General features: G+C 62.5%; 51 protein-coding genes, 1 other RNA gene and 1 pseudogene. 14 read left to right on the top strand and 39 right to left on the bottom strand.

The window, feature by feature from the left end; all coding sequences use genetic code 11:
- Positions 1-169: 169 nt before the first annotated feature.
- The 3 genes from tldD to rodA form a co-directional block, all read right to left on the bottom strand.
- Positions 170-1693, bottom strand: coding sequence for a metalloprotease TldD (tldD, locus tag AC1D0Z_RS02665; protein ID WP_477656687.1), 1524 nt, complete (start codon positions 1691-1693; stop codon positions 170-172).
- A gap of 80 nt (positions 1694-1773) precedes the next feature.
- Entirely contained in the window at positions 1774-2661 is an 888-nt protein-coding gene (locus AC1D0Z_RS02660) for an NAD(P)-dependent oxidoreductase (protein WP_477656686.1), read from the bottom strand.
- 13 nt (positions 2662-2674) lie between these two features.
- Positions 2675-3829: a rod shape-determining protein RodA gene (gene rodA / locus AC1D0Z_RS02655; RefSeq protein ID WP_477656685.1), complete on the bottom strand. Its 1155-nt coding sequence runs from the start codon at positions 3827-3829 to the stop codon at positions 2675-2677.
- Between the two features lie 205 nt (positions 3830-4034).
- Between rodA and AC1D0Z_RS02650 the strand changes: the two genes are divergently transcribed.
- The 8 genes from AC1D0Z_RS02650 (at position 4035) to ruvC (ending at position 11570) form a co-directional block, all read left to right on the top strand.
- The gene (locus tag AC1D0Z_RS02650) at positions 4035-4631 is read left to right on the top strand and encodes a YqiA/YcfP family alpha/beta fold hydrolase (RefSeq protein ID WP_477656704.1); all 597 of its coding nucleotides are present in this window, start codon (positions 4035-4037) and stop codon (positions 4629-4631) included.
- Positions 4632-4697: 66 nt separating this feature from the next.
- A complete protein-coding gene (locus AC1D0Z_RS02645) occupies positions 4698-6770 on the top strand; it encodes a ribonuclease catalytic domain-containing protein (protein ID WP_477656684.1) in 2073 nt (690 codons plus the stop codon).
- A 48-nt stretch (positions 6771-6818) separates the two neighbouring features.
- A complete protein-coding gene (locus AC1D0Z_RS02640) occupies positions 6819-7667 on the top strand; it encodes an energy transducer TonB (protein WP_477656683.1) in 849 nt (282 codons plus the stop codon).
- A gap of 30 nt (positions 7668-7697) precedes the next feature.
- The gene (gene aroE / locus AC1D0Z_RS02635; RefSeq protein ID WP_477656682.1) at positions 7698-8555 is read left to right on the top strand and encodes a shikimate dehydrogenase; all 858 of its coding nucleotides are present in this window, start codon (positions 7698-7700) and stop codon (positions 8553-8555) included.
- A 13-nt stretch (positions 8556-8568) separates the two neighbouring features.
- The gene (locus tag AC1D0Z_RS02630; RefSeq protein ID WP_477656681.1) at positions 8569-9318 is read left to right on the top strand and encodes a transglycosylase domain-containing protein; all 750 of its coding nucleotides are present in this window, start codon (positions 8569-8571) and stop codon (positions 9316-9318) included.
- A 28-nt stretch (positions 9319-9346) separates the two neighbouring features.
- Entirely contained in the window at positions 9347-9979 is a 633-nt protein-coding gene (locus AC1D0Z_RS02625; protein WP_477656680.1) for a lysophospholipid acyltransferase family protein, read from the top strand.
- Between the two features lie 19 nt (positions 9980-9998).
- Positions 9999-10979 (top strand): phosphatidate cytidylyltransferase, encoded by a 981-nt coding sequence (locus AC1D0Z_RS02620; RefSeq protein WP_477656679.1) that lies wholly within the window; start codon positions 9999-10001, stop codon positions 10977-10979.
- A 42-nt stretch (positions 10980-11021) separates the two neighbouring features.
- A complete protein-coding gene (gene ruvC, locus AC1D0Z_RS02615) occupies positions 11022-11570 on the top strand; it encodes a crossover junction endodeoxyribonuclease RuvC (RefSeq protein ID WP_477656678.1) in 549 nt (182 codons plus the stop codon).
- 51 nt (positions 11571-11621) lie between these two features.
- Here ruvC and AC1D0Z_RS02610 read toward each other — a convergent pair whose 3' ends face one another.
- The 23 genes from AC1D0Z_RS02610 to AC1D0Z_RS02500 form a co-directional block, all read right to left on the bottom strand.
- Entirely contained in the window at positions 11622-12050 is a 429-nt protein-coding gene (locus AC1D0Z_RS02610; protein WP_477656677.1) for a hypothetical protein, read from the bottom strand.
- Between the two features lie 212 nt (positions 12051-12262).
- Positions 12263-12439, bottom strand: coding sequence for a hypothetical protein (locus AC1D0Z_RS02605; RefSeq protein WP_477656676.1), 177 nt, complete (start codon positions 12437-12439; stop codon positions 12263-12265).
- A gap of 17 nt (positions 12440-12456) precedes the next feature.
- The gene (gene lpxC, locus AC1D0Z_RS02600) at positions 12457-13380 is read right to left on the bottom strand and encodes a UDP-3-O-acyl-N-acetylglucosamine deacetylase (RefSeq protein WP_477656703.1); all 924 of its coding nucleotides are present in this window, start codon (positions 13378-13380) and stop codon (positions 12457-12459) included.
- A gap of 86 nt (positions 13381-13466) precedes the next feature.
- On the bottom strand, positions 13467-14447 hold the full coding sequence (locus AC1D0Z_RS02595) for a dienelactone hydrolase family protein (protein ID WP_477656675.1): 981 nt from the start codon (positions 14445-14447) through the stop codon (positions 13467-13469).
- Between the two features lie 192 nt (positions 14448-14639).
- Positions 14640-15869 carry a cell division protein FtsZ gene (gene ftsZ, locus AC1D0Z_RS02590; RefSeq protein WP_457281095.1) on the bottom strand — a complete coding sequence of 410 codons (1230 nt, stop codon included), beginning with the start codon at positions 15867-15869 and terminating at the stop codon, positions 14640-14642.
- Positions 15870-16017: 148 nt separating this feature from the next.
- Positions 16018-17247, bottom strand: a complete 1230-nt coding sequence (ftsA, locus tag AC1D0Z_RS02585) for a cell division protein FtsA (RefSeq protein WP_477656674.1) — start codon at positions 17245-17247, stop codon at positions 16018-16020.
- A 4-nt stretch (positions 17248-17251) separates the two neighbouring features.
- The gene (locus tag AC1D0Z_RS02580; protein ID WP_477656673.1) at positions 17252-18055 is read right to left on the bottom strand and encodes a cell division protein FtsQ/DivIB; all 804 of its coding nucleotides are present in this window, start codon (positions 18053-18055) and stop codon (positions 17252-17254) included.
- Positions 18052-19017, bottom strand: a complete 966-nt coding sequence (locus AC1D0Z_RS02575) for a D-alanine--D-alanine ligase (RefSeq protein WP_477656672.1) — start codon at positions 19015-19017, stop codon at positions 18052-18054. The genes AC1D0Z_RS02580 and AC1D0Z_RS02575 overlap by 4 nt, the downstream gene beginning before the upstream one ends.
- A gap of 8 nt (positions 19018-19025) precedes the next feature.
- Complete coding sequence (gene murC / locus AC1D0Z_RS02570) at positions 19026-20459, bottom strand: UDP-N-acetylmuramate--L-alanine ligase (protein ID WP_477656671.1); 1434 nt, start codon at positions 20457-20459, stop codon at positions 19026-19028.
- Complete coding sequence (murG, locus tag AC1D0Z_RS02565; RefSeq protein WP_477656670.1) at positions 20456-21538, bottom strand: undecaprenyldiphospho-muramoylpentapeptide beta-N-acetylglucosaminyltransferase; 1083 nt, start codon at positions 21536-21538, stop codon at positions 20456-20458. The genes murC and murG overlap by 4 nt, the downstream gene beginning before the upstream one ends.
- Positions 21539-21697: 159 nt before the next feature.
- The gene (ftsW, locus tag AC1D0Z_RS02560; RefSeq protein ID WP_477656669.1) at positions 21698-22954 is read right to left on the bottom strand and encodes a putative lipid II flippase FtsW; all 1257 of its coding nucleotides are present in this window, start codon (positions 22952-22954) and stop codon (positions 21698-21700) included.
- A complete protein-coding gene (gene murD / locus AC1D0Z_RS02555; protein WP_477656668.1) occupies positions 22951-24777 on the bottom strand; it encodes a UDP-N-acetylmuramoyl-L-alanine--D-glutamate ligase in 1827 nt (608 codons plus the stop codon). The genes ftsW and murD overlap by 4 nt, the downstream gene beginning before the upstream one ends.
- 5 nt (positions 24778-24782) lie before the next feature.
- Positions 24783-25961 carry a phospho-N-acetylmuramoyl-pentapeptide-transferase gene (mraY, locus tag AC1D0Z_RS02550; protein ID WP_477656667.1) on the bottom strand — a complete coding sequence of 393 codons (1179 nt, stop codon included), beginning with the start codon at positions 25959-25961 and terminating at the stop codon, positions 24783-24785.
- Positions 25951-27360, bottom strand: a complete 1410-nt coding sequence (locus AC1D0Z_RS02545) for a UDP-N-acetylmuramoyl-tripeptide--D-alanyl-D-alanine ligase (protein ID WP_477656666.1) — start codon at positions 27358-27360, stop codon at positions 25951-25953. The genes mraY and AC1D0Z_RS02545 overlap by 11 nt, the downstream gene beginning before the upstream one ends.
- Complete coding sequence (locus AC1D0Z_RS02540) at positions 27357-28844, bottom strand: UDP-N-acetylmuramoyl-L-alanyl-D-glutamate--2,6-diaminopimelate ligase (RefSeq protein WP_477656665.1); 1488 nt, start codon at positions 28842-28844, stop codon at positions 27357-27359. The genes AC1D0Z_RS02545 and AC1D0Z_RS02540 overlap by 4 nt, the downstream gene beginning before the upstream one ends.
- Complete coding sequence (locus AC1D0Z_RS02535) at positions 28841-30574, bottom strand: peptidoglycan D,D-transpeptidase FtsI family protein (RefSeq protein WP_477656664.1); 1734 nt, start codon at positions 30572-30574, stop codon at positions 28841-28843. The genes AC1D0Z_RS02540 and AC1D0Z_RS02535 overlap by 4 nt, the downstream gene beginning before the upstream one ends.
- On the bottom strand, positions 30571-30879 hold the full coding sequence (gene ftsL, locus AC1D0Z_RS02530) for a cell division protein FtsL (protein WP_477656663.1): 309 nt from the start codon (positions 30877-30879) through the stop codon (positions 30571-30573). Before ftsL ends, AC1D0Z_RS02535 begins: the two co-directional genes overlap by 4 nt.
- A 295-nt stretch (positions 30880-31174) precedes the next feature.
- Positions 31175-32092, bottom strand: a complete 918-nt coding sequence (gene rsmH / locus AC1D0Z_RS02525) for a 16S rRNA (cytosine(1402)-N(4))-methyltransferase RsmH (protein ID WP_477656662.1) — start codon at positions 32090-32092, stop codon at positions 31175-31177.
- A 9-nt stretch (positions 32093-32101) separates the two neighbouring features.
- The gene (mraZ, locus tag AC1D0Z_RS02520) at positions 32102-32530 is read right to left on the bottom strand and encodes a division/cell wall cluster transcriptional repressor MraZ (protein ID WP_477656702.1); all 429 of its coding nucleotides are present in this window, start codon (positions 32528-32530) and stop codon (positions 32102-32104) included.
- Positions 32531-33017: 487 nt separating this feature from the next.
- Positions 33018-34853 carry an STAS domain-containing protein gene (locus tag AC1D0Z_RS02515; RefSeq protein ID WP_477656661.1) on the bottom strand — a complete coding sequence of 612 codons (1836 nt, stop codon included), beginning with the start codon at positions 34851-34853 and terminating at the stop codon, positions 33018-33020.
- 38 nt (positions 34854-34891) lie between these two features.
- Positions 34892-35947: an RNA polymerase-binding protein DksA gene (gene dksA / locus AC1D0Z_RS02510; RefSeq protein ID WP_477656660.1), complete on the bottom strand. Its 1056-nt coding sequence runs from the start codon at positions 35945-35947 to the stop codon at positions 34892-34894.
- Between the two features lie 341 nt (positions 35948-36288).
- Positions 36289-37365 carry a CobW family GTP-binding protein gene (locus tag AC1D0Z_RS02505; RefSeq protein ID WP_477656659.1) on the bottom strand — a complete coding sequence of 359 codons (1077 nt, stop codon included), beginning with the start codon at positions 37363-37365 and terminating at the stop codon, positions 36289-36291.
- Positions 37366-37658: 293 nt separating this feature from the next.
- Positions 37659-38849 carry a class I SAM-dependent rRNA methyltransferase gene (locus AC1D0Z_RS02500; protein WP_477656658.1) on the bottom strand — a complete coding sequence of 397 codons (1191 nt, stop codon included), beginning with the start codon at positions 38847-38849 and terminating at the stop codon, positions 37659-37661.
- Between the two features lie 130 nt (positions 38850-38979).
- Between AC1D0Z_RS02500 and AC1D0Z_RS02495 the strand changes: the two genes are divergently transcribed.
- Positions 38980-40815, top strand: coding sequence for a sensor domain-containing diguanylate cyclase (locus AC1D0Z_RS02495; protein WP_477656657.1), 1836 nt, complete (start codon positions 38980-38982; stop codon positions 40813-40815).
- A 55-nt stretch (positions 40816-40870) separates the two neighbouring features.
- On the opposite strand, the gene AC1D0Z_RS02490 is transcribed toward AC1D0Z_RS02495, so the two are convergent.
- From AC1D0Z_RS02490 to dapF, 3 genes are all read right to left on the bottom strand, one after another.
- The gene (locus tag AC1D0Z_RS02490; protein ID WP_477656656.1) at positions 40871-41929 is read right to left on the bottom strand and encodes a tyrosine recombinase XerC; all 1059 of its coding nucleotides are present in this window, start codon (positions 41927-41929) and stop codon (positions 40871-40873) included.
- 24 nt (positions 41930-41953) lie between these two features.
- Positions 41954-42649 (bottom strand): DUF484 family protein, encoded by a 696-nt coding sequence (locus AC1D0Z_RS02485; protein ID WP_477656655.1) that lies wholly within the window; start codon positions 42647-42649, stop codon positions 41954-41956.
- Positions 42650-42730: 81 nt separating this feature from the next.
- Positions 42731-43618 (bottom strand): diaminopimelate epimerase, encoded by an 888-nt coding sequence (gene dapF / locus AC1D0Z_RS02480; protein ID WP_477656654.1) that lies wholly within the window; start codon positions 43616-43618, stop codon positions 42731-42733.
- Positions 43619-43801: 183 nt separating this feature from the next.
- On the opposite strand from dapF, the gene AC1D0Z_RS02475 reads away from it, so the two are divergent.
- Positions 43802-45448 carry an MBL fold metallo-hydrolase gene (locus AC1D0Z_RS02475; protein WP_477656653.1) on the top strand — a complete coding sequence of 549 codons (1647 nt, stop codon included), beginning with the start codon at positions 43802-43804 and terminating at the stop codon, positions 45446-45448.
- Positions 45449-45767: 319 nt separating this feature from the next.
- On the top strand, positions 45768-46661 hold the full coding sequence (locus AC1D0Z_RS02470) for a basic amino acid ABC transporter substrate-binding protein (protein ID WP_477656652.1): 894 nt from the start codon (positions 45768-45770) through the stop codon (positions 46659-46661).
- A gap of 71 nt (positions 46662-46732) precedes the next feature.
- Here AC1D0Z_RS02470 and rnpB read toward each other — a convergent pair.
- Positions 46733-47071, bottom strand: an RNA gene (gene rnpB, locus AC1D0Z_RS02465) — RNase P RNA component class A.
- Positions 47072-47136: 65 nt separating this feature from the next.
- On the opposite strand from rnpB, the gene AC1D0Z_RS02460 reads away from it, so the two are divergent.
- The 3 genes from AC1D0Z_RS02460 to AC1D0Z_RS02450 are packed head-to-tail and all read left to right on the top strand — an operon-like array spanning position 47137 to position 50172.
- Positions 47137-48807, top strand: coding sequence for an NAD(P)/FAD-dependent oxidoreductase (locus AC1D0Z_RS02460; protein ID WP_477656651.1), 1671 nt, complete (start codon positions 47137-47139; stop codon positions 48805-48807).
- Entirely contained in the window at positions 48807-49442 is a 636-nt protein-coding gene (locus tag AC1D0Z_RS02455) for a flavin reductase family protein (RefSeq protein ID WP_477656701.1), read from the top strand. Before AC1D0Z_RS02460 ends, AC1D0Z_RS02455 begins: the two co-directional genes overlap by 1 nt.
- Before the next feature lie 43 nt (positions 49443-49485).
- Complete coding sequence (locus AC1D0Z_RS02450) at positions 49486-50172, top strand: ProQ/FINO family protein (RefSeq protein ID WP_477656650.1); 687 nt, start codon at positions 49486-49488, stop codon at positions 50170-50172.
- A 41-nt stretch (positions 50173-50213) separates the two neighbouring features.
- On the opposite strand, the gene lepB is transcribed toward AC1D0Z_RS02450, so the two are convergent.
- The 9 genes and pseudogenes from lepB to AC1D0Z_RS02405 all read right to left on the bottom strand — a co-directional run.
- Positions 50214-50882 (bottom strand): signal peptidase I, encoded by a 669-nt coding sequence (gene lepB, locus AC1D0Z_RS02445; RefSeq protein WP_477656649.1) that lies wholly within the window; start codon positions 50880-50882, stop codon positions 50214-50216.
- A 62-nt stretch (positions 50883-50944) separates the two neighbouring features.
- Positions 50945-51820: a protease HtpX gene (gene htpX, locus AC1D0Z_RS02440; RefSeq protein ID WP_477656648.1), complete on the bottom strand. Its 876-nt coding sequence runs from the start codon at positions 51818-51820 to the stop codon at positions 50945-50947.
- Positions 51821-51916: 96 nt separating this feature from the next.
- Complete coding sequence (locus AC1D0Z_RS02435; RefSeq protein WP_477656700.1) at positions 51917-52657, bottom strand: DUF3025 domain-containing protein; 741 nt, start codon at positions 52655-52657, stop codon at positions 51917-51919.
- Positions 52658-52705: 48 nt separating this feature from the next.
- Complete coding sequence (locus tag AC1D0Z_RS02430) at positions 52706-53488, bottom strand: NYN domain-containing protein (RefSeq protein WP_477656647.1); 783 nt, start codon at positions 53486-53488, stop codon at positions 52706-52708.
- Positions 53488-54555 (bottom strand): dihydroorotase, encoded by a 1068-nt coding sequence (gene pyrC, locus AC1D0Z_RS02425; RefSeq protein WP_477656646.1) that lies wholly within the window; start codon positions 54553-54555, stop codon positions 53488-53490. The genes AC1D0Z_RS02430 and pyrC overlap by 1 nt, the downstream gene beginning before the upstream one ends.
- Before the next feature lie 96 nt (positions 54556-54651).
- Positions 54652-55389: an amino acid ABC transporter ATP-binding protein gene (locus AC1D0Z_RS02420; protein ID WP_457281125.1), complete on the bottom strand. Its 738-nt coding sequence runs from the start codon at positions 55387-55389 to the stop codon at positions 54652-54654.
- A gap of 47 nt (positions 55390-55436) precedes the next feature.
- Entirely contained in the window at positions 55437-56126 is a 690-nt protein-coding gene (locus AC1D0Z_RS02415; RefSeq protein ID WP_457281126.1) for an amino acid ABC transporter permease, read from the bottom strand.
- Position 56127: 1 nt separating this feature from the next.
- Positions 56128-56850 (bottom strand): amino acid ABC transporter permease, encoded by a 723-nt coding sequence (locus AC1D0Z_RS02410; protein WP_477648654.1) that lies wholly within the window; start codon positions 56848-56850, stop codon positions 56128-56130.
- A gap of 106 nt (positions 56851-56956) precedes the next feature.
- Positions 56957-57419 (bottom strand): annotated as a pseudogene (locus tag AC1D0Z_RS02405) (amino acid ABC transporter substrate-binding protein); the annotation flags it as partial.

Here is a 57419-nt window from a genome sequence, read left to right as displayed (position 1 = left end):
GCCGGCGGTTTTTGGAGAATCGGTGCGTTTTATCGGGTCACGCGTTGATCTCTCTACCGCCGGAAGCGCTTGAGAACCAAAAGTAACCGAAGTAAAACTTGGCCGAATTCATAAGCTGAAATGTAGCACAGGTCAAAAACAGGTCTTTTTCTTATCCAGCCCGGCCGGATCAGGCCGTTCCGCCGACCGTCAGACCGTCGATGCGCAGCGTTGGCTGGCCCACGCCCACCGGCACGCTCTGGCCTTCCTTGCCGCAGGTGCCCACGCCGCTGTCGAGCGCCATGTCGTTGCCCATCATGGTGACGCGGGTCAGCGCGTCGGGGCCGTTGCCCACAATCGTCGCGCCTTTGACGGGATACAGGATCTTGCCGTTTTCAACCCAGAAGGCCTCACTGGCCGAAAACACGAACTTGCCCGAGGTGATGTCGACCTGGCCGCCGCCGAAATTGGTGGCGTACAGGCCCTTCTTGATGCTGGCCACAATTTCTTCAGGCTGCTTGTCGCCGCCCAGCATGTAGGTGTTGGTCATGCGCGGCATGGGTACGTGGGCGTAGCTTTCGCGGCGGCCGTTGCCGGTGGGCTTGACCTTCATCAAGCGCGCATTCAGCGAGTCCTGGATATAGCCCTTCAGGATGCCGTCTTCAATCAGCACATTGCGCTGGCTGGCGTGGCCTTCGTCGTCGACGTTGAGCGAGCCGCGGCGGTCGGCAATCGTGCCGTCGTCCAGCACGGTGACGCCCTTGGCTGCCACGCGCTGGCCGATCTTGCCGGAAAACGCGCTGGAGCCCTTGCGGTTGAAGTCGCCTTCCAGGCCGTGGCCGATGGCTTCATGCAGCAAAATGCCGGGCCAACCCGAACCCAGCACCACGGTCATTTCGCCGGCCGGTGCGGGGCGTGCATCAAGATTGGTCAGCGCGGCCTTCACCGCGTCGTTCACATATTCGGCGATCTGCGCGTCGTCAAAGTAGGCCAGGCCGAAACGGCCACCGCCGCCGCCCGAGCCGACTTCGCGCCGGCCTTTTTGCTCGGCGATCACCGTCACGCTCAGGCGTACCAGCGGACGCACGTCGGCGGCCAGCGTGCCGTCAGCGCGCGCGACCATCACCACGTCGTATTCACTGGCCAGGCCCGCCATCACCTGCACGATGCGCGGGTCTTTGGCCTTGGCGAGCTTTTCCACCTTTTCAAGCAGCTTGACCTTGGCGGTGCTGTCCAGCGTGGCGATCGGGTCCAGGCCCTGGTAGAGCGAACGGCTGCCGGCAATCCTGCGGGCCGGCGTCTTCACGCGGGCCGATTTGCCACCCGCGGAAATGCTGCGCACGGTTCGGGCCGCGTCGAGCAGCGACGCTTCGGAAATATCGTCGGAATAGGCAAAGGCAGTTTTTTCGCCGCTCACGGCGCGCACGCCCACGCCCTGGTCGATGCTGAAGGAGCCGGTCTTCACAATACCTTCTTCCAGGCTCCAGCCCTCGCTGCGGGTGTACTGGAAATAAAGGTCGGCGTCGTCGGCGCCATGGGAGGTGATTTCACCAAGGGCGCGGCCCAGGTGCGCCTGCGTGAGGCCGAACGGCGCCAGCAACAGCTTTTCGGCAATCTCCAGCCGCCCCGAAGTGGACTCCGCCGTCGGCCTGGCTGTCGATGAGGCCGTGGACTTGTTGGAGGCGGAGGCAGGGGTGGAGCGAAGTGAGGTCATAAAGCCATTGTAGGCAGTCTGCCCTGCGCATGCCCGGCGCGGCGGCATTCCACCACGGGCCGCCTGCATTGCCGGCCGGCTCAGGATTTGCCGGCTGAATGCTTCACGTGCTTGAAAAGTGCCGCATCGTCCTCGCCGGCCAGCCCGGCCTGGTGCGCCTCTGCAAAAACTTCGCTGGCGGCGAGGCCCAGCGGCCCTTCAAACCCCACGGCCCGGGCGGCCTCCACGGCCAGCCGGGTGTCTTTTTCCAGCAAGGTTACATGTGCGCGCGGCGCATAGTCTCCCGCGATGGCGCGGCGCAGGCGGTCCGAGCCAATCCAGCTTTGCCCACTCGACTGCTCGATCACGTCCAGCGTCGTGCCCAACTCCAGCCCCAACCGGTCCGCCAGCGCCAATGCTTCGGCAGCGCCCACCAGGTTGATGCCAGCCAGCAGGTTGTTGACCAGCTTGGTGCGGGCGCCGTCGCCGGGTTTTTCGCTGATGCGAAACACCTTGGCCGACAAGGCCTGGAGCAGGCCGGCCTGCTGCGCATACACCTCGTCCTGGCAGGCCACCATCAGGCTCATGGAGCCGTCACGCGCCCGCGCCGGCCCGCCCGACATGGGCGCGTCCAGCGTGTGCACGCCGCGTTCGGCCAGGCGGGCGGCGAAAGATTCGACGTCCTGCGGCGAAATCGTCGGGCAAAGCATCACGGCATGGCCGGGCCGCAGCATGCGGGCCAGGCCGAGTGGGCCAAACAGCACCTCTTCGGTTTGCGCGGCGTCCACTACACAGATGATGAAGGCGAGCGAATCGGCTGGGGCATCGGCACCCGAGGCGATAGCGGCAGCGCCGAGCCTCACCATCTCTGCAACCTTGCCTGCATGGATGTCGCAGACCTGTACGTCCCATCCCCGATCCAGCAAATTGGCCGCCATGCCGCCGCCCATGTTGCCCACCCCGATCACGGTGACGAGTTTGGGGTTCACAACCAGGCGCCGTTCAGGACTGGACCAGCCGCTTGGCCTTGGCGATCGACATCAGCATGCCGATGGCCAGCCCCAGCGTCACCATGGCCGTGCCGCCGTAGCTGATGAAAGGCAGGGGAACGCCCACCACGGGCAGGATGCCGCTGACCATGCCCATGTTGACAAAGGCATAGGTGAAAAAAATCATGGTGAGCGCCCCCGCCAGCAAACGGGCGAACAGGGTCGAGGCTTCCAGGGCAATGGCCAGCCCGCGCAAAATCAGGAAGATGAACGCAGCAATCAACAGCAGGTTGCCCAGAAGGCCGAACTCTTCGGAATAGGCCGCGAAGATGAAGTCGGTGGTGCGCTCGGGAATGAACTCCAGGTGCGTCTGCGTACCGGCCATGAAGCCCTTGCCGGTGATGCCGCCGGAGCCGATGGCGATCATGCCCTGGATGATGTGAAAGCCCTTGCCCAGCGGGTCGCGTGAAGGGTCCAGCAGTGTGCAGATGCGCTGCTGCTGGTAGTCGTGCAGGATGGGCCAGCGTACGCCGTCGGCGCAGATTTGCGGCTCGAACCACACCACAAGGAACACCCCCACCAGGCCGAGCAGCACGGGCGGAATAATCAGCTTCCAGCTCAAGCCGGCAAAAAAGATCACCGCCAGGCCGGCGGCCAGCACCAGCAACGAGGTCCCCAGGTCGGGCTGCTTCATGATCAGCCCGACGGGAGCGAGCAGCAGCAGTCCGGCGGCCAGGAAGTCCAGCGGGCGCAGCTGGCCTTCACGTTTCTGGAACCACCATGCCAGCATCAGCGGCATGGCGATTTTCAGGATTTCGCTGGGCTGGATCACCACACCCACATTGAGCCAGCGCCGGGCGCCTTTTTTGGTGATGCCGAAAACCGCCACGGCGACCAGCAGCGCCACCCCGGCAATGTAAAGCGGCACGGCAAAAGCCATCAGGCGCTGGGGCGGCACCTGGGCCACCACGAACATGATGGCGCCGGCAATCAGCATGTTGCGGCCGTGGTCGATAAACCGCGTGCCGTGGTCATAGCCCGACGAATACATGATCAAGAGGCCCGCGCATGCGAGCAGGAACACGGCAAACGCCAGCAAGCCATCAAAGCCCTGTAGCAAGGGCAGGGTTCGCTGATAAAGGGAGGGTTTGTCGAAAACGGCAGCCATGTCGGGATTATCCGCCAGCCTTGAAGCCGCGAACGGGCCGCGGCACATTAGGCAGGAGCGGGGAGCGCTATCAAATAAATAGCTGCTTGCGCACGTCCTTATTGACCTACAGCCTCTTTTTCCTGGAAACTCCATGAAACACAGCGAAACCGGAAAAAGCCGGCCCGGTCAGAGCGCGCAGATCGCCCGCCGTCTAACATGCGGCATGCGCACCACCCACCTGCTCTACCTGCACGGCTTCCGGTCGTCGCCCCAATCCGTCAAGTCCCGGAAAATGGCGGCCCTGGTGCATGAATGCCACCCCGCCGTGCACTGGTGGTGCCCGCAGCTTCCCGCCTCGCCCCAGGCCGCGCTTCAAATGGTTTTTGATGAAATTTCCGGCTGGCCGCAGCAGGGCGGCTTTCAGCGCATGGCGGTGATGGGCTCGTCGCTGGGCGGTTTTTATGCCACCGCGGTGGCCGAGCGCACCGGCTGCAAAGCCGTGCTGCTCAATCCCGCCGTGGAGCCGGCGCGCGACCTGGCGACCTACATCGGCGAACAAACCGCCTGGCATAACCCGGACGAACATTTTTTCTTCGAGCCACGTTTTGTGGACGAACTCAAGGCCCAGCATGCCGGGCCGCTAAAGACGCCCGGCAACTACCTCGCCATCATTGCCAAGGGTGATGAAGTCCTGGACTGGCGTGAAATGGCGCAGCGCTATGCCGGCACCCGCATCCGGTTACTGGAAGGCGGCGACCACGCGTTGAGCGACTTCGACACGCACCTGCCTGAAATCCTCGATTTTCTCGCCCTGGCCTGAAATCTCCGGGAAGCAGCCCTGATTACACTAGTCCCCAGTCATCAAAGACACCAAAGGGACCCCGTTTTGTTTGTATTGTTTGAAGAAGCCGGAAAGTTCCTGGCCGGCCGCATTTTGTCCGAAAGCGACGCCTCGCTGCAGGTTGAGCTCGACTCGGGCAAGCGCGTGAAGATCAAGGGCGCCAACGCCCTGCTGAAGTTTGAAAAGCCCTCCCCTGCCGAAATGGTGGCCGCCGGCCAAAAGCTGAGCCAGGATATTGAGCTGGACCTGGCCTGGGAATTTGCCAGCGAAGAAGAATTCGGCTTTGCCGACCTGGCCCGCGACTACTTCAGCGCAGACGGCAAGGCCGCTTCGCTGGAGCAGCAGGCCGCCGCCCTGTTTCGCCTGTACGACGCGCCCCACTACTTTCGCCGCGCCGGTAAGGGCAAATTCAAAAAAGCGCCGGCAGAAATCCTGCAGCAGGCGCTCGCCGCCATCGAAAAGAAAAAACAGGTCGCGGCGCAAATCACCGCCTGGGCCGAAGAACTGGGCCGCGGCGAATGCCCGGCGCCCGTGCGCGATCAGCTCTACAAAATTCTCTTCAAGCCCGACAAGAACAGCGCTGAATACAAGGCCGTCGTTGAAGCCTCGCGCGCCACGCACACCGCGCCGCTCGATTTATTGCAAAAGGCCGGGGCCATCGCTTCGCCCTACCAGTTTCACTGGAAGCGCTTCCTGTTCGAGAATTTCCCCAAAGGTACGGGTTTCCCTGCGCTGCAGGCGCCCGAAGTCAAGGACGAATTGCCGCTAGCAGATGTCAAGGCATTTTCCATCGACGACTCGGCCACCACCGAAATCGACGATGCGCTGTCCGTTCAAGGCCTGGGTAACTCACGCGGTGATGGCACCGTCACGCTGGGCATCCACATTGCCGCGCCCGGCCTGGCAGTATTGCCCGGCAGCCCGATTGACAACGTGGGCCGTGCGCGGCTTTCTACCGTGTACATGCCCGGCTACAAGCTGACCATGCTGCCGGATGAAATCGTCAAGAGCTACACGCTGCAGGAGGGCCGCAACTGCCCGGCCCTGTCGCTGTACCTCACGCTGGACGAAGCCACGCTGGAGATCAAGGAAAGCGTGACCCGGCTGGAGCAGGTGCCCATCGTGAGCAACCTGCGCCACGACATGCTGGACAGCACCTTCACCGAGGCGTTTTTTGAAGCCGCGCAAACCAGCCCGCCCACCGGCATTCAGTGGGGTGTGGAGCTGACCTTTCTGCACCGGCTGGCCAAACACCTGAAGGCGCAGCGTGAAATCGTGCGCGGCAAGCCCGAGAACTTCAACCGGCCCGAYTACAACTTCCGCCTCGACAACCCCACGGGCGGCGAGCCACAGGGTAACGAGACGGTCAGCATCAGCACGCGCCAGCGCGGCGCGCCGCTGGATTTGATCGTGGCCGAGGCGATGATCCTGGCGAACAGCACCTGGGGCCAGTGGCTGGCCGAGCACGGCGTGCCCGGGATTTACCGCAGCCAGGCAAGCCTGGCGCCCGGCGTGAAGGTGCGCATGGGCACCAAGGCGCTGCCGCACGCGGGCATAGGCGTCAAAAGTTATGCCTGGAGCACCTCACCGCTGCGCCGCTACACCGACCTGGTCAACCAGTGGCAGATCATTGCCTGCGCGCGCCATGGCCGCACGGCCGCGCTGGTTGCGCCTTTCAAGCCCAAGGACGCCGAGCTGTTTTCCATCATTTCGGGTTTTGACGCCGCCTACAGCGCCTACAACGGTTTCCAGGCAGGCATCGAGCGTTACTGGACGCTCAAATACCTGCAGCAGAACCACATCACCGAGCTGACCGCCACCGCCTTCAAGGACAACCTGGTACGCGCCGACGAGTTGCCGCTGGTGCTGCGCGCCGTGGGGGCGCAGGGCCTGCCGCGCGGTGCGAAAGTGCGTGTGAAGCTCGGTGAGATCGACGAGATTACGCTCGACATTTCCGGCACGGTGACCGAGCGCCTGGATGTGGAAATCGACGAGTCACCCGACCCCCTGGGTGAGGACGACGGCGAGTCGGAGATGGCCGCCGGCCCGATCTCGATTGCTGTCGATGTCAATGAACCACAAACCGACACGGCTGCCGCGGTTCCGGTGGCCGGTTAATGTCGGTTAATGCCGGATTTCGCGCATAAACACCGATAATCTCCTTCTGTGAAATCCCCCAGCACACTGCAAATCGCCCTGGGCGCCTCCATCGCCTTCCACGTGGTGTTGCTGACGGTGCGTTTTGTGGACCCGGAGCGCTTTAACCGCGTGTTCCAGGACACCCCGCTCGAGGTGATCCTGGTCAATGCCAAGTCCAACGAAAAACCCGACTTTGCCAAAGCCATCGCACAGGCCTCGCTTGCCGGCGGCGGCGAAGCCGAAAAAGGCCGGGCCACATCGCCCCTGCCGCCTTCGGCCCTGATGGAGCTGGGCGACGCCACCGAAGACGCGCAGCGCAAGGTCGACACGCTGCAGGAGCAGCAAACCCAGCTGCTCGCGCAAATCAAAAAGCAACTGGCCTCCATGCCACCGCCCGACCCGACACAGCCCGCCAACAACCCGGCACAGGCCGAGCGCGAAGAAAAGCGCAAGCAGCTCATCAAGATCCTGGCGGAAATCGAGCGGCGCATCAACGAAGAAAACGCACGGCCGAAAAAGCGCTACATCAGCCCGGCCACACGTGAAGAGGTCTACGCCGTTTATTACGACGAACTGCGCCGCAAGATTGAAGACAAGGGCACGGTGAACTTCCCCGAGCTGGCCGGCAAAAAACTGTACGGTGAGCTCACGATGATCGTGACGGTGAATTTTGACGGCAGCGTGATCGACACGGAAGTCGTGCAGACCTCGGGCAACCTGACGCTGGACCGGCGTGCGCAAAGCATCGTGCGCGGTACCGGCCCTTTCGGCAAGTTCAACGACGCGATGCGCAGCAAGGCGGACCAGATCGTGGTGGTGTCGCGCTTCAAGTTCACGCGCGACGACACGCTTGAAACCAAACTCACCAGCCGCTAGTCCCAACGTCGGCCTGCCGCTCCAGCACCCATGAACACCGGCCCCGCCATGGATAAATACTACGTCCTGGGCAACCCGATCGCGCACAGCAAATCCCCGCTGATCCATGCGCGGTTTGCCGAGCTCACCGGCCAGTCCTTGCAATACGAACGCCTGCTGGTGCCGCTCGAGACATTTGCCGCCACCCTGGCCGGGCTGCTGCAAGGCGGCGCAAAAGGCTGCAACGTCACGGTGCCTTTCAAGCTGCAGGCCTTTGAGGCCGCAGCCACCCAGACCGACCGGGCGCAATTGGCCCGGGCCGCCAACACCCTGGTGCTGCAAGGCGGCGCCATCCATGCCGACAACACTGACGGCGTGGGCCTGGTGAACGATATCCAGAACAATGCCGGCGTTTCACTGGCCGGGCGGGATGTGCTGCTGATTGGTGCAGGCGGCGCGGGCGCGGGCGCACTGGCTACGCTGCTGGCGGCCGGACCACGCCGGCTGGTGCTCGTCAATCGCACACGGGCCAAAGCCGATGCCCTGGTGGCGCGCCACCGGGCCCATGCCTCCATGCAGGGCTTGCTACAAAAAACAGAGCTGCTTGCGCATGACCTGCAAGGGCTGCAGGGCCATTTCGATGTCATCGTCAATGCCAGCGCAAGCAGCCTGGCTGGCGCGGGCGTGCCGGTCCCCGCCAGCGTACTCAAGCCCGGCGCGCTGGCATGCGACATGATGTACGGCCCCGCTGCGGCGGACTTCATGGCCTGGGCCAGGGAAAACGGCGCCACGCCGCGCGACGGGCTGGGCATGCTGGTGGAACAGGCCGCCGAAGCCTTCGCCCTGTGGCGCGGTGTTCGCCCGCCATCGGCCCAGGTGCTCCAGGAAATACGGGCGCAGCTGGCATGAAAGCGGGCGCGCCATGAAAGCGTTGCTCAGGCTGCTGGGCCTGGGGCTGATTGCCGGCCTCGCGCTGCAGCTTTTCTTTGTGGCGCGCATCGCCATGATGGCCGTGGTGAACCCGGAGTCCACCGCTTTCCAGCGCTCGGAAGCCTACCTGGTCGTGCGCAACACCGGATCCCTCAAATGGCGGCAGCAATGGGTGCCTTACGGCGAATTGCCTGACAACCTCAAGCGCGCGGTGATCGCATCGGAAGATGCCAGCTTCGCCGAGCACGACGGCGTTGACATGGAAGCGCTGGAAAAAGCCTGGGACAAAAATGCCAAGGCCGAAATGCGCGCCGCGCAGTCCGTGAGCCGCCTCGCCCCGTCAAAAGCGGCGGCGGCACCGGCCAAGCCCCCCAAGATCGTCGGCGGCTCCACCATCACCCAGCAACTGGCCAAAAATCTTTTCCTGTCGGGTGAACGCACCCTGCTGCGCAAAGGCCAGGAGCTGGTGCTGACGCTGCTGCTTGAAGCCATGCTCGGCAAGGAACGCATCCTGGAGATTTACCTCAACAGCGTGGAATGGGGTGAAGGCATTTTTGGCGCTGAAGCCGCAGCGCAGCATTACTACCGCAAGCCTGCCTCAAAGCTCAGCGCCTATGAATCCGCACGGCTGGCTGTCATGCTGCCGCGGCCCAAGTACTTTGAAACACGGCCCGGCTCGGGCTACCTGGCCTCGCGCGCCAGCACCATCACCGCCCGCATGGGCGGTGTGGAACTGCCCTGAATGCTGGAAAGCAAAAAGGCCCTGCCCCATGAATGACAAGTTTTCTCCCATTCTGGCCAAGTTGATGGGGCTTTTCCTGCTGGGGCTGATCCGCACGCTGACCGGTGCACAGGCCCGCTGGCAGGGCTGCCCGCCCAAGGCGGAACAGCGCATTTATTTTGCCAACCACCAGAGCCATGCCGACCTCGTGCTGATGTGGGCAGCGCTGCCGGAAGAGCTTCGCAGCATCACCCGGCCGATCGCCGCAAAAGACTACTGGACCAAAACCCCTTTCAAAAAATGGATCACCACGGCGGTCTTCAATGCGATTTACGTGGACCGCGCCAAGACCGGCGACCAGGACCCGCTGGAGCCGTTGATTGAGGCGCTGAACAGCGGCGACTCGATCATCCTCTTCCCGGAAGGCACACGCGGCAACCAGGAGGAGCCGCAAAAATTCAAGGCGGGGCTTTACAACCTGGCACTGAAATTTCCGCAAGTGGTGCTGGTGCCCGCCTGGATCAACAATGTGCAGCGCGTCATGCCCAAGGGTGAAGTCGTGCCGGTTCCCATTCTCTGTTCGGTCACCTTTGGCGCCCCCATTGCCCTGGGCGCCGGTGAAGACAGGGCCGAATTCCTGGCGCGCGCCCGCCAGGCCGTCATGGATCTCAGGGAAACCTGACACAAGGCCCGGAATTCCGATGAACACTTTTTTGCGCAACCTTTCACCCTCGCACCAGGTCGGCCTGCTGTTTGTGCTGGTGTTCGGCATCCTGACCGTGATAAGCGTGGCCGCGTTCGTGATGTCCCTCAAGGACACGCACGAAGACGACCTGCACACCCAGAAGCTCAAGGAGTTCAACGGCCTGCTGCGCACCTCGTGGTTCATGTCGACGGTGTTCTGGATCGGCTGGACACTGGGCGAAACCGTGGCGACCGTGCTGTTCGGCATGGTGGCCTTTTTTGCACTGCGCGAATTCATCACACTGTCGCCTACCCGGCAGGGCGACCACCGCAGCCTGGTGCTGGCTTTCTTTGTGGTGCTGCCGGTTCAGTTTGCGCTGGTCATCACGCGGCACTTTGACCTGGTGACCGTGTTCATTCCGGTCTACGTGTTCCTGGCGATCCCGGTGGTCAGCGCACTGGCCGACGACCCGCACCGCTTCCTGGAGCGCAACGCCAAGCTGCAATGGGGCATCATGGTCTGCATCTACGGCATCAGCCATGTGCCGGCCCTGTTGCTGCTGAAGTTTCCCAACTACCAGGGCAAAAACGCCTTCCTGGTGTTCTTCCTCGTGTTTGTGGTGCAAAGCTGCATGATCGTCCAGCACCTGGTGGGCCGCAAGCTGAAGCGCCCAGCCAACGCGCCCAACGTCAGCAAAAGCTTTAACTGGACCAGCTGGCTGATCGCGGTTATCGTGGCCAGCTTGCTGGGCGGACTGCTCGCCGGCCTCACCCCCTTCAAGCCGGCACAGGCCGTGGCCATGGCCTTCATCGCTTGCGTGTCGGGCTCGCTGGGGCACCTGGTCATGAAGGCGCTCAAGCGTGACCGCGGCATTCCCAACTGGGGCAACCGCGGTGTGGGCGTCACCGGCGCCAGCGGCCTGCTGGACCGCGTGGATGCGCTGTGCTTCGGCGCACCCGTGTTTTTTCATTCGGTTAGATGGTATTTTGGCCTCTAGGCCAATAAACACGTGCGCAAGCAGCTACGAAATGTATAGCAGATGAGAATTCTCGGCATTGACCCAGGACTGCAAATCGCGGGCTTCGGCGTTATCGACATGGATGGCCAGCATCTGCGGTATGTGGCCAGCGGCACCATCAAGACCACGCACATGGAGCGCAGTGATCTGCCGGGCCGGCTCAAGGTGTTGTTTGAAGGCGTGTGCGAAGTGGTGGAGCGCTACCAGCCCGATGCGGCCTCCGTCGAAATCGTCTTTGTCAACGTCAACCCGCAGGCCACGCTGCTCTTGGGGCAGGCGCGCGGGGCCTGCATCACGGCCCTGGTCTCGCGCCAGCTGTCGGTCGCCGAATACACGGCGCTGCAGCTCAAAAAAGCGGTCGCCGGTTATGGCAAGGCCGGCAAGGCCGAAATGCAGGAGATGGTGATGCGCCTGCTGAAGCTTCCATCGCTGCCGGGCAAGGATGCGGCTGACGCCCTGGGGCTGGCCATTACCCACGCCCATGTCGGCACCGCCCTGCAACGCCTCGCTGCGGCGTCGGGCACAGGCGCAAAGTCCATCAGTCACTACAGGGACGGCCGAAGCCGCTAGATAGCCGGGGGCGCCAGCAGGCCCCTGATGGCCCGGTGAGGTCCGGCGGGCTTAACGGCCGCGGTATTCGGCCACCACCTCATCCAGTGAAGGATTGGACCTGGCTTTTCCGCGCACCAGCACAATGGGCAGCTCGCCGCTCATGATGGACGAGATTCGCTGGGCATCGGCAGGGTCGCCGCTTGCCACCGTAAAACTGATGCTGTGGGTGCGTGTAACCGGAATTCCCTTGCTCGAAAGCTGCTCAGCCAGGCTGTCCGCCCGGCGGGCCGCTTCTTCGGGRCAATCTTCAGCGGCGATCACTTGAACCGCATTGGAAGCGGTCGTGCTGGTTCCGGGCAGCATGACAAAGCCATTTGAACTTGAACTTGCCGCAGAGCCGGCTGACACCGCCAGCGGCTGGCCTTCACGGTGCTTGGTCCAGTACTGGTACCCAAAACCCGCAAGACCCAGCACGATAAGGATTTTAATGAAGCTCATGAGGTCTATCTCCGGGAGTTACGCCGGTTGGCAGCCGATTGAAACCGCACCAAATGCGGTGCTTCAGAGGGTCCAGCGCAGAGGCACGTCGTTGTGAGCGAACTATAGCGCAAGGGGCGGGTACTACAAAGCGGTCAACGGGCCATCGGCGCCCTGAGGAAGAGGAGGAAGAGGAGGAAGAAGGAGCCGCCACCACCCGCCGCGGGCTGGTGCTATGCCACGCGCTCAAGTACCAGTACGGCAAAAAAGCCGAAGGCGGCGATCAACGTCCATTTGAGAACTGTGAGCCCAAACTGCTTGAACCGTGGCTGGCCGGTGCCCGCGTAAAACATGAAAGACACCACCGCGGCCAGCAAAAACAGCAGGATGAGCCATCGGAACAGCAGCATGGCGAGCCTCGCTGGGCCTACCAGGCACGCGCCAGGGTGGCGAAGCCTTGGGGTGCCTTTTTCTCGTCTTCGAAAGTGACGACTTCGTAGGCGTCCTTGTGCGACAGCAACTCGCGCAGCAGCTTGTTGTTCATGGCGTGGCCGGAGCGGAACGCACTGTAGGCAGCCAGCAGCGGTTTTCCCAGCAAATAGAGGTCGCCCATGGCATCAAGAATCTTGTGCTTCACGAACTCGTCGTTGTAGCGCAGGCCGTCGCTGTTGAGCACCTTGTAGTCGTCCATGACGATGGCGTTGTCCAGCCCGCCACCCAGCGCCAGGCCGTTGGCGCGCATCATTTCCACATCCTTCGTAAAGCCGAAAGTGCGGGCGCGCGCAATGTCGCGTGTGTAGGCGCCAGAGCCCATGTCGAACTCCACGCGCTGCCCGGTGGAGTCCACTGCGGGGTGGTCAAAATTAATTTCAAAACTCAGCTTGTAGCCTTCATAGGGACTCAAGCGCGCCCACTTGGCCGTGGCGCCTTCGCCTTCGCGCACTTCCACAGGCTTGATCACGCGGATAAAACGCTTGGGCATGGCCTGTAGCGCGATACCGGCGGATTGCAGCAAGAACACAAAAGAGGATGCCGAGCCATCAAGTATGGGGACCTCTTCCGCCGTGATGTCGACATAGAGGTTGTCGATGCCCAAGCCGGCGCAGGCCGACATCAGATGCTCCACCGTATGCACCTTGGCATTGCCGCTGGAAATAGTGGACGCCAGCCGGGTGTCCGTCACGGCTTGGGCCGAAATCACGATATCGACGGGCTGCGGCAAATCAACCCGGCGAAACACGATGCCCGTATCGGGCGCTGCGGGGCGCAGGGTCAGCTCCACCCGCTGGCCGCTGTGCAGGCCCACGCCTACGGCTTTGGTCAGGGATTTGAGGGTGCGTTGCTGAAGCATATGGGTCATTTTAAGTGTTGCAGCCGATTGCCGCAGTTGGAGTCTTTGATGGCCACCATAGCCAAAGTGCTACAAGTCCAGCCTTGTTACAGGTGCTGCCTGAAGAATGCCGTCCAGTGCGGCACCGCGACGAAGCGGTCCTTCCAGTAGCCCGTGTGAAAAACCTTGCTGACACATCGGGCCATCATGGCGTTGACGTCGTCACCGGGCACGGTGATGCCGCTGTTAAGTTCGGTCACACCCGATTCGTCGACCAAGACATCGCACTTGGCATAGTGCGGCCCGAAGGCATTGCGTTGCCGCTTGTAAGGTGCGTCGAAACTGTGGCCCTCGCCTTCCAGCACCACGATCTTCGCGTTGCCACCGCGCCCGTTCATCCAGCCCACGTGGCGCTCACAGTATCGGCTCGGGGTTTCGTCGTCCACTTCACCGGTGATGAAAAGGAAAGGGGTATTCACGTAGGCGTCACGCCGGGCATTGCGATAACCGCAATAGCCATACAAAGCCACCACCGCGTCAACGTGTTTGAGGTTGAAATCGCTGGTGTACAAGCGCCGCATGTTGCGCTCAATCAGTGCGTGTGCGAATTTCTGCTGAATCATGACTGCGGCGCCGCCGCCCTGCGACTCACCGATGCTGCCGACTTTTTCGAAACCGCGGCCGCGCAGCCAGCCGGCAGCTGCGAGGCTGTCAGTGGCCATATTGAATTCATTCCCGCCTTTGCGCGACGCCGCCGGGTAGTCGTTGTGCGTCACGTCGATGCCTCGAGGCCTCCAGTGATCAATCACCAGCGCTGCGAAACCTTCCTTCTGAAGGCTGTCCACATAATCGAACATGCGGCTGTCGATACCCTGCGAGCCGTGCGAGATCAGCACAACCTTCGTCTGCCCGGGCTGACTGAACAGGTAGCCCTGCGCATCGAGTTTGTTGCAGACAAAGGGAGTACCCGCGCACACCATGCTGGGCCAACTCACTTTTCCGGCCGCCTCGGGCCTGGCGGTCTGGGCGACCGCGAGCGGCGCAAGAAAAGCTGCCAGGGCGGCGATACACAATGCCGGGATTTTCATTTCCACCTTTTTTGACGAAATTCTGTCAAACGACAAGGAAAAAAAGTGGCCGAACCAGTCCACGCCCCAACGGCGATTAATCGAATGGAAAGCGTAGCGAGCGGGCTGAGGTTGCGCTGAGGAGCGGAGCCGTACTCAGGTACGGCGAGCACCGCAAGTGCAAGATCAGCCTGCGCAGTAGCTTTACATCGATTAATCGGCCTGCTTGCGCAGAAAGGCCGGAATCTCAAAGTCGTCCATACCGCCAGAGGCCAGGGCGTCGACTTTTGCGGCCGCCTGGGTCCGGTTGGTACGCCACACGCTGGGGACCGACATGTTGCCGTAGTCAGGCTGTGCCGATCCCATGGCCGTCTGCGCCGTGCCGGCGCCATTGGCTGTGGTGTTCAGCGTTGGGACGTTGAACGGCACGTTGTCAGTACCCGTGCGCAGCACCTGCAGCGGCGGTGCATGGCGGCGCACGCCCTGGCGCGAGAGGCCCGTTGCAACCACGGTCACACGGATGTCGTCGCCCAGCTCATCATCGTAGGCCGTGCCGTAGATCACATGCGCATCGGGGGAGGCGTATGCGCGGATGGTGTTCATCGCCAGCTTGGATTCGCTCAGCTTGAGCGAGCCCTTGGCCGCGGTGATCAACACCAGCACGCCTTTGGCGCCGGACAGATCAATGCCTTCCAGAAGCGGGCAGGCCACGGCCTGTTCGGCCGCGATGCGGGCGCGGTCCGGGCCGTTGGCCTTGGCCGTTCCCATCATGGCCTTGCCGGGTTCACCCATCACGGTACGCACGTCTTCAAAGTCGACGTTGACGTGGCCGGGCACGTTGATGATTTCGGCGATGCCGCCCACGGCGTTTTTCAGCACGTCGTTGGCATGGGCAAAAGCCTCATCCTGTGTCACGTCGTCACCCAGCACTTCGAGCAGCTTTTCATTGAGCACCACAATCAGTGAGTCAACGTTGGCTTCGAGCTCCGCCAGGCCGAGGTCGGCATTGGTCATGCGGCGGCCGCCCTCGAAGTCAAACGGCTTGGTCACCACGCCGACTGTCAGGATGCCCATTTCCTTGGCCACGCGTGCGATCACGGGGGCCGCGCCGGTACCGGTGCCGCCGCCCATGCCCGCAGTGATAAACAGCATGTGCGCACCGGCAATCGCGCTGCGGATGTCGTCCACCGCCAGTTCGGCGGCATCGCGTCCCTTGTCGGGCTTGCTGCCCGCGCCCAGTCCGCTGGCGCCCAGCTGGATGGTCTTGTGCGCGCTGCCGCGGCTGAGTGCCTGCGCGTCGGTATTGGCGCAGATGAATTCGACGCCTTGCACGCCGCATTCAATCATGTGCCCCACGGCGTTGCCGCCACCGCCGCCCACACCGATCACCTTGATCTGTGTGCCCTGGTTGAATTCTTCGATTTCAATCATTTCGATGCTCATTGGGAGCCTCCTAATTCAATAAAACTGCAGTTGCCAATAATTGGAAATTTGTATTTATGGTTGACATGGCTTCCTCACGCAGGGGGATCCGCCCCGCCTGAATGCATACAACGGGACGGCCTGCCGATAAAAGTGGAATAGGTATTCATCAGAAATTCCCCACAAACCAGTCCTTGACCCGGCCGAATGCGTTGTGCACACTGCCTGCCTTCTGCGACACTTTGTAGCCGCGCATGCGGGCCAGCCTGGCTTCTTCGAGCAAGCCCATGACCGTGGCGGCCCGGGCCTGGGCCACCATGTCCGACAGCGCACTGTTGTAGCGCGGCATGCCCCGGCGAACCGGTTTGAGGAAGATGTCCTCGCCAAGCTCCACCATGCCGGGCATGACGGCACTGCCACCGGTGATCACGATCCCGGAAGACAGTACTTCCTCATAGCCCGACTCGCGGATCACCTGCTGGACCAGCGAGAAAATTTCCTCGATCCGCGGCTCGATCACGCCGGCCAGCGCCTGCTTGCTCAGCATGCGCGGCCCCCGGTCGCCCAGCCCCGGTACTTCCACCTGGGTGTCGGGATCGGCAAGCAGCTGCTTGGCGTACCCGCTTTCCACTTTGATGTCTTCAGCGTCCTTGGTGGGCGTGCGCAGCGCCATGGCGATGTCGCTGGTGATCAGGTCGCCGGCAATCGGGATGACCGCGGTATGCCGGATGGCGCCGCCGGTGAAGATGGCGACGTCGGTGGTGCCGGCGCCGATATCGACCATGGCCACACCCAGCTCCTGCTCGTCCTGCGTCAGCACCGCCAGGCTCGAAGCCAGCGGATTGAGCATGAGCTGGTCGACTTCAAGCCCGCAGCGACGCACACATTTGATGATGTTTTCAGCAGCGCTCTGGGCGCCCGTCACGATGTGCACCTTGGCTTCCAGTCGTATGCCGCTCATGCCGATGGGCTCGCGCACATCCTGGCCGTCAATCACGAACTCCTGCGGCTCCACCAGCAGCAGCCGCTGGTCGGTCGAGATGTTGATGGCCTTGGCTGTTTCGATCACGCGGGCAACATCGGCCTGCGTGACTTCCTTGTCCTTGACCGCCACCATTCCGCTGGAGTTGATGCCGCGGATGTGGCTGCCGGTAATGCCGGTGTAGACGCGGGCGATCTTGCAGTCGGCCATCAGTTCGGCCTCCTTGAGCGCCTGCTGGATGCTTTGCACGGTGGCGTCGATGTTGACAACCACGCCGCGCTTGAGGCCATTGCTCGCCGCGATGCCCAAGCCGGCAAGCTTGAGCTCCCCGCCCGGCATGACCTCGGCCACCACCGCCATGACCTTGCTGGTTCCGATGTCCAGCCCGACCACCAGATCTTTGTATTCCTTGGCCATATATTTACCTTTTTTTCTTTCCGTCGTCTTTGTCAGCGGGGTTTCCCGTGGTGACGCCCCTGAGCCTGATCGCAYACCCATTGCCGTAACGCAGGTCGGCGGACTCCAGGTCCCGCCCGTACCGCGATGACACCTGCGTCACCGTGGCAATGAAGCGGCGGGTGCGCACCTGTATTTCATCCAGCGAACCGTGCCCCAGCTCAATCACGGCGCCACTGTCCAGCTGCGCACGCCAGCCGCCCTGGCTGGTCATCTGCAGCTGCTCCAGCGTGGCATCGGTTTCATCAAACATCGGCGCCAGCATCCGGTAGGCCTGCAGCACCTGGGAAGCCTGTCCCGGCGGGCCGTTCAGCACCGGCAGGTCTTCCGCCTCCACTTCGCCCTGGTTGGCTTCAAACACTTCGCCGAAGCTGTTGACCAGCCGGGCATCGCCTTCAGCGCCCCAGAACGCCACCGGCTTGTGCTCCTGCAGCACCACCTTCAACCGGTTGGGGAATTCGCGCTGCACCAGGGCCCTGCGCACCCAGGGAACAGATTCGAATACTGCGCGCGTGGCGCCCAGGTCCACCGTGAAAAAATTACCCGACAGCCTCGGCGCCACATTGGCCCGCAATGTCACCGCGTTGTTGTGCGTCAGGTCACCCTGCACGTGAATCGCACTCAGGCTGAACAGGGACTGGCGCATGAGCCACGCCACAGCCACTGACGCAACCATGGCGGCAAACGCCAGGCCCAGAACCACCGAAAAGGTGTTCATGAGCTTGACGTCCATCGGCAAGGAGGGCGGCAGTGGCAGGGTTCTGCTCAAGTGGCGGCACCCCCATGTCTTTCGTGATCGAGCGAAGCGGTCTTCAGCACCTCGATGCACAGGTCTTCGTATGAGATTCCAGCCGCACGGGCGGACATGGGCACCAGCGAATGGCTGGTCATGCCCGGTGACGTGTTGATCTCCAGCAGGTAGGGCTTGCGCGTCAGCCTGTCGATCATCACGTCGGCGCGGCCCCAGCCGCGGCAATTGAGAACGCGGAAGGTATCGAGCACAAGCTGCTGGATGGCGGCTTCTTCGCCTTCCGGCAGCCCGCAGGGCACCAGGTACTGCGTGGTGTCCGTGAAATACTTGTTCTGGTAGTCGTAGTTGCCGTCGGGCGCCACGATACGGATGACCGGCAGCGCGCGCGCCCCGGCCCCCGTACCCAGCACCGGGCAGGTCACCTCGTCACCGCTGATGAACTGCTCGCACAGGACATCGGCATCGAGCTGTTCAGCCTGCGCCACAGCGGCGGCCATGGCGGAGCGCTCCGTCACCTTGGTCAGCCCGATTGACGAGCCCTCACGTGCCGGCTTGACAATCAAAGGCAGGCCAAGCTCATCAGGCACGGCGGCGATGTCGGAAGCGCTGTAAGTGCCTCGACGCAACAAACGATAGCGGGGGGTCGGCAGCCCTTCGGAAATCATCACGCGTTTTGTCATGACCTTGTCGATGGCCATGCTGGAGGCCATGACACCCGAGCCGGTGTAAGGAATGCCCAGCAGCTCCAGCGCGCCCTGCACCGTGCCATCCTCCCCAAAGCGGCCATGAAGTGCGATGAAGCAACGCTCGAACCCGTCCTTCTTCAGTTCGCCCAGGTCGCGCTCGGCAGGATCAAAAGCATGGGCATCCACGCCGCGCGAACGCAGCGCCTGGAGCACACCGTTACCCGACATGAGCGAGACCTCGCGCTCCGCCGACAGGCCCCCCATCAGGACGGCGACTTTTCCAGAATTCAACATGTCTGCCTTCATGGCCGGGCCTCCCTGGCACCATCGGTTCCTGCCGGTTCCAGCATTTCTGCCACCCTGGCGGGCACCATGCCGATGGACCCGGCACCCATGCACATCACGACGTCGCCATCCAGCGTGTTGTCGATGATGGCCTGCGGCATGGCATCAATCTCATCCACAAAGACGGGTTCCAGCTTGCCGGCCACACGCAGCGCACGGGCCAGTGAGCGGCCGTCGGCGGCGACGATGGGCGCCTCGCCGGCGGCATACACCTCAGACAGCAGTACCGCATCGGCGTTGCCGATCACCTTGACGAAATCTTCAAAACAGTCACGCGTGCGTGTGTAGCGGTGCGGCTGGAAAGCCAGCACCAGCCGTCGCCCTGGGAAGGCGCCGCGTGCGGCCGCCAGCGTCGCGGCCATTTCCACCGGGTGGTGGCCATAGTCTTCGATCACGGTGAAATGTCCGCCGCCCTTGGCCGGCATCTCCCCGTAACTCTGAAAGCGCCGTCCGACGCCCCGGAATTCAGCCAGCGCTTTTTGTACCGCCGCGTCCGGCACGTTGAGCTCAACGGCAATGGCAATGGCCGACAATGCATTGAGCACGTTGTGCTCGCCGGCCAGGTTGAGCACGACTTCCATGTCGGGCAAGGTGACGCCGTTGCGGCGCTGGGCCGTGAAATGCATTTGCGCACCCACCGGCCGCACGTTGACGGCGCGCACCTGGGCATCCTCGCCAAAGCCGTAGCTGGTGATGGGGCAGGAAACCTGGGGCAGGATGTCGCGCACAGCGGGGTCGTCCGTGCACAAAATTGCTGTGCCGTAAAAAGGCATGCGGTGCAGGAAATCGACAAACGCCTTCTTGAGGTTGCCGAAATCATGACCGTAGGTTTCCATGTGGTCGGCATCGATGTTGGTGACGACAGCCATCACCGGCAGCAGGTTCAGGAATGAAGCGTCCGACTCGTCGGCCTCGACCACGATGTAATCACCAGAACCGAGTTTGGCGTTGGCACCGGCGCTGTTGAGGCGCCCGCCGATGACAAAGGTCGGGTCCAGGCCGCCTTCGGCCAGCACGCTGGCGACGAGGCTGGTGGTGGTGGTTTTCCCGTGGGTCCCCGCGATCGCGATACCCTGCTTGAGGCGCATCAGCTCGGCCAGCATCAAGGCGCGCGGCACCACGGGAATGCGCTTTTCGCGCGCCGCCAGCACCTCGGGGTTGTCGGCCTGCACCGCGGTGGACGTCACCACGGCGTCGACCATCTCAAGATTGCCGGCAGTGTGCCCGACGAAGGTTTTGATGCCGAGCTTGCCCAGGCGCCGCAGCGTCGGGCTGTCAGACAGGTCGGACCCCGAAATGACATATCCCAGGTTATGCAGCACCTCGGCAATGCCGGACATGCCGGCGCCGCCCAGGCCGATGAAGTGGATATTTTTGATGGCGTGTTTCATGTCGCCAGCTCCTCGCAGGCAGCCACCACACGGGCCGTGGCTTCAGTTTTTTGCATCGTTTTGGCCTGTAAGGCAATCTGGACAAGCGCAAGGCGCTCTGTTTTTTGTAGCATCGCGGCGAGCTTTGCGGCGGTAAGGTCGCGCTGCTGAACCAGCCATCCGCCGCCCCCCTCGACCAGAAACTTCGCATTAACCGTCTGGTGGTCGTCGACCGCTGCAGGGAACGGCACGAACAGTGCTGCGGCACCCACGGCCGCGATTTCAGTGACCGTACTGGCACCGGCGCGGCAAATGATCAGGTCGGCATCGGCAAAGGCCTGCGCGGTGTCTTCAATAAACGGCGTGAGTTGCGCCTGCACACCGGCTGCCGCGTAGTTGGCGCGCAACTCCTCGATCTGCAGCGCGCCGCTTTGATGGGTGACATGCGGCCGCTCTGCTTCGGAAATCAGGGCCAGAGCCTTGGGCACCACCTCGTTCAATCCCCGGGCGCCCAGGCTGCCGCCAACGACCAGCAATTTCAGGGGACCGGTACGTCCGGCAAAGCGCTCCTGCGGGCCGGGCTGGCGGGTGAATGCGGGTCGCAGTGGGTTGCCTACCCACTCGGCCTTGGGCAGCACACCCGGAAATGCCGTGAAGACGCGGTCAGCCACGCCCGCCAGTACCTTGTTGACCATGCCCGCCACCGAGTTCTGCTCGTGCAGCACCAGGGGCTTGCCCAGCAGCACACTCATCATCCCCGCCGGAAAGCTGATGTAGCCCCCCAGGCCCACCACCACATCGGGCTTGACACGGCGCACCACCTGGATGCTCTGCCAGAAGGCCTTGAGCAGGCGCAGGGGCAAAAAAGCCAGCGTGAGCGGGCCTTTACCCCGCACACCTGAGAAGTCGATCGATTCAAAAGGGAAGCCACGTGGCGGCACCAGCTGGCTTTCCATGCTCGGACGGGCTGCGCTGCCGCGCCCGCCCAGCCAGTGCACGCGCCAGCCACGCTCCCGCAATGCTTCAGCCACGGCCAAGCCGGGGAAAATGTGGCCGCCTGTTCCCCCCGCCATGACCAAAGCACAGTGCTGCCTGCTCATGCGCGGCCCCCTCTCATGAGCATCGGCACTGACGCGCCGCAGCGCTTTGCGCTGAACCAATTTTGGTGAAACAGACTGTTCATGCGCGGCCTCCGCGCATCAACCGGCACTGGCGCGCCGCAGCGCTTCGCGCTGAGCCAATTTTGGCGAAACAGCTCTTCATGCGCGGCCTCCCCGCATCAAGAGCCTGTTTTCATAATCAATCCTCAGCACTACGGCCAGGGCAATCAGGTTCATCAAAATCGCTGAACCGCCATAACTCATCAATGGCAGCGTCAGGCCCTTGGTCGGCAACGCGCCCAGGTTCACGCCGATGTTGATGAAGGTCTGAAAACCCATCCAGATGCCCACACCTTGCGCTACCAAGCCAGCAAACAGGCGGTCCAGGGCAATCGACTGGCGGCCAATGTGCATGATGCGCCGGGTCATCCACATGAACATGCCGATCACCGCCAGCACGCCCACCAGGCCGAACTCCTCGCCAATCACAGCCATCAGAAAGTCGGTATGTGCTTCCGGCAGCCAATGCAGCTTTTCGATGCTGCCGCCGAGGCCTACGCCAAAGATCTCGCCGCGGCCGAAGGCAATCAGGGAATGGGACAGCTGGTAGCCCTTGCCCATCGAGTATTTATCACTCCACGGATCGAGGTAGGCAAAAATGCGCTCGCGCCGCCATTCGCTGAGCATCACCATCAGACTGAAGGCGACTACCACCACGGCTGCGATGACAAAGAACATGCGGGCGTTAACGCCACCGAGAAAGAGGATGCCCATGGCAATGACCGAGATCACCATGAAGGCGCCCATATCGGGTTCGGCCAGCAGCAGCAATCCGACAATCGCTATGGCGACRGCCATGGGCATGACGGCACGGAAGAAGCGCTCCTTTACTTCCATCTTGCGGACCATGTAATCCGCCGCATAAAGAAGCACTGCAAATTTAGCGAGTTCTGATGGCTGGAAGTTCATGATTCCCAGCGAAATCCAGCGGCGGGCACCATTCACGCCTTTTCCGATGAAGGGCACCAGGACCAGGATCAACAGCAGCAGGGAGAGGACAAACAACCAGGGCGCCAGCTTCTCCCATGTGGCCAGCGGCACCTGAAACGCCAGCACGGCAACGATGAAGGYGACCACCAGCGACAGCACATGACGCATCAGGAAATGGGTATGCGCATAACGCGCAAATTTGGGGTTGTCGGGCATGGCGACGGAGGCCGAATACACCATGACAAGGCCCCACATCAACAAGGCCACGGTGACCCACAGCAAGGCCTGGTCAAACCCGGCCATGCGCACAGGAGGCGCGGCCAGCGTCTGCGGCCGGCTGTGTCCGCCGAGCCGCACCGGAAGGACTTCCGACGCGGCCTTGCCGACGCCGGAGAACCAGCCAAAAAAACGCGCGGCGGCCGTCACAGTACCTGCCCCTGTTCTTGCGCCAGCGCCTGGACAGCCTCACAAAACACCTTGGCCCGATGTTCGTAGTTGTCGAACATGTCGAAGCTGGCACACGCTGGTGACATCAGCACAGCATCGCCTGCCTCGGCCTGCTGCGCAGCCAGGTTGACCGCTTCTTCCATCGAAGCAGCGTCAAATGCGGGAACATTTCGCGGCAAGACTTCCTTGATGAGAGGCGCGTCGCGCCCTATCAACACCACGGCACGCACATGGCGCTGCACCGGGTCGGACAGCGGCGAAAAATCCTGCCCCTTGCCTTCGCCGCCCAGGATCAGTACCAGCTTGCGCTCCAGGCCCAGCCCCGTCAGGGCCGCCACAGTGGCGCCCACATTGGTTCCCTTGCTGTCGTCAAAGTATTCAATTTCGTTGATGACGGCCACGGATTCCACACGATGCGGCTCACCGCGGTATTCACGCAGGCCGTGCAGCATGGGTGCCAGGTTGCAGCCTGCCGCGACGGCCAGGCCCAGGGCCGCCAGGGCATTGGTGGCGTTGTGCCGGCCGCGTATGCGAAGGGCTTCGATTGGCATGAGGCGCTGCACATGCAGCTCCACTTCTTCGTCCTTGCGGCGCTTGATGGTTTCATCAGCCTCGGCCGCGCGCACCAGCCAGGTCATGCCGTTCACGGTTTCAATGCCGTAATCGCCGGGACGCTGCGGCTCGCCCGCGCCGAAGGTGGCATGCGGGCGCAGTTGCGGCGGCTTCAGCCGTACCTTGACGGGCGGCGGCAGCATCGCCATCACGCGCTCGTCGTCGCGGTTGAGCAGCATGAAGGTGGTGGCCCCAAACACCCTGGCCTTTGCCGCTACATAGGCATCCATGTCGCCGTGCCAGTCGAGATGGTCCTGCGTGATGTTGAGCACCACGGCGGCCGTTGGCTCAAAGCCCTGCACGTCGGCGAGCTGGAAGCTGGACAGCTCCAGAGCCCAGACTTGCGGCAGGGTTTGCGCATCCATGTGGGCCGACAGCGTGTCGAGGAGCGTAGGGCCGATGTTGCCGGCCACGGCCACGGTTTTACCCGCGCGCTGCACCAGCTGGCCGAGCAGCGAGGTCACCGTGGTCTTGCCATTGGTTCCCGTGATGGCCAGCACCGCAGGGCGGTAGCCGGGCACCGGCTCGGCTTGAACCAGAGCCAGCAACGCAGCGGGTAACGCAGCTTCTTCCCCGGCTTCATCCGCAGCCGGCACCTCGTCCGTGGCATCGGGCACGGCCATGTCCGTTTCTTGCAGGTCGCCTGAAGTTTCAGCTGCCAACGCGGTTTCGCCTAGGGGCGCATCAGCGGCAACAGCGGCATCGGCTATCCCAGCTGCTTCAATAGCCTGAATCGTGTCGGACGCGTCAAGCGCGGCAGGCGTATCGGGCAGAGGCGCTTCGGCCGGCGGCTCGGGAGTCGCAACAGCATCAGTGGATTCTTCAGCCGCCTCGGCAGCGGGCGGCTCGCGCAGGTCCGCCAGCGCGCGCGCGAAGAGGTCCAGCTCCCCGCCCACCGGCAAGCCCATGGCGCGGGCGGCGTCGGCTACCGGTGCGATGGTTTCAGGCGTCAGGCCGGGCGAGCGGTAGACCACGCGCACGGCGGTGCCCTGCACCAGCTCCGGGGTGAAGGCGCCGCCCACAAAGGCCACGCCCGGCAGTTCTTCACGCAACTTCGCCAACAAGGGCGGCGCTTCACGCGTATCGGCAACCGTCACGTGCGCCCCGTGGCGCGCGCACCAGCGCGCCATGGCCAGGCCGGACGCGCCCAGGCCCAGGATCAACACGGTTTGGTCTTGTAAATGCCGCATGCCTGTTACCTGAGCTTCAAGGTGGAAAGGCCGATGAGGCACAGCAGCATGGTGATGATCCAGAAACGGACGACCACCTGGGTTTCTTTCCAGCCGCTTTTCTCGAAGTGGTGGTGCAGCGGCGCCATCTTGAGGATGCGGCGGCCTTCGCCATAGCGTTTCTTGGTGTACTTGAACCACGTCACCTGCATCATCACGGAAAGCGCTTCGACAACGAAGATGCCGCCCATGATGGCCAGGACGATTTCCTGTCGCACGATGACGGCGATGGTGCCCAGCGCCGCACCCAGCGCCAGCGCGCCCACATCGCCCATGAACACCTGGGCCGGATGCGTGTTGAACCAGAGGAACGCCAAACCGGCGCCCGCCATGGCCGAGCAGAAAATGAGCAGTTCGCCGGACCCCGGAATGTGCGGGAAGAAAAGGTATTTGGAATAGACCGAGCTGCCTGTGACGTAGGCGAATACACCCAGCGCGGAGCCCACCATGACCACGGGCATGATGGCGAGCCCGTCCAGCCCGTCGGTCAAATTGACGGCATTGCTCGAACCCACGATCACGAGGTAGGTCAGGATCACAAACCCGAACACACCCAACGGGTAGCTGATTTCCTTGACGAACGGCACGAGCAACCCGGCCTTGGGCGGCAGGTTCACGTCAAAGCCCGACTGCACCCAGCTGAAGAACAACTCCAGCACCCGCATGTTGGAACTTTCCGAAATACTGAACACCAGGTAAAGCGCTGCCACCAGGCCAATGATGGACTGCCAGAGGTATTTCTCACGGGAGCGCATGCCCTCCGGATCCTTCAGCACCACCTTGCGCCAGTCATCTGCCCAGCCGATAGCGCCAAAACCCAGGGTGACGATGAGGACAATCCAGACAAAGCGGTTTGACAGGTCGAACCACAGCAGCGTGGAAATGCCGATGGCCAGCAGGATCAGAACGCCACCCATGGTCGGCGTGCCGCTCTTGCTCAAATGCGTTTGCATGGCGTATTCGCGGATCGGCTGGCCAATCTTGAGCGAGATCAGCCGCCGGATGACAAAGGGCCCGGCCAGAAGGCCGATGAGCAGCGCAGTGAGCGCGGCCATGACGGCGCGGAAGGTCAGGTACTGAAACACCCGGAAGAATCCGAATTCAGGTGAGATCGACTGGAGCCACTGGGCCAGGCTAAGCAGCATGGGGCTCTTCCTTATGGTTATGGTTTTGTTGAGTTGGGTCGGATGCGTGAGCCGTGACGGCCTGAACCACACGCTCCATCTTCATGAAACGGGAGCCCTTGACCAGGACGCTGCCTGTGCCGGGCAGCTCCGCCAACACAGCAGCGATGAGCTCGTCGATGCCGCCGAAAATCTGCGCACCACCGAAACCAGCGGCCGCCTGCTTCGATTGCTCGCCCAGCGTGAAAAGTTTTTCAATGCCCAGCGCGCGTGCATGGCGCCCGGCCTCGTCGTGAAATTGCGGCCCCTGGTCGCCGACCTCGCCCATGTCCCCCATGACCATCAGGCGCGGCCCGGGCAGTTCGGCGAGAACCTCAAGCGCGGCGTGCATGGAGTCTGGATTAGCGTTGTAACTGTCGTCGACCAGGGTCAGCAGCCGGTCACTCAGAGTCACGGGGATGGCGCGGGAGCGGCCCTTGACCGGCACAAAAGCCGAAAGCCCCTCGGAGATCGAGGCCAGGGGTACGCCCGCCGCCAGCGCGCAAGCCGCTGCTGCCAGTGCATTCTTGACGTTGTGCCGGCCAGCGATATGCAGCGAGAAATCTGCAGCGCCTGCAGGCGTGGCGGCGGCCACCTTCCAGCTACCGCCTTCCCATTGCGCAGTCCCGGTGATATCGGCTGGGCCCGAGAGCGCGAAGGTCAGGACCTTGCGCTCACCCACGAGTTCGCGCCATAGCGGGGTGTATTCGTCGTCTGCTGGAAAGACCGCAGTTCCCCCCGCATGCAGAGAATGAAACACTGCACCGTTTTCGTACGCCACCGCTTCCACCGTGGCCATGAATTCGAGGTGTTCGCGCTGCGCATTGTTGACCAGCGCAACCGTGGGCCTGGTGAGCTCAGCCAGGTAGGCGATCTCGCCGGGATGGTTCATGCCGAGCTCGACCACGCCCACTTCGTGCACGGCAGACAGGCGCAGCAACGTGAGTGGAACGCCAATGTCGTTATTGAGATTGCCTTCGGTTGAAAAGGCTTTATCGGCCTTCCATGCGCGCAATATCGACGCGATCATTTGCGTGACGGTTGTTTTTCCGTTACTACCTGTCACTGCAATCAACGGCAGGCTGAATTGGGAACGCCAGCCTGCGGCCAATTGCCCTAGCGCCAGACGGGTGTCAGTAACTTCCAGCCCCGGCAGGCCGGCTGGCGCCAGGCCGTGATGGGCAATGGCCGCCACCGCGCCCTGGGCCTTTGCCTGGGCGAGAAATTCGTGGGCATCAAAACGTTCGCCCTTGAGTGCCACAAACAGGTCACCGGCCTGCAGGCTGCGCGTGTCGGTGTTGACGCGCAATGCCGTTACGCTGGCGTCTCCCACCAGCCGGGCGGCAGGCAGCCAGTCCAGGGCTTGCTGCAAACGCATCATGGCCGGCCTCCGGGTACAGCCAGGGCGTCGAGGGCGGCCTGCGCATGGGCGCGGTCAGAAAACGGAAGCCTGACGCCATGTATCTCCTGATAACCTTCGTGACCCTTGCCTGCCAGCAGCACCACGTCTTCAGGAGCCGCCAAACCCACGGCGTGCGTAATGGCGGCGGCCCGGTCCGCCTGCACGTGTACGGCATCACAATGGCTCAGGCCCAGCAGGACCTGGCCGATGATGGCCAGCGGGTTCTCGCTGCGCGGGTTGTCGCTGGTGACCACCACCTGGTCGGCATTTTTTTCGGCCACGGCCGCCATCAACGGACGTTTGGTGGTGTCGCGGTCACCGCCACAGCCAAACACGCACCATAGCCGGCCATTGCGGCGTGCCGCTGCGGGCCGCAGCGCCAGCAACACTTTTTCCAGGGCATCGGGTGTGTGTGCGTAGTCGATAACCACCAGCGGCCGGCCCGGGACGGCCAGCGTCTCGGTGCGGCCGGGTACCGGCAGGAGGCCGGCACATGCCTTCACCGCGTCGACAAGTGAAACGCCCATGGCGCGCAAAGCCGCGAGTACCCCGAGCAGGTTTGATACGTTGTACTGGCCGACCAGCAGGACCCGCAATGCGTGGCGCTCAGTGCCTTCGACTACTTCAAAGCTCAGGGCGTCCGCGCCATGCTCTATCTTGCATGCCTGCAGGCGCGCCGGCTCCACGCAGGAGACGGTCCAGAGGTCGAGGCCACTGCCAGCGAGCGAGTCCTTCAGTTCAGCACCTTTGGCGTCGTCGATGTTGATGACTGCCGCCTTCAGGCCCGGCCAGCGGAAAAGCGCCGCCTTGGCTTCCCAGTAAGCCTGCATGGAGGCGTGATAGTCGAGGTGGTCCTGCGTGAAATTGGTGAAGATCGCGATCTCGATGGCTGTCGCATCCAGCCGATGCTCGACCACGCCGATGGAAGACGCCTCCAGCGCACAGGCTACAAAGCCCTGGTCGGCAAAACGCCTCAGTTCCTGCTGCAGCAATACCGGGTCGGGCGTGGTCAGGCCGTTGGAAACCATGGCGCCGGGCTCGCCGATACCCAGCGTGCCGATAACGCCGCACTTGTGCCCCAGCCGGCCCAAAGCCTGCGCCAGCCACCAGGCAGTAGAGGTTTTTCCGTTCGTGCCCGTCACCGCGGAAATCCGCAGCTGCCTGCTCGGCTTCCCGAAATAGACAGCCGCGATGGGGCCGGTAGCGGCCTTGAGGCCGGCATACTCCGCGACCCTCTCATCCCTGAAACCGTACGCGGCTGCGCCTGCCTGTTCGACCAGGCAGGCACTGGCGCCTGCATCCAGCGAAGGCCCGACAAACCTGCGCCCGTCGGTTGCGGCGCCAGGCCAGGCAATAAAGCCGTCGCCCTTGCCCACCTTTCGGCTGTCGGTGTGCAGGCTGCCGGTGACGCGCTCGCGCAACCAGCCGGCGGCTTGCTCAGGCGTGTGGAACTGCGTACTCAAAACGATTCCTCCACGGCCTGGGTGGTGATCTGCGGCTTGACGCTCATGTCGGGCTGCACGCCCATCATGCGCAGTGTCTGCTGCACCACTTCACTGAAAACAGGCGCGGCGGCCACGCCGCCGAAGTAGTTGCCGTCGCTGGGCTCGTCGATCATCACCCCGACGATGATGCGCGGCGCCTYGATGGGGGCCATGCCGGTGAACCAGGCGCGGTATTTGTTGGTGGCATACCCTTTGCCGACCTGCTTGTGTGCCGTACCCGACTTGCCGCCCACCGAATAGCCCACGGTTTGCGCCAGCGGGCCCGTGCCACCCGGCGCCGCGGCCATCTGCAACATGCGGCGAACGGCATGCGCGTTCTCAGGCGAAAAAACACGCACGCCCACAGCGGGCTCATCGCTCTTGAGCATGGTGACAGGAATGATCTGCCCGTCGTGCGCGAAGGCGGTATAGGAATGCGCCATCTGGAACAAGGAGGCCGACAAACCGTAGCCATACGCCATCGTGGCCTGCTCCACGGGACGCCAGGTCTTCCACGGCCGGACGCGGCCCGTGACGGCGCCGGGAAACTGGATCTGCGGTTTTTGTCCGTAACCCAATGCCGTGAAKGTGTCCCACATCTCCTGGGGGCTCATCTTCTGCGCGATCTTCAGCGCTCCGACATTGCTGGATTTCTGGATGACGCCTTCAACTGTCAACGTACCGTAGTTGTGGGTGTCGCTGATGGTGAAGCCGCCGATGTTGTAGCGGCCGGGCCCGGTCTCTATGACAGTTTGCGGCTTGATGCGGCCGGCCTCCAGCGCCATCGCCACCGTGATCGGCTTCATCGTGGAGCCGGGCTCGAAGGTGTCAGTCAGGGCCCGGTTGCGCAGCTGTTCGCCGGTCAGGTTTTTCCGCCGGTCGGGTACGTAGCTGGGATAGTTCGCCAACGCCAGCACTTCACCGGTGGTGGAGTCCAGCACCACGACGCTGCCCGCCCGTGCCTTGCGCGCAATGACTGCATCGCGCAGCTTCTGGTAGGCAAAAAACTGCACCTTGCTGTCGATACTCAGCTGGATGTCCTTGCCCTCAACAGGATGCACCTGCTCGCCGACGTCCTCGACAACGCGGCCCAGGCGGTCCTTGATGACACGGCGCGACCCCGCCTTGCCTGCCAGATCCTTGTTGAAGGTCAGCTCAATGCCCTCCTGGCCGCGATCCTCGACGTTGGTGAAACCCACCACATGGGCCACAGTTTCGCCTTCGGGATACTGGCGCTTGTATTCCTTGCGCTGGTAGATGCCCTTGATGCCCATTGCGTGGATTTTTTGCGCTATGGGCTCGTCGACCTGGCGCTTGATCCAGACAAAGGTCTTGTCTTCTTCACCGAGTTTTTTATTGAGGTCAGCCAGCGGCATTTCCAGCAGCCTGGCCAGCTCGGCCAATTGCGCCTTGCTGGCTTCGACGTCTTCCGGAATGGCCCAGATACTGGGCGCCGGCACGCTGGATGCGAGGATCAGGCCATTGCGGTCCAGAATACGGCCGCGGTTGGCGGGCAGCTCCAGCGTGCGGGCGAAACGCACTTCACCCTGGCGCTGGAAAAATTCATTGCCGAAAATCTGAATATAGGCCGCTCGCCCGGCCAGCCCGACAAAAGCCAGGGCAATGCCCGCCACGATAAATTTACTGCGCCATACCGGCGTCTTGCTGGCCAACAGGGGACTGGAGGAATAAAGGACGCTCCGGCTCATGGCTTTGACACCTCCGGCGGCAGCTCTTGCGGGGCAGCCGCGTCTTTGTACGTCACATATTGGGTGATGGCCGGCGTCACAGTGCGCATTTGCAAGCGATCTTTCGCCAGCTTTTCCACCTTCAAGGGCGTGGCTTGAGCACGTTTTTCAACCTGCAGCCGCTCATTCTCGGCTTCCAGCTTCCGGCTTTCGGCCGACGCCTTTTCCAGCTCGACATAGAGGCGGCGCGATTCGTACTGGGTTCGAACCAGATACAGGGCGCTGGCCAAAACGGCAAGCAGCAGCACGAGATTCAGCCTTGCCATATTGCCCCCACGCTTGTCGCTTCGCGTACTGCGCTGCCCCCCGAGGGGGCCGCATTTTTCCTTGGGGCGGCCCGGCGGAAAAACCTGACCCCCACGCTTGTCGCTTCGCGTACTGCGCTGCCCCCCGAGGGGGCCGTATTTTTCCTTGGGGCGGCCCGGCAGAAAAACCTGACCCCCACGCTTGTCGCTTCGCGTACTGCGCTGCCCCCCGAGGGGGCCGCATTTTTCCTTGGGGCGGCCCGGCGGAAAAACCTGCCCCCCACGCTTGTCGCTTCGCGGCGAGCGACAGGGGTGCTCATGCCGCCACCCCAGTGCGCTCGGCTACCCGCATCACGGCGCTGCGCGAACGCGGATTGCCATCTACCTCTTCCTCGCTGGGCTTGGTACGCCCCAGCGCCTTGAGCTGCATGGCCTTGGGCTCGGCGAAGGGCGCGCGACGATCGAACACCTCGCGCGAATGTGCAGCGATGAACTGTTTGACGATGCGGTCTTCGAGCGAATGAAAACTGATCACCACCAGACGGCCTCCCGGTTGGAGAACTTTCAGCGATGCTGCTAACGCCTGTTGCAGCTCTTCAAGCTCGGCGTTGATGAAAATCCGAAGAGCCTGAAATGTGCGCGTTGCAGGGTCCTTGCCCGGCTCGCGGGTTTTGACCGCGCCAGCCACGACTTCGGCCAACTCAGCGGTGGTTCGAAGAGGGCCCCGTTCCTGTCGGCGACGATCAATCGCCTTTGCAATCTGTTGAGCAAACCGTTCTTCGCCATATTCACGAATCACCTCCGCCATGGTTTCTATGGATGCATCCGCCAGCCACTCGGCCACGCTCTGGCCACGCGTGGTGTCCATGCGCATGTCCAGAGGTCCCTCTTGCCGAAACGAAAAACCGCGCACCGGGTTGTCGATCTGCGGCGAGCTCACACCCAGGTCCATCAGGACACCGGCCGCGCTGGCGACAGGCAACTGCCCCAGGTGCATGAAGCCCTCGTGCCGGATGGAAAAGCGCGGGTCGGTGATGCTCCGCGCCTCGGCGATGGCGTCGAGGTCCTTGTCGAAGGCGGTGAGCCGCCCCCGGGGCGAGAGCTGTGACAGCAGCAGGCGCGAATGCCCGCCACGCCCGAAGGTCGCGTCGACGTAATGGCCGTCCGGGTTGACTAGAAGCGCCTCGATGGCCTCGTTCAACAGGACGGTGCGGTGTATCCATGTGCCGTTCACCGTCTTCTTTCAGAACGAAAAGTCTCTGAAGACATCGGGCATCTCGCCCTTCATCTGCTCGGCCTCCTGGGCTGCATAAGTGGCGGCATCCCACAGCTCGAAATACCCCCCCATGCCCAGCAACACCGTATCTTTGCTGATGCCCGCGGCCGCGCGCAGTTCAGGCGACACCAGCACGCGGCCGGTGGCATCCATCTCGACGTCCATCGCGTTGCCCAGGAATATCCGCTTCCACCACTGCGCCTGCATTGRCAGCGAAGCGATGCGGTCACGGAATTTTTCCCATTCATTGCGGGGGAAGACCATGAGACATCCGTGCGGATGCTTGGTGATGGTGAGCTGGCCTGACGCAGTAGCACTCAACACGTCACGATACCGGGTCGGCACGGAAAGCCTACCTTTGGTATCGAGAACTAACGATGAGGCACCTTGAAACACTGCGACAAACCCTTGAAAAACACTTTTCACCACTAAATTGCACTTCTCCCCACTTTAGCAGGAAACCATTTGCAAACAAGGGATTTGAAACAAATTTTTTCAATGAAATCAAGGACTTAGGAGTGGCTCTGGATGCGGATCCAATTTTAAAAACCGTTTTAAATTAAGCACTTAGACGGGGCAATGAAAGTATTGCTTTAAGCGCAATTACTGTGACCGCAGGCCACGACAAAAAAAGGCTGGGATTATTTCCATCCATTCGAGTCACGATGACCTGTTTTTCGACGGTATCGGTGGTGAATAGCTATGAAAAATATAGCAAAAACCCCGCGCTACGCAACAGCATAGGGATGGCTAGCGGAGAGCGGCGTGCCATTGGAAGAAGGCAGAGAAGCGCGCGCGACGCGCGTTGAAAAATCTGGAAGTCAGGTCGAAGGCGTCAGCGCAAGGACTCCGGCTCAAACAGGCCCACAGCAGGCTGCAGGCATCAATCGATGCGGACTGTGACCCTTGCGTGTTCGGTGATGCCGATCACATTGAAGAAGGCCGCGACAAGGCGATTGACCTCCGTGAATTGCACTGACCGGTTTTCCTCTTCACGGGCCGATACCCAGTTAAGCAGTGTTCCGGCTGCTGAAAAATCCACACGGATGAGCTTGGCACAGGAAATGAGCATCATGTCAGCGCCCATAAGCTTGACTTCAAGTTTGTCCAGCACCGCTATCGCATCGCCCTGGATCTGGCCCGACAGTTCGACCGACAGGACATTGCTCATCTGGGAACTCGGCGCATCCATCTGGGTATCACCTTCCAGGGCGCTGCTGAGACTGGAGCTCACGGAGTCACGGTATACGTCGCCAATGATGGCCTGCCCATTCGTGACATCGCCTTGGGCATCGATCGGCTTGTATTCACAACGTGCGCTATCCCAGGCGGGAGGGGAAACCTCGTAGGTGACGCAGAAGTCGAGCGCCGCCAATTCAAAGTCGTCGGGGCGATGCGTGACACGAAGTGCCTCCATGCGCAGCAACCACCATTGCTGGGCCGTGTCGCGGTCACCTGAAGGGGTGGCGTTCTGAAGCACCTTCTGCAATTGGCTGTCACCCATAAAGCGCAGCTGGACCGGCTGGGTCGCCCACCCGCTGAAGACTTTGTACAGAGGCTCGACGGCACCGGCTTCAATGCTTTTGAGATTGTTCCAGTTCAGGCGCCATGGCATCGGCGCCTTGGCAGTGGCCGCCTTGAGGGCGGCCACGGTCTGTATACCCAGCACGGACGGGCAAACCCAATCAACAGCGGGCCCATTGGAAGCAGCCTTGCCCGCTGCCGGTACGCTGAGCATTTTCACCATGTCAGGCATGGAGAACCACTGCGGCGCCGAACGATCGAACCGCTCAACAAACTGGATGGCCGCCGTTTCAAATTTATCCTGTTGGGCCGTGGCCCGGTACAGGTCAAACAAGGTCAGCCAGGTATCGGGATGGCCCGCGCGTACTGCGCCAGGAGCCAGGATTTCCAGCAGGCCTGCTTCAGCGCCCGCATCGTCACCGTTGGCAAACCGGATGGCGGCTTCTTCCAGTTCGGCATCATGGGCAACCACCTCCTCGACGTCCACGGCAGTGAGCTTGGAAGGAGAAAAACTGGACGAACCACCACCGCTGTCGTAGCTGCCACCGATACCTGCCAGGCCGCCGATGGCAGGAGGCTTGGCCAATGGCTGGGGAGAAGACCGGGCCGCGGCCAGCGCAACGGACAGGGAATCGGGTTCTGTGTGGGAAGGGTCTTCCGCCGCTTCGCGGGCGGCCTGCAGCTCAGCCATTTTGATGGCGTTCAAATGCTGCAAACCTGCCGGCGCGGTGGCCCGGTATGCCGTGGGCAATGCGTTGTCCAGCATGGGCGGCGCCTGGGTCGAAGGGCTTTGCAAAGGCGCATGCACCGAGTTGTCCGGCATGCCGCCATTCTTGGTTTTCCACCACTGCATGGACATTTGCGCTTCGATCTCGTCGATCTTCTTGAGCGTGGTGGCCCTGTCGTCGGGCTTGGAAGGCATGCTGCTCTGGAAGAACGAGGGCCGGCCACCGGGGTCCTGGCCCACACCCACCATGGCTTCACGCTTGCGCATCTTGCGCAGCATGTCGAACTCGCGCTTGCGCACGAAGTCGTTTTGCCGCTTGCGCTCAATCATCTCCTTGAGCAGTTGCTTGCTCATGGCCTCGTCGCGGTCTGTCTGCGCGCCGTCCAGGTCCGACCAGTTCGTGGCCGGATTCCGGACGAACTTCACCATCTTGGAGAGCAGGCCTGAGGCGGTATCTTCTTTGGACATGGCAGGACGATTAAATAGGCTTCAACCGGTAATCCGCATCAATCCCCAAACATCTTCTGTTTGAGTTCCCGGCGTTGCTGTGCTTCCAGCGACAAATTGGCCGTAGGGCGGGCGATCAGCCGGCCCACACCAATGGGTTCACCGGTCTCATCACAATAACCGTAATCGCCCGAATCGATACGGGCGATGGACTGTTCGATTTTCTTGAGAAGTTTTCGTTCCCGGTCGCGCGTGCGCAATTCGAGGGCGTGTTCTTCCTCGATCGTGGCCCGATCTGCCGGGTCAGGCACCACAACGGTGTCTTCCCGCAGGTGCTCGGTGGTTTCACCGGCGCTGTTGTGGATGTCCTGCTTGAGCACCGACAGCTTGTGGCGGAAGAAAGCCAGCTGCTTTTCGTTCATGTACTCGGAGTCCGGCATGGCCTTGACTTCGTCGTCTGTCAGTTGCTCGGCGGACTTGGTCTTCCAGTTGTTGGCGAGCTTCGGGTCTTTTTTGGCCGCCGCCTGTGGGGGCGGCGCAATCACGCGTTCGGTCATTGTGGAGTAACTGGCTTTGGCTGCGTCGGGCGCATGGGTTGGCACCATGGGTGCGGGAGGGGGTGATTGGGTAGCCACACGGGCGGAACTGCGCCTGCCGGGCTTCAGCGGAGGCGGTGCCACCAGCCCGGCCCTGACCGGGGCGGGGGCAGGAGCCGCCACAGCGGCGGGAGCCGGTTTGGCGGCGCTGGCTGCTGCGGGTTTTACAGCCGGTTTTGCAACGGGCTTGGCGGCTGGTTTGGCGACAGGCTTTGCCGCAGGTTTTGGGGGAGATTTGAGCACGGACTTGACGGGTTTGGCGACGGCCTTGGCTTTGGGCGAAGGCTTGGCAGCGGTTTTCTTGACGGCTGCAGGAGCAGGCTTTTTCGTGGAGGCGGTCTTGACAGCCGGCTTGGCGGCTTTTTTCGCGGCGGGTTTGGGTGCCGGCTTGGCTTTGGCAACAGGTTTGGCCACCTTCTTCACGGCTTTGGCAGCAGCCTTCGGTGCCGGTTTGGCTTTCGCTGCAGACTTGGCGGCCGGTTTGGCAGGTGTCTTGGTCTTTTTCGCTTGGGCTTTCACAATGTGTCTCCTCTGGAAAGCAGCCCCGGATTGGCCCATGGGCCTCCGTCGCAGCTTCCTGGCCAAACCGCTGCTGCGCGGTTCAACCCTTCCTGTTGCCAGATTTCCTGGTTTGTCTGCCGCCTGCCAGCCCCGAAAACCACACCTTGGTGGCTTTCAACCCGCTTTGTAGCCGGTTTTGTGCCTGGCTGGACTCCCGATTTGATTTTCCGGGTATTTTGGTCGGCGCGCGATTGTAGCGGCTGGGCGGCCCGCCGTAGCGCCCTTAAAACAAATCGTTGGAGAATCGAGACAAACATGGAGCCCTCCGCCTTTTACAGGCCACAGGCGGACAGCCTACCTCAAACCAGGCATTGCTCCAGGCCCTGCACAAAAATATCTTTGGGCAAATCGATGCCGATGAAGACCATCTTGCTGTTTTTCTTCTCGCCCTCGGCCCAGGCGGGTCCAAGGTCGCTGCCCATGAGCTGGTGCACGCCCTGAAAGATCACCTTGCGGTCGGTGCCTTCCATGTTCAGAACGCCTTTGTAGCGCAGCATGCGCGGGCCGTAAATGTTGACCACCGCCCCGAGGAAATCCTCCAGCTTGGCCGGGCTGAAGGCCTTGTCTGACCTGAACACAAAACTCTTGACGTCATCGTCATGGTGATGGTGGTGACCGTGCCCTTCGTGGCCGTCCCCGGCACCGTGGGCATGGGAAGGGTGGTCGCAGTGCTCGCCGTGGACATGGTCATGATCGTGGTCATGCCCTGCATGGTCGTCTTCCTTGAGGAAATCGGGATCGATGTCCAGCTTGGCGTTGAGGTTGAAGCCGCGCAGGTCAAACACGTCCTTGATGGCGACTTCCCCGAAATGCACTGCTTTCTGGGGCGCACGCGGGTTCATGTGTTTCAGGCGGTGCATCAGCGCGTCCACTTCGTCTGCGGCCACCAGATCCGTTTTGCTGATGAATATCTGGTCGGCAAACCCGACCTGCCGGCGGGCTTCCTGCCTGTCGTTGAGCTGGGTCGCGGCATGTTTGGCATCCACCAGGGTCAGGATGGAATCGAGCAGGTACTGCTCGGCAATTTCCTCGTCCATGAAAAACGTCTGCGCCACCGGGCCCGGGTCGGCAAGCCCCGTGGTTTCAATGACCACGCGTTCAAAGTCGAGCAGCCCCTTGCGCTTTTTGGCGGCCAGCAGCTGCAGTGTTTCGCGCAGGTCTTCGCGGATCGAGCAGCAGATGCAGCCGTTGTTCATCTGGATGATGTTTTCCTCGGTGTCGTTCACCAGGATTTCGTTGTCAATGTTTTCCTCGCCGAATTCGTTTTCGATCACGGCGATCTTCTGGCCGTGCGCCTCGGTCAGTACGCGCTTGAGCAGCGTGGTTTTGCCGGAGCCCAGGAAGCCGGTGAGGATGGTGACAGGAATCAAGCTCATGGTGTTGCCTAAAAAACAGGGATTGCGGGGGATTGGCGCGAATGGCGAAGCGGATCGCATCCGGATCACAGCCCCGGATCACAGCCACCCAGTTGGGGGAGTTTAGCGGCGGGTTCAAGGCCGCCGCGTCGGGCCGGTAAATACCACTTTGGCCAACAGTTACTTTACAGGTCGTGTCAAGCGAAGGGCCGCAAAAGCCAGCACAGGCCGACAATTTCCGGCCTGTATTTGCTATCTTTTTAATAGCTGCTTGCGCCCGTCCCTATTGGTCTGCAAGCACTATTCATGCAAAATCAACCACCCACCCGCTTTACCAGTACCAGGCCCTTCAGGTATTCACCTTCCGGGAAGGCCACCGTCATGGGATGGTCGGGCGCGCCGCCCATGCGTTCGGAGATGAAGGCGTCCACGCCCGCATCGATGCCAGCCGAGGCCACGATCTTGTGGAACAGGTCGGCGCTGACGCCGCCCGAGCACGAATAGGTAAACAGCACGCCCCCTGGCGCCAGGATCGACAGCGCCAGCCGGTTGATGTCCTTGTAGGCACGGGCGGCACGCTCGGCATGCGTGACAGTCGGCGCGAATTTGGGTGGGTCCAGCACGATGGCGTCGAACATCCGGCCTTCCTTCTGGTATTGGCGCAGCGAAGCGTTGACGTCGGCATCCAGCAGGGTGGTGCGGCTGGCGTCAAACCCGTTCAGTGCCACATTGGCCCGGGCCCGCTCAATCGCCGGGCCGGACGAGTCGATGGACGTGACATGCCCCGCACCGCCGGCCAGCGCGGCCACGGTGAAGCCGCCGGTATAGCAATAGCAGTTGAGCACGCTCTGGAACCCGAGGCGGCGCGTGTAGGCGGCAAACTTCTGCCGGCTGTCGCGCTGGTCGAGGTAAAAGCCGGTTTTATGGCCTTCGGCGACGTCCAGGCTGAGTATCCAGTCGTGTTCGGTAATGGTGATGGCGGTGTCACCCGAGCCGGCCAGCCAGCCGGTGACTTCCGGCAGGCCTTCCAGGGCACGGGAGCTGGCGTCAGAGCGTTCGTACAGGCGTGTGAGGCCGGTCTGGGCCAGCAGGGCGTCAACAATCACGCTCTTCCACTTTTCTGCGCCGCAGCTGGAAAACTGCGCGACCAGCGTATCGGCATAACGATCGACCACCAGGCCCGGGAGGCCGTCGGATTCGCCGTGGATGAGCCGCCGGCCGTTGCTCCGGATGTCAAACAGTTCCCGTGCCTTCAGCGCCTGGGCAATGCGCGATGAAAAGAAGGCCGCATCGATGCGCTGTGCCTCGTCAAAACTCCACACCCGGGCCCGGATTCTGGAGGCAGGGCTGAAAGCCGCCCAGCCCAGGAACTGGCCGGTGTGGCTCTCCACCCGCACCGTCTCACCCGCGTCGCCGCCCCCCTTGGCAATGGCCCCGTCAAAAATCCAGGGATGGCGCCGCAGCAATGAGCGCTCCTTGCCGTCCCGCAGTCGAATTATTTTCATGCCGCTATTGTCGCGGCTGGTAGCAACGCTTCCTCCAGACAGGATCGTCCACCCTGACAGACAAGCCGGTTGACAGCAATTTGACAGCCCAGCGTAATTTTCGTGAAAGTTTTGCGACAATCGCGGGTTAATGTTTTGGACCTCCTTTTTGCGGCGATGGAAGAAACACGGGCCGCTGGCAGGCCCGGCTGTCCGCACGTCCGCCGCCGTCCGCAGCCTGCTGCTGGGTCTCGCCATCAGCCTGTTCGTGGGCTCACTTCTTGGGCTGACTAGCCTGGACGCACGCTCGCGCACGGTACTGGACCTGGACACCCAGACGGAACCTGTCGCGCTGCAGGACTGGGGCGACTACTGGATAGACACGACCGGCCAGTTCACCCCGGAGCAGGTTGCCGCCACGGCCGACATTCCCTGGAAGCAGACACACCGCCATGCGATTTACCCGGTCACCAGCGGCCAGGCCATGTGGGTGCGCTTTAACGTGCCGCCGGCGCCGGACGCAGAGCGCTGGTACCTGGAGGTGCCCTACCCGTCCATCGACCGGGCTTCGCTCTATACCCTGGACGGAAACAGCCGCTGGAACGAGCAGCGTGCCGGCGACCTGGTGGCAGTCGACAAATGGCCGGTGCCGCACCGGCACCCGCTGCTGCCCATCGCGCTGTCGGCCGAAGTGCCCACCCATTACCTCTTGCGCCTGGAAAACGGCCACGCTTTCAGCGCCCCGCTGCAGTTCATCAGCGAAGGACGCCTGAGCCATTCGGAACAGCGGGTTTCCCTGATCCTTGGAATCTTCTTCGGGCTGACGGGCCTGGCTGCCCTGATCTCCGCGCTGGGCGCCATTTCACTGCGCGACACCGCCTATGGCTATTACGCCCTCTGCGTGACCCTGATGGGCCTGACGCAGGCCACCGTCACGGGCATCGCGGGTCTGCACCTGTGGCCCGCATGGCCGGGGTGGAGTGACGTCGCAACATCCGTGCTGCCCATGCTGGCGGTGTCGGCCACCCTGCTGTTCATTTCGGCGGTGGTGGCCCTGCCCGAACGCTCCTTGCGCCTGCACCGGCTGATGGTTGGCCAGGCCGCGCTGGGGGTGCTGACGGCTATAGCGCTGGTGCTGGTTCCGTCCGCATCGCGCCTGGACCTGTTCACTCCCATCGTGCTGCTTCTGGAGTTCAGCAGCATGGTGGTGATGGGCTGGGCCTGGCGTCGCGGCGACCGGTTTGCCCCCTGGCTCATGCTGGCCTATGTGCCGGTACTGGCTGCTGCCGGATGGACCATGGCCCGCAATGCGGAACTGGTGCCCATCGGCTTCCTGACGCAGCACGGCATGCAGCTGGGCGTGGCGCTGCACCTGCCCGTCGTCATGCTGGTGCTGATGCTGCGCAGCCAGCACCGGCGCGAAAACATCCGCCGCATCCAGGGCCTGGACCGGGTGGACCCGGCCACGGGCCTCATCAACGGCCACGTGTTTGCCGAACGCCTGATCCGCATGATCGCGCGTTCCGAACGGCTGCGCCACCAAAGCGCGGTGATGATCATCGACCTGGTCAATTCCGAGCAAATTCAGCGCGACTTCGGGCGCAAGGCCGCCGAGGAATTGCCGCTGCACGTGGCCGAACGCCTTTTGTCCACCGCACGCGAGATCGACAGCGCTGCGCGGCTGTCGGAGCGGCGTTTCGGCATGCTGGTTGAAGGACCTTTCAATGCCGAGGATGCCGGCACACTCGGGCCTCGCATTGTGGCGCGCTGCCTCATGCCCTACAAAGGCCTGCATGTGGACTGTGTGGCTCAGGTGCATGTCGCTTATGCCCTGGTGCCCTACCAGGGTTCCAATGCGCAGGGCCTGCTGACCCAGCTTGAAGAGCGGCTGGCCGCTGCGCCGGCCGACAGCAAGCGGGCGGTGTTCATGCTTGGCGAGGCACCGCCGGTACGGCCGGCAAGGCGCGACCGCCCCAAGGCAACCTGACTACCGGGCAGCGCAGTTGACGGCGCACGGCAATCCGCGGGCCTCGGGCCCTATCTCAAGCCTTGTGTTTACCGGCCTTGTCCGCCGTTGTTGCCATGCCTCCTGCCGGCGCCGGTGCGCCCGCGCCGGCCTTTGACAGGGCCCGCGGGTGCGCCGCGTCATACACCTTGGCCAAATGCTGGAAATCCAGGCGCGTATAGACCTGCGTGGTGGTGATGTTGGCGTGGCCCAGCAGCTCCTGCACCGCGCGCAAATCACCGCTGGACTGCAGCACATGGCTGGCAAAGGAGTGCCGCAGCATGTGGGGATGAACCGGCGTAGCCAGCCCTGCTTTCAGCGAGCGCTGCTTCAGCCGCACCCGGATGTGCTGCGGCGTGAGGCGCGCGCCGCGCTGGTTGATAAAAAGCGCGGGATCGTCACGCGCCAGCCCGGCCCGCGCGTCCAGCCACTGCTGCAGCGCCTGCAGCGCCGCCTGGCCGACCGGCACACTGCGCCTTTTGGACCCCTTGCCCAGCACATGGGCTTCGGCCGCATCGGTGTCGATCCAGCCGCGTGCCTGCGCACTGGCCTTCACATCCAGCCCCACCAGTTCGCCGATGCGCAGCCCGCAGCCGTACAGCAGCTCGGTGATGCATTGGTCGCGCAGCTCCAGCCGCGGGTCGCCATCCGAAGCGTCGGCCTGGTAGCCTGCCAGCTGCACGGCCTCATCCACGCTCAATGCCTTGGGCAGGGGCTTGGCGGCCTTGGGCGCCCGCACGTCCTGCACGGGGTTGCCATTGATGAGGCCTTCACGGCCCAGCCAGGTGTAAAAGCCGCGCCAGCCCGAGAGGATGAGTGCAATGCCGCGGCCGCTGCGCCCCGCGCCGTGCATCTGCGCCACCCAGCGCCGCATGTGGACGTTTTGCACCGCCACCAGCGCCACACTGGCCTGGTGTGCATTGGCTTCGAGCTTTTGCAGGTCGAGCGCGTAGAGCTCCACGGTGCGCTGTGCCAGGCGCTTTTCAACGCGCACATGCTCCAGGTAACGCTCGACCAGCGGATCGGAAGGCGGCAATGCAGGCAGCCCGCCACCCGATTCAGAAGCTGAAGGCGGCGTCTGTGGCGTTGCTGTCATGGCCGTGGCGCGGGACCCCGGTAACTATTCGGCCGTGACAGGCTGCGGCCGCAGGCGCGTCAGCGCCGCGCCGGCCAGCTCACCCAGCCGCTCCAGGAAATCTGTGCCCATGCCGCTGTGAAAGCGTTCGGGGTCGGGTGAGGCCAGCACGAGCAGGCCCGAGACTTCCGCTTCCGCCGCCGCACGCAGCGGTATCAGTGCGATCGATAACGCCACGGCAGGCTCTGGCAGCCAGTTGACCGCTTCAAAGCCCGAATTGACGCCGCAGTACGGTGCGCTCAAAGACGAAGCAAAGGTTTTGGCGTCCTCACTCACATCGGTCGCGAAACTCTCGTCCGAAAAGATTCCGTTCACATCCCAGACCTTGATGGCGGCCTGCGGGATCAGGAATTCACTGGTGATGCCTTCGACAATGGCACCGGGCAAGTCGCGCGCTTGCGCCGCCTGCAGCAGCTTGCGCGTCCAGCGCTGCATCTTGTCGGCAATCGCGACGTTGTCCTGGCCGTGGCGGATCATGTCCACCATCCGGGTTTCGAGCCCCTTGATCTTCTCGCGCAGCATCAGTGCCTGGCGCTCCTGCAGGCTGACGGCGCGGTTGCCGTGGCCGCTGGACAGCTGCACCGAAGCCAGCAACTCGGCGTGACGCTCGAAGAAGTCTGGCGTATTGGCCAGGAAATTGGCGATGTCGTCTTCGGTGATGGGGTGTTCGGTTGGATTCATCCGGGCATTGTCCTCAGTTTTGCGGCGAGCGCAAAGGCATCCTTTGCCCGCGTTACATCCGCTTTCGTCGAAAGGCAGTCTTCAGATCCCGTCGGGGATTTCGATTTCGGACTCAAACACTGTAGTGGCTGGTCCGGTCATCATGACAGGCGCGTCGAGTCCGCCTTGCCATTCAATGGTGAGCTGGCCGCCCCGTGTCATCACATCGACCCGCGCATCCAGCAGGCCCCAGCGGATGCCCGTCACCACCGCCGCACAGGCGCCCGTGCCGCAGGCCAGCGTCTCGCCCGCGCCGCGCTCAAAGACCCGCAGGCGGATCTGGCTGCGCGAAACCACCTGCATGAAGCCGGCGTTCACGCGGCGCGGAAAACGGGCGTGGTTTTCAATCAGCGGGCCGGTTTCCAACACGGGTGCGATGCTCACGTCATCCACCAGTTGCACCGCATGCGGGTTTCCCATCGACAGGGCTGCTATCAAAACAGGAGCTGCTTGCGCCCGTCCATCAAGCGCCAGCGGCCATTTTTCCCACGAACCTTGGCCTAGAGGCGTGAGTCCGGAAGCGTCAAAGGGAATTCGCGCCAGGTCAAACACCGGCGCGCCCATGTCGACCGTGACACGCCCATCGGCCTGCATGCGCGGCTCGATGATGCCGCCGAGGGTCTTGACCCTCACGACGTCCTTTGTCGTCAGCCCCTGCTCGCGCACAAAGCGCACAAAGCAGCGCGCGCCGTTGCCGCATTGCTCGACCTCGCCGCCGTCGGCGTTGTGGATCACGTACTCGAAGTCGATGCCTTCGCCCGCATCCGCAGGCGGCGGCCGCACCGAGAGGATCTGGTCCGCGCCCACGCCAAAGTGGCGGTCTGCCAGGAAGCGGTATTGCGCGGTGGAAAGGCCCAGCGGGGCCCGGGTTTCGTCGAGCATGACAAAGTCATTGCCCGCGCCCTGCATTTTGGTGAATCGGATTCGCATGGAGGAATTATCTGCGGTGCGAAGGCGGCACTTAAAGAGGTGAATCGGCCATTTCGCGCCCAGCGGCCGTGGTTTTGAAGGAATTCGGGGCGATACGCATGGTTTGCCCTGGGCATTGCACAGCAGAAAACCCTCGAAATCCCGCCGGCAACACCCGCGCAGCCCCGAAGCCATAATTTGCGGATGCCACGTCCTTCCCAACTGCTCCATCCTTCGCGCGAACCCGCGCCTGTACGCCTGGCGGCCACCGTGCTGTTGCTGCGCGACACCCCGCACGGCGTCGAAGTCCTGATGACGCGGCGATCCATGACCGCCAGCTTCGCCCCGGGAGCTAATGTTTTCCCTGGAGGCGGCATCGACCCGGCCGATGCCTTGGCGCATGGGCAGTCCACCCGGCGGACCACGCAAAGCGACCTGCACCTGACGCAGGCCATCGCCGCCATCCGCGAAAGCTTCGAAGAATTGGGCGTATTGCTGGCACGCCATGCCGACGGCAGCTACGCCACGACCGCCGACATCGCGGCGCTGGACCGCAAGGCGCCCTTCGCCGCCCAATGCCGCGAGCGCGGCCTGACGCTGGCCGGCGACCAGGTGTTTGTGCTGGCGCACTGGGTCACCGACCGTGACCTGCCGCGTCGCTTTGATGTGCCTTTTCTCGTGGCACGCACGCCCGAAGGGCAAAACCCGGTGGCCGACGAGGCCGAGCAGTTTGAGCCCGTCTGGGTGCGCCCGGCCGAGGCGCTGGCGCGGCATGCGGCAGGCGGCTTCTTCATCATCTTCCCCACCATACGCACGCTGGAGAGGCTGCAGCACTACCCCGATGTCGCCTCGGTGCTGGCGGCCTGCGCATCCGAAGTCCCGCTCTGGACCTCCTGCCCGCGTGCCGGGCTGCTGGCCGGCAAGGAGGCACGCTATATGGAACACGAAGCGCCCTATGGTGAGCTGGCGCTGACCTGCCCGGACGGGCAGATCGTGCACGCACTCGACTGGCAGGCATCACAGCCCGTGGCGCTGCTTCACAACGTAATGCGCCTGACGGCACCCAACCCCGGCGTGATGACCGGGCCGGGCACCAACAGCTACCTGGTCGGTGACCCGGGCAGCGGCTACATCGCCATCGACCCCGGCCCAGCCGATCACGAGCACCTGCAGCGCCTCTGGCGGGCGGCCGGCGGCGACATCCGCATGATTGTGTGCACCCACTCGCACCCTGACCATTCACCCGGCGCCAAACCGCTGCAGGCCATGTGCAGCGTTGCGCCGCCGATTCTGGGCCTGCCCTCGGCACCCACCGCGCGCGCCGCCAGCGCTTTCTCGCCAGACCGACCGCTATCAAATCAGGAGCTGCTTGCGCTTACCCGCAAAGGGCTGGAAGGCGAAATCACTCATACCCTGAAGGTGCTGCACACACCCGGCCATGCCGCCAACCATGTGTGCCTGGTGCTGCTGGAAGACGGCCTGCTGTTCAGCGGCGACCACATCCTCAACGGCAGCACCACCGTCATCGACCCGCCCGACGGCGACATGAGCGCCTACCTGGATTCCCTGGATGTGCTGAGCGCGGCCTGCGATGAACACCAGATCGGGTTCATTGCCCCAGCGCATGGCTATGTGCTGGCAGACGCCAAAAGCGCGATTGCCCGGCTCAAGGCGCATCGCCTGCAGCGCGAAGCCAAGATCATGCGCGTGATGCAGGCCCACCCGGAAGGCACGATCGACGACTGGGTCGCGGGCGCCTACGACGATGTGGATCCGCGCATCTGGCCGGTGGCCAAACGCTCGCTGCTGGCGCACGTGGACCGCGTGCGTGAGCTGGGCCTTGTCCATTAGCTATTTCCGGGCAGGTCCCGCGCAGGCGCTCAACAGCCATCAATGCAGAAGTTCCGCAAGCATCACATGCATCGGACATCGATACTGATTGCAAGCCGCCGCCGAGTAACCGCGCTACTGTGGCGTGAAAGTTGCTAAACATTGAACCGTACGTCAGGGTATATACCGGCGTTAATGCCTGGACGGTCGCCAAGGCTACTGAAAGGGCTGTTTGACGCCGGGGCCGCGGTTTATACTTTTTGTTCGTATGCCGGAATCCCATGCCTGACCGCATGGATTGACGGGCATCACCATTATTTCAACCTTTTTGAGGGACTTCATGTCTTCCTATTCCATCTCAACGCGACGTTTCCTGCAAACCGCCAGCACCCTGATCGCCGGTATCGTTCTGGCCGCCTGCAGCAAGACCGAGCCACCTGCACCCGCAGCCAGTGCGCCCGCTCCTGCCGCCTCGGCACCCGCGCCCGCTGCCAAGGTGTATGTCGTCGGTACGGACGCCGCGTATGTCCCGTTTGAGTCGCAGAACGACAAGGGCGAGATCGTCGGTTTTGACATCGAAATCGTCAAGGCTGTTGCACAGAAAGCCGGCATCGAAGTCAAGTTCCTGAACACACCCTGGGAAGGCATTTTCAATTCCCTGAACCAGGGCGACCGCGACCTGCTGGTTTCGGCCATCACGATCACGGCAGAGCGCAAGCAGACCATGGATTTTTCGTCACCTTACTTCGACGCGCAGCAACTGATCGCCGTGAAGAAGGATTCGAAGATCGCCAAATTCAACGATCTCAAGAAACTCAAGGTCGGCGTGCAGAACGGCACGACGGGTGACGAGGTCATTACCAAGCTGCAAGGCAAGGACAGCGCGAACATCAAGCGCTTTGAAGCAACGCCACTGGCACTGAAAGAGCTGGAAGCCGGCGGCGTGGACGCCGTGGTCGCCGACAACGGCGTGGTGGAGCACTATGTCAACAACAACACCGGCTCGAAATTCAAGACGATCACCGATTCCAGCTTTGCACCCGAGCAATACGGCCTGGCCGTGAAAAAGGGCAACGCCGAGCTGCTCGCAAAACTGAACAAGGGCCTGGCCGACATCAAGGCCGACGGCACCTACGACAAGATTTTCGCCCAGTACTTCGGTAAAGCGCCAGCCGCCACCGCAGCTGCAGGCACCGCATCGGCACCGGCTGCCGCCGCCTCCCCCGCCAAATAAGGCGCCGCAGGGAGGGCCGGCAAGGCCCAAAGACAAAGCCCCGTTCATTGCTGAACGGGGCTTTTTTATTAGTGTGAAGCCCGCCGATAAGCCGGATTCTGTGCACCGGGCTCCTTGGAGAAAGCCCGGCGTGACCGMCATTAATCTGGGCCGGGGGTCGCCCCCACGGCTCAATGCTACCTACCCGCCAGCTCTGCGGAACCACATCAACGCTGGCCTACTTGGTATTGCTGCGCGTAGAGATTGCCCGTTTCACCCGGCCCGGGTTGCCCCAGGGCCGACTCGTCTCTGTTGCTCTGATCCTCACCTCACGGTGGAGAGGTGTTACCTCCTACGCTGTCCTTTGCAGTCCGGACGTTCCTCCAGTGCCTGGTTTCCCAGATTGCACCAGCGGCGGTCTGGCGTGCTTCACGGGGCCATTATCCGTCAGGCCTTTAAAATGCAGGCTGCTTGATCAACACGAGCCCCTTTTTCCATGATTCGCCTGACTGAACTCAAACTTCCGCTGGACCACGCGGAGGGCGCCCTCCCAGCCCTGGTGGCCCAGACACTGGGCATTGCCGCAACCGCCCTGCAGAACGTCCACATCCACAAACGCAGCTTTGACGCCCGCAAGGCAGACCTGCTCAAGGTCTATATCGTAGATGTCACGCTCGCCGATGCAGCCCAGGAAGGCGCATTGCTGGCGAAATTTTCCGGCGACCCGCACATCTTTCCCACGCCCGACATGGCCTACCGCGCGGTGGGGCATGCGCCCGCCGGCCTGGCGCTGCGCCCTGTCGTTGTCGGCTTCGGCCCCTGCGGCATGTTCGCGGCCCTGCTGCTGGCGCAGATGGGCTTCAAGCCCATCGTGCTGGAGCGCGGCAAGACCGTGCGCCAGCGTACCCGTGACACCTGGGGCCTGTGGCGCAAGAACGTGCTCAACCCCGAGTCCAACGTGCAGTTCGGCGAAGGCGGTGCCGGCACTTTTTCCGACGGCAAGCTTTACAGCCAGATCAAGGACCCGCGCCACCTGGGCCGCAAGGTGATGAATGAATTCGTGAAAGCCGGCGCGCCCGCCGATATCCTGTTCGAGGCGCACCCGCATATCGGCACCTTCAAGCTGGTGAAGGTGGTGGAAAACATGCGTGCGCAGATCGTCGCYCTGGGCGGCGAAATCCGCTTTGAGCAGCGCGTGACCGACGTGCTGATCGAGGACGGCCCGCAAGGCAAACAGTTGCGCGGTCTCACGATACTGGACCAGGCCACGGGCCAAAGCCACGAGATGCGTGCCGACCAGGTGGTGATGGCGCTGGGCCACAGCTCGCGCGACACTTTCGCCATGCTGTATGAACGCGGCGTACATATCGAGGCCAAACCTTTTTCCATCGGCTTTCGGGTTGAACACCCACAGGGCATCATCGACCGCGCGCGCTGGGGCCGCCATGCCGGCCACCCCTCACTGGGCGCGGCCGAATACAAGCTGGTGCACCACGCCAGCAACGGCCGCTCGGTCTACAGCTTTTGCATGTGCCCGGGCGGCACGGTGGTGGCAGCCACGTCGGAGCCGGGCCGCGTGGTGACCAACGGCATGAGCCAGTATTCGCGCAATGAACGCAATGCCAATGCCGGCATCGTGGTGGGCATTGACCCGCGCGACTACCCCGGCTTCCAAGCGGGCGACGCGCTGGCCGGTATCGCGCTGCAGCGCCAGCTCGAATCACACGCGTTTGTATTGGGCGGCAGCAACTACCAGGCGCCGGCGCAACTGGTGGGGGACTTCGTGGCGGGCCGCCCCTCGACCGCGCTGGGCAGCATCACGCCATCTTACAAACCAGGCGTCACGATGGGCGACCTGTCATCGGCCCTGCCCCGCTACGCGATCGAAGCCATGCGTGAGGCCTTTCCGGTGTTTGGCAAAAAGATCAAGGGCTTTGACACGCATGACGCGGTGCTGACCGGCGTGGAGACGCGCACGTCTTCCCCCATCAAGATCAGCCGCGGCGAGGACCTGCAAAGCATCAACGTCCGCGGCCTCTACCCCGCAGGCGAAGGCGCAAGTTACGCGGGCGGGATCCTGTCGGCCGGCGTGGACGGCATCAAGGTTGCGGAGGCCCTGGCGCGCAGCGTGCTGCAGGATGCCGAACAACAGCGGATGGCCGCGTGATGTCCACCCAGAGCGGCCCTGAAGACTTTCATTACTACGAGCCCTCGGAAGGTCACGGCCTGCCGCACGATCCCTTCAACGCCATGGTGGGGCCACGCCCCATTGGCTGGATTTCGTCGCAGGACGCCAAGGGGCAGCTCAACCTGGCGCCCTACAGTTTTTTCAATGCCTTCAACTACACGCCGCCCATCATCGGTTTCGCCAGCATTGGCGCCAAAGACAGCCTGCGCAACATCCGCGAGACCGGCGAGTTCGGCTGGAACCTGGCGACGCGGCCGCTGGCCGAGGCCATGAACCGTTCCTGCGCGATGGTGCCGCCCGAGGTCAACGAGTTCGAACTCGCCGGCCTCACGCCCGTGGCCTCGCAACGCATTGCCGTGCCGCGCGTACAGGAAAGCCCGGTCTCCTTCGAGTGCAAGTTGACCCAAATCCTGCAGCTGCAGGGCGCCGACGGCGTGCCGGTTCCCACCTGGCTGGTCCTGGGCGAGGTCGTCGGCGTGTACATTGCAAGGCATCTGCTCAAGGACGGTATTTACGACACGGCAGCTGCCGAGCCGATTCTTCGCGGCGGTGGTCCGGCTGATTATTTCGCCGTCACCCCCGACAACCTCTTTCGCATGTTCAGGCCCCGCTGAGCTTTCTGAACACCCCGCCACACCCTCTTTTTTACCCACACACATGACCGAAACCACCACACCCTCCCCGCGCGCCAAACGCCCCCGCCCCCCGCAGCGCCCGCGGCCGGCCAACCCGCAGCAGCAACAGCAGCGCCCACGCGAAGTCCACCCCGTGCTGGAAAAGCTGTTCGAGCTCTACCCCAAAATGTTCGGCGCACAGTTCCTGCCGCTCAAGCTGGGCGCTTTCCAGGACTTGCTGGCGGAAAACCCTGAAGCCTTCAAGCGCGACGAACTGAAAGTGGCGCTGGGCCTGCATGCCCGTTCCACGCGCTACCTCGAATGCGTGGCGGCCGGCCACCCGCGCCACAACCTGCAGGGCGAGCCCGTCGAGCCTGTAGCGCCCGAGCATGTGCACCACGCGATCATGGAGGTGTTCCGGCGGCGCCAGGCGCGTTCAAAGGAAGACCTGCGACCCAAAGTGCGTATGCGCCTCATCGAGGCTATTGAAGCATCCGGCTTGAGCCGCGAAGAGTATGCAGAGCGCACCCGCACGCAGGATGAGGTGTCGAACACCTTGCTGGACGAGGCTTTTGCGGAGATGGCCGTGCAAACTGCCAAGCGCGAAGCACTGATGCGTGCCTTTGAGGCCAGCGGGAAAACGGCGGCGGAATTTGCCGAGATGTACGGCCTAGACCCGGCGGAAGTGGCACAGGCCATAGAGCGGGTACAGCGAAGCCGCCAGGCCTGAGGCTCCCCGCTGCAGCCTCAGTCGATCAGCAGATCAATGGATCAGTAGAGCGAGCGGCCAAAACGCTCAAAGCGCGGTTGCCACTTCTCCAGGATGTCCGCCGACACCAGGATCCGTTCCGCACGCCCGATCAGCAGGTTGCGCGGCACCAGGCCTATGTAGCGCGAATCTGCGCTGTTGTCGCGGTTGTCACCCAGCATCAGGTACTGGTCGGCGGGAATCGTGATCGGTCCCCAGCTGTCCTTGGCCTTCACACCGGCCAGCCACTGGATTTCATGTTGCTCCTGGGCTGTGGCTTCTTTCACGTGCGTGGCCACCAGCACGCCAACCGGCCCGGCCGGCTCCAGCACCGTGTCCAGCGCCTCATAGCGGGCTGCCTGTCCGTTGATGATGAGCACCTTGTCGCGCATTTCCACAACGTCGCCCGGCACAGCCACCAGCCGCTTGATCAGGCGGACACCGTCCACCGGCGAGGAAAAAGTGACGACGTCGCCGCGCTGCGGATCGGTGGTGCGCGCCAGCACGGTGTCGGTCAGCGGAATCTTGACGTTGTAGGCCAGCCGGTTGACGAAGACCACGTCACCTTCGAGCAGGTTGGGTCGCATGGAGCCCGAGGGAATGGGGTTCCAGTCCGCGATTGCGGTGCGGAATAACCCGAACAACAACAGCAACACCAGAAAACTGCGGTTCTGCCTGATCCAGCTTTTCATGTTCGCGCTCCTTGAAATTCCATGCAAAAAAAGGGCGCCCTGTGCGGGGCGCCCTTTGGTGCTTAGGCCTGGCTGTTCTGCAATGCGGCGATGCGCTCTTCAATCGGCGGGTGCGTGGCAAACAGCTTGCCGATGCTGCCGGTGATGCCCATGGCTTCCACGGCCTTGGGCAATTCGCCGGGTTGCATGCCGCCCAGGCGGGCCAGGGCGTTCATCATGGGCTGGCGCCTGCCCATCAGCTGCGCGGCACCGGCGTCGGCGCGGAATTCACGCTGGCGCGAGAACCACGCCACGACGATGGCTGCGGCAAAACCGAGCACGATGTCCAGCACGATGGTGCTCACGTAGTAGCCGATGCCGGGGCCGGAGTTGTTGTCGCTACCGCGGCGCAAAAAGCTGTCCACGGCGTAGCCGATCACGCGCGAGAGGAAAACCACAAAGGTGTTCATCACGCCCTGAATCAGGGTCATGGTGACCATGTCGCCGTTGGCCACGTGGGCAATCTCGTGGCCGAGCACGGCCTCGATCTCTTCCTTGGTCATGCCTTGCAGCAGGCCTGTGGAGACCGCCACCAGCGACGAATTCTTGAATGCGCCCGTGGCAAACGCATTGGGCGCGCCTTCAAAAATGCCGACTTCGGGCATGCCGATCTGGGCCTTGTCGGCCAGCTTGCGCACGGTCTCGACAATCCAGGCTTCGTCGGCATTTTGGGGCGACTCGATGACCCGCACGCCGGCGCTCCATTTGGCGACGGGCTTGCTGATCAGCAGCGAGATAAAGGCGCCGCCGAAGCCCATGATCAGTGCAAAACCGAGCAGCGCGGTCAGGTTCAGCCCATTGGCCGTGAGAAAGCGGTTGACGCCGAGCAGGCTGGCAACAATGCCCAGCACCACGACGACGGCGAGGTTGGTCAGGACAAACAGAAAAATACGTTTCATGGGTTCTCCGTGGGGTCGGTGAAAAAGCCCGCCTTGCGCAGGATATGAGGGCTTGCCAGCCCAGTTCAAGCTGCGCCGCAAGCCGGTGGCCGGTTTCTATCTGTTGTTTTGCAGCCGTGGCGGTCGGAATACAAGGGAGTCATCATAAAAGGAAAAGTTCTCGTTCCCGGGCCACCAGCCGGGCACGCCCAGCACCGGCAAAGGAAAAAACGGCTTGCCGGCGAGCTTGTCCGCGCTCAGGTCCGCAGCAATCCAGCGGTCCAGGTCTGCTATTGAATTGATAGCTGGTTGCGCTTGATAGACATGGGCTGTAATGGGTTTTCGCGGATAAATCAGTTTTTCCAGCAGCGCATGACCAAACAGCACCAGCCGGGCTTGCTGCCAGAGTGGGCGCAAACCCACAAAGAGCTGCTGCCAGTCGCGCGCCGCGAGCGCGTCCCACAAGGGCTGCGGGGCAGACAGGAAAGCAGCGTTCTCGTCAAAAAGCGTCAACGCGTCCCGTACCGGGCCGCGCACTTGCTGTACACCGGCCCGCGCTATTTCTGCCGCCTGCAGCTGGTTGAGCTTCTTTTTGGTTTCCGGAAAACGCATCCAGCACAGGCCATTGAAAAAATCATGCAGGCCTTCGCGGGTGGGGCATTCGCCCGTCCTGAAAATAAAGCTCTCGTAGGCCTCTCCGGCGGGCAAGGCGCTTTGGGGAACAAAGCGCACCGGGGCGTGCTGCCCGGCATTAAGGGCTTGGTGTAGCGTAATGCCTTCCGCCACCRCCCGGGCCACACGCTCGCCGGATTCCTGCCAGGGCTGCAGCCAGGGCTGGTGCCACGCCGGAAGCGGCATGGCCGGCGCTGGTTGCAGGTCTACGGCGACTCGCACCTGCGGGCTCCCCTAGGCCCGGGCCGACTTGTTCAGTCGCTTGTCGCGCACCGCCACRGTGGATTTGCCTTCATCGGCGATGTCAAACAGCTGGGTCGCCACCAGCAGCTTGGTCAGCGTGGCATAGCCGTAGTTGCGATGGTCAAACGAGGCTTGGTTGGCGATTTGCGTCCCCACAGCACCCACGCGCGCCCAACCCTCGTCATCGGCTGCGGCCTGGACGGCATTGCGCAGCAGCATGACCAGCTTGGCGTCCTGCTTGAGCTGGGCTGGTGTTGCCCTGAGGGGCGCGGCGGCAACCGCCTCGGCATCGTCACGGCTGTCTCCGTGGGCACCGCTCGCCGCATCACTGACGGCGATGGGGCGCAGCTTGTCGAGGAACAGGAACCTTGAGCACGCATTGACAAAAGGCTCCGGCGTTTTCTGCGCGCCAAAGCCGTAGACCGCTGCGCCCTTGGCGCGCAGGTGCATGACCAGCGGCGTGAAGTCTGCATCCGACGAGACGATGCCAAAGGCGTCGGGCCGGTCGGTATAGAGCAGCTCCAGCGCATCGATCACCATGGCCATGTCGCTGGCGTTTTTGCCCTTGGTGTAGTCGAACTGCTGCATGGGGCGGATGGCATGCTCGTGCAACACCTCTTCCCAACCCTTGAGCTCATTCTTTTTCCAGTTGCCGTAAGCGCGGCGGATGTTCGTTTCGCCGAAGGTCGACAACTCGTTGAGGATCAGGTCGATCTTGGACGCCGGCGAGTTGTCGGCGTCAATGAGCAGGGCAACGCGCGGCTTGTGGTCCATCAGGAGCTTTCTGAAGTGTGCAGTTTCCAGGGCAGGTTTTCACCCGAGCGCAAAGGCTTTAGCTCAGCCTCGCCGAATGCAAAGCTCTCGGGCGGGTGCCAGCTTTCTCTCCTGAGCGTGATGCGGCCGGTATTGCGCGGCAAGCCGTAAAAGTCAGCGCCGTTGAAGCTGGCAAAGGCTTCGAGCTTGTCCAGTGCGCCGGCTGCATCAAAAGCTTCGGCGTAGAGCTCCATGGCGGCGTGAGCGGTGTAGCAGCCTGCGCAACCGGTGGCGTGTTCCTTGAGGTGCGCAGGGTGCGGTGCGCTGTCAGTCCCCAGGAAAAAGCGGTTGTTGCCGCTGGTGGCGGCTTCTACCAATGCCAGACGATGCGTCTCGCGCTTGAGTACCGGCAGGCAGTAGTAGTGCGGGCGGATGCCACCCGTGAAAATCGCGTTGCGGTTGTACAGCAAGTGATGCGCGGTGATGGTTGCACCCGTGAACCGGCCGGCATCGCGCACGTAATGGGCGGCTTCACGCGTGGTGATGTGTTCGAAGACGATCTTGAGCTCAGGGAAGTCGCGGCGCAGGGGGATCAACTGGGTGTCGATGAATACCGCTTCGCGATCGAACAGGTCAATGTCGGAGGAGGTCACCTCTCCATGCACCAGCAGCAGCAGGCCGGCCTTCTGCATGGCTTCGAGTGTTTTGTAAGTCTTGCGCAGGTCGGTCACACCGGCATCACTGTTGGTGGTGGCACCGGCCGGGTACAGCTTCAGCGCCACAACACCGGCGTCTTTTGCGCGCTTGATCTCGTCCGGCGGCAGATTGTCGGTGAGGTACAGGGTCATCAGCGGTTCGAACTGCACGCCAGCYGGCACAGCGGCCTGGATGCGTTCGCGATAGTCCGCGGCCTGGGCGGCCGTGGTCACAGGCGGGCGCAGGTTGGGCATGATGATGGCGCGGCCAAACTGCGCAGCCGTATGGGGCACCACAGTGAGCAGGGCTTCGCCGTCGCGCACATGCAGGTGCCAGTCGTCGGGCCGGGTGATGGTCAGGGAGGAGGCGGGTGTGCGGGTGGCTGAAGTCATGGCCCGAATTGTCGCACTGGTCACACCACCCGACCATCATGAGCCGCCATGAAAAAAGCCCCGGGGTTCGGGGCTTTTTTCCGGGGCACATGGCTTTCAGTGCGCCAGGATCTTGTTGAGGAAATCCTTGGTGCGCGCCTGGCGGTTTTCCGGGTGACTGAAAAACTCGTCCTTCGAGCAGTCTTCCAGAATCTTGCCGCCGACATCCATGAAAATCACGCGGCTGCCCACTTTTTTGGCAAAGCCCATTTCGTGGGTCACCACCATCATGGTCATGCCTTCAACGGCCAGGCCCATCATGCAGTCCAGCACCTCGCCGACCATTTCCGGGTCCAGCGCGGAAGTGGGTTCGTCAAACAGCATGGCAATCGGGTCCATGCTGAGCGCGCGGGCGATCGCCACACGCTGCTGCTGACCGCCCGACAGCTGGCCGGGAAACTTGTCCTTGTGCGCCATCAGGCCCACGCGGTCCAGGTATTTGAGGCCGTGTTTTTTGGCTTCGTCGGGCTTGCGGCCCAGCACCTTGACCTGCGCCAGTGTCAGGTTTTCGGTCACGCTCAGGTGCGGGAACAGCTCGAAATTCTGGAACACCATGCCGACGCGGCTGCGCAGTTTGGGCAGGTCGGTCTTGGGGTCATGCACAGCCTTGCCGTCCACAAAGATCTGGCCCTTCTGGAATGGCTCCAGTGCGTTGATGGTCTTGATGAGCGTTGACTTGCCCGAACCCGATGGGCCGCAGACCACAACAACTTCACCCTTCTTGATGCTGGTGGTGCAGTTATTGAGGACCTGCACTTCACCGTACCATTTGGAAACTTCTTTTAACTCGATCATCTTCTTCTCCAGTGTCTATGAGATTCGCCAGCCTTGAGAGCGCGGCTTCAGCGAATGATGGCGATTCTGCTGTTCAGGCGTTTGACCATGAAGGACAGCCCGAAGCAGATCACGAAATAAACCACGGCGGCCAGCAGGTAGGCCTCTTCAGGACGGCCGAAGATCTTGCCGGCGGTGCTGAAGCCCTTGAGCAGGTCGTAGGCGCCGATGGCGTAAACCAGCGAAGTATCCTGGAACAGGATGATGGTCTGGGTCAGCAGGATGGGCACCATGTTGCGGAAAGCCTGGGGCAGGATGATCAGCTTCATGTTCTGCGAATAGGTCATGCCCAGGGCACGGCCCGCATTGACCTGCCCACGCGAGATGGACTGGATGCCCGCACGCATGATTTCGCTGAAATACGCGGCCTCAAAGGCCACGAAGGTGATGATGGCCGAAATCTCGGCGCGGTAGTTGGCTCCCCAGGCGCCGAAGGTCGTGTAGAACGACGCAGGTACCAGCAGGAAGAACCACAGGATCACCATGACCAGCGGAACGGAACGCATGCCGTTGACGTAGATGGTCGCAGGCACCGTCAGGAATTTTTTGCCCGAAAGGCGCATCAGCGCAAGCACGGTGCCAAAAATAATGCCGCCAATGGTGGCGATGACGGTCAGCTCGATGCTGAAAATAAAGCCCTTGACGACGAACTGGGAAATCATTTCCCAGTTCAGGAAGCTCATGTCGAGTCCAAGCATGTCAGTGCCCTCCGCCCGTTGAGCCGGCTACCACGAAGCCGGGTATCTGGACCTTCTTTTCAACAAAGGCCATGACCCGGTTGACTGCGAAGGCAGAGACTGCATAAAGAGCCGTCACCGCAAGGTAAATCTCGATGCCGCGCGAGGTTTCTTCCTGCGCCTGCATCGCAAACATGGTGAGTTCGGCGATCGACACCGCGAAAGCGACGGAGGAATTCTTCAAGAGATTCATCGACTCGCTGGTGAGCGGCGGAATGATGATGCGAAAAGCCATCGGCAGGATCACATAGCGGTACGTCTGCACGGTGGTAAAGCCCATGGCCATGCCGGCATAACGCTGGCCGCGGGGCAAGGCCTGCACGCCAGCCCGGACCTGTTCGGCAATACGTGCCGAGGTGAAAAACCCGAGGGCAAACACCACCAGGATGAAGCTGGGCAGCTCCTTCATGGCGGGGAAAATTTTGGGAACCACAAAATACCAGATGAAAATCTGGACCAGCAGGGGAACATTGCGAAACAGCTCGACCCAGGCATTGGCAAAGCGGACCAGCCAAGGGCTGTTCGGCAAGGTGCGCAGCGTGCCGACCAGTGCGCCAAACAGCATGGCGATCACCCAGGATGCACCGGCGACGGACAGCGTCCAGCCCCATGCGTCAAACATCCACTGCAGGTAGGTTCGGCCACTACCGTCATCATTCAAAAATACCTGCCAATCCCAAGTCATTGCAGCTCCAGCAAAGGGTTGTTGTGTTGTTTTTCCATGCCACGGCAAACGAGAAACCCCGCCAGAGGATGGTGTCCGGCGGGGTTCTTCAATTCACCAGCCAGAATTACTTCTGGACGTACTCTTCCATGGGCTTGTCGTTCGGGTTGTCCCAGGCTGCCTTGGTACTGGCGCTCAGTGCCAGGCCGACCTTGGTGTTCTTCGGAGGAATCGGCGACAGGAACCATTTGGTCCACAGCTTGTTCATTTCGCCCGACTTGATCATGTTTTTAACCGTGTCGTCGGCCAGGCGCTTGAGCAGCGGGTCATCCTTGCGGATCATGATGGCGATGGGCTCCACGCTCAGCACTTCACCGACGATTTTGAAATCGGCCGGGTTTTTGGCGGTGGCGATGTTGCCAGCCAGGATGGAACCGTCCATGACGAACGCATCGGCGCGTCCCGATTCGAGCAGCAGGAAGCTGTCGGAATGGTCCTTGCCGAAGATTTCCTTGAACTCAACGCCGCTGGCGCGCTTGTTCTTGCGCAACGTTTGAACAGAGGTCGTGCCCGTGGTGGTAGCCACAGTC

It is taken from the genome of Polaromonas sp. P1_E3, assembly GCF_056405935.1.
Note: the sequence above shows the minus strand (reverse complement) of the source record. Positions and strands in the feature narration are given on the sequence as shown.

Coding starts and splice junctions, on each gene's coding strand:
- AC1D0Z_RS02485 (WP_477656655.1), bottom strand. CDS start 42,649: ATGAATCCAACCGAACACCCCATCACCGAAGACGACATCGCCAATTTC.
- AC1D0Z_RS02515 (WP_477656661.1), bottom strand. CDS start 34,853: ATGTCCAAAGAAGATACCGCCTCAGGCCTGCTCTCCAAGATGGTGAAG.
- aroE (WP_477656682.1), top strand. CDS start 7,698: ATGAACACCGGCCCCGCCATGGATAAATACTACGTCCTGGGCAACCCG.
- lpxC (WP_477656703.1), bottom strand. CDS start 13,380: ATGCTTCAGCAACGCACCCTCAAATCCCTGACCAAAGCCGTAGGCGTG.
- AC1D0Z_RS02620 (WP_477656679.1), top strand. CDS start 9,999: ATGAACACTTTTTTGCGCAACCTTTCACCCTCGCACCAGGTCGGCCTG.
- AC1D0Z_RS02650 (WP_477656704.1), top strand. CDS start 4,035: ATGCGCACCACCCACCTGCTCTACCTGCACGGCTTCCGGTCGTCGCCC.
- AC1D0Z_RS02630 (WP_477656681.1), top strand. CDS start 8,569: ATGAAAGCGTTGCTCAGGCTGCTGGGCCTGGGGCTGATTGCCGGCCTC.
- AC1D0Z_RS02475 (WP_477656653.1), top strand. CDS start 43,802: ATGCCACGTCCTTCCCAACTGCTCCATCCTTCGCGCGAACCCGCGCCT.
- murC (WP_477656671.1), bottom strand. CDS start 20,459: ATGAAACACGCCATCAAAAATATCCACTTCATCGGCCTGGGCGGCGCC.
- murG (WP_477656670.1), bottom strand. CDS start 21,538: ATGAGCAGGCAGCACTGTGCTTTGGTCATGGCGGGGGGAACAGGCGGC.
- AC1D0Z_RS02410 (WP_477648654.1), bottom strand. CDS start 56,850: ATGACTTGGGATTGGCAGGTATTTTTGAATGATGACGGTAGTGGCCGA.
- AC1D0Z_RS02495 (WP_477656657.1), top strand. CDS start 38,980: ATGTTTTGGACCTCCTTTTTGCGGCGATGGAAGAAACACGGGCCGCTG.
- AC1D0Z_RS02490 (WP_477656656.1), bottom strand. CDS start 41,929: ATGACAGCAACGCCACAGACGCCGCCTTCAGCTTCTGAATCGGGTGGC.
- rodA (WP_477656685.1), bottom strand. CDS start 3,829: ATGGCTGCCGTTTTCGACAAACCCTCCCTTTATCAGCGAACCCTGCCC.
- htpX (WP_477656648.1), bottom strand. CDS start 51,820: ATGAAACGTATTTTTCTGTTTGTCCTGACCAACCTCGCCGTCGTCGTG.
- mraY (WP_477656667.1), bottom strand. CDS start 25,961: ATGCTGCTTAGCCTGGCCCAGTGGCTCCAGTCGATCTCACCTGAATTC.
- tldD (WP_477656687.1), bottom strand. CDS start 1,693: ATGACCTCACTTCGCTCCACCCCTGCCTCCGCCTCCAACAAGTCCACG.
- AC1D0Z_RS02450 (WP_477656650.1), top strand. CDS start 49,486: ATGACCGAAACCACCACACCCTCCCCGCGCGCCAAACGCCCCCGCCCC.
- lepB (WP_477656649.1), bottom strand. CDS start 50,882: ATGAAAAGCTGGATCAGGCAGAACCGCAGTTTTCTGGTGTTGCTGTTG.
- AC1D0Z_RS02470 (WP_477656652.1), top strand. CDS start 45,768: ATGTCTTCCTATTCCATCTCAACGCGACGTTTCCTGCAAACCGCCAGC.
- AC1D0Z_RS02415 (WP_457281126.1), bottom strand. CDS start 56,126: ATGCTTGGACTCGACATGAGCTTCCTGAACTGGGAAATGATTTCCCAG.
- AC1D0Z_RS02575 (WP_477656672.1), bottom strand. CDS start 19,017: ATGTTGAATTCTGGAAAAGTCGCCGTCCTGATGGGGGGCCTGTCGGCG.
- AC1D0Z_RS02625 (WP_477656680.1), top strand. CDS start 9,347: ATGAATGACAAGTTTTCTCCCATTCTGGCCAAGTTGATGGGGCTTTTC.
- ftsA (WP_477656674.1), bottom strand. CDS start 17,247: ATGGCCAAGGAATACAAAGATCTGGTGGTCGGGCTGGACATCGGAACC.
- AC1D0Z_RS02505 (WP_477656659.1), bottom strand. CDS start 37,365: ATGAGCTTGATTCCTGTCACCATCCTCACCGGCTTCCTGGGCTCCGGC.
- dapF (WP_477656654.1), bottom strand. CDS start 43,618: ATGCGAATCCGATTCACCAAAATGCAGGGCGCGGGCAATGACTTTGTC.
- AC1D0Z_RS02545 (WP_477656666.1), bottom strand. CDS start 27,360: ATGATGCGTTTGCAGCAAGCCCTGGACTGGCTGCCTGCCGCCCGGCTG.
- ruvC (WP_477656678.1), top strand. CDS start 11,022: ATGAGAATTCTCGGCATTGACCCAGGACTGCAAATCGCGGGCTTCGGC.
- AC1D0Z_RS02605 (WP_477656676.1), bottom strand. CDS start 12,439: ATGCTGCTGTTCCGATGGCTCATCCTGCTGTTTTTGCTGGCCGCGGTG.
- AC1D0Z_RS02595 (WP_477656675.1), bottom strand. CDS start 14,447: ATGAAAATCCCGGCATTGTGTATCGCCGCCCTGGCAGCTTTTCTTGCG.
- AC1D0Z_RS02455 (WP_477656701.1), top strand. CDS start 48,807: ATGTCCACCCAGAGCGGCCCTGAAGACTTTCATTACTACGAGCCCTCG.
- AC1D0Z_RS02420 (WP_457281125.1), bottom strand. CDS start 55,389: ATGATCGAGTTAAAAGAAGTTTCCAAATGGTACGGTGAAGTGCAGGTC.
- murD (WP_477656668.1), bottom strand. CDS start 24,777: ATGCGGCATTTACAAGACCAAACCGTGTTGATCCTGGGCCTGGGCGCG.
- AC1D0Z_RS02500 (WP_477656658.1), bottom strand. CDS start 38,849: ATGAAAATAATTCGACTGCGGGACGGCAAGGAGCGCTCATTGCTGCGG.
- ftsL (WP_477656663.1), bottom strand. CDS start 30,879: ATGGCAAGGCTGAATCTCGTGCTGCTGCTTGCCGTTTTGGCCAGCGCC.
- ftsZ (WP_457281095.1), bottom strand. CDS start 15,869: ATGAGCATCGAAATGATTGAAATCGAAGAATTCAACCAGGGCACACAG.